Here is a 57,495-nt window from a genome sequence, read left to right as displayed (position 1 = left end):
CTAGATGAACATCTGCAGACTTATCTGCCTCGATCTTGATCTGCACTCCGTCAGACTGACCTGAAATCACATAGGTCCCAGATTTTGTGATGGTCACTGTTGATTCAGAGACTGTCACCCCATCTCCAGAGACGTTTGCAGATGAGCCAGATAGTTCAATCTTAGAAGCTGTGCTTTCATCATAAGAAGTATCATTGTCCTTCTCTGTAAAATAGGATGATTGGTTTGTCTTTGTTGCAGTTGTTGTTGCACTATTTGTCGTTGCATTGGTATTGGATGTAGTTGTTGACTGGGCACATGCTGCCATCAGCACCATTGCCGTTAAACTCGTTGCGAGTAGGACCCATTTTTTTGATTTCATACCTTTTTCCTCTCCTTCGTATGATATAGCTAGACAGTCTACAGAAGATTCCTGAAACAAAACTAAAACTTTTCTGAAAGTTTCCTTAAATTCAGTTTCAGTTAAGTTTCGCTTAATAAAACTTTTAGAAATGTCCTCTAGACTTGTTCCAAGCAAGTTTACCTTGTTTAATCTATAATTTATCTAAAGGAGAAATTGCTTATGAAACCCCTAGAAACAAGCTTTGAACGGATCGAAACCAAGTACCTGGTTTCTAAAACAGACCTACAGGATTTAATAGAAGATTTGAAAGACTACCTCGTCGAGGACGACTATCCGACTTCGACCATTTCCAATATCTACTTTGATACAGAAGATTTTCAGCTCATCCAAGACTCTCTGCAGGATCAGCATAAGAAGGAAAAAATCCGTATGCGGACCTATCTCGCACAGCCAAGCGCTGACAGCCCTGCCTTTCTAGAAATCAAGTCCAAAGACGAAGCTGGTGTCGGTCACAAGCACCGCGTCCTATCCCAGTCAGATACCATAACCCAACTCATCACCAAAGGTTGGGAAGGAGACCTAATCAAAGATAGCTTTCTGGTAGGAGAAGTTCAAAAGCTACGTCAACGCTACAGCGAGTCTCTCAAACCGCGTATCTATATTTCTTATGACCGTTTTTCACTAAAAGAAAAAAAGAAAATCCCAGGATTTCCCTACCAGAAAATTCGTGTCACTCTTGACCAAAACCTGATCTATCGTGATAAACAAGTCTGCCTATTTGCTGACAAAAAAGGCCTGCCCCTCTTAGAAGACGAACTGGTCATCATGGAAATCAAGGCGCCTGGTGACAAACCGCAATGGCTACAGGATATCCTTGATAAATATGGGCTGGTAGAGCAAAAATTCTCAAAATACTCCTGCGCCTACCATAAATCACAAGGACTAGCCTATGCCCCACAACCTATCGGAGAAAGTGTAGGTAACGCTTATGTCTAATCTTTTTAACTCTATTTTCAACGACGCAACCGCCACTGCAGACCCCCTCCAACTCCTACTCGCCCTTGTCGTCAGTCTTTTTCTAGGACTAGCACTCAGCTGGGCCTACAAGCAACGGACTCTTTACACACGGGAATTTGTCATCAGTTTGACCCTTTTACCTTGTTTGATGACGCTGGTCATCTTCCTCGTCAATGGCAGTCTCGGAACGTCGATTGCAGTAGCAGGGACCTTTAGTCTCATTCGTTTCCGTTCTGCCACGAGTGGCTCTCGAGAGCTAATCGCTATCTTTCTAGCCATGATCATCGGTCTGGCGGCAGGGACAGGATACCTTCTCTTAGCCGTTCTCTTCACGGGCTTTATCCTAGGTATTTGGCTCCTTTTGGAAAAACAACAAAGCAAGAGCAATCACCAACGTCGTAGACTCTTGACCATCACCCTTCCCAATAAAGAAGACCGCCTAGATACTATCCAGGTTGCGCTGGATCAATTTTGCACCGAGTCTGACCTCATCTCAGTAGATACCAGCAATGCTGGTGAATCCTTGCAAACCGTCTACGAAGTCGATCTCAATCCTCAAGTAGATGATTTCCAACTGACAAGCTACCTGACAAGCAAGATTTCTCAGTGCGATGTTTCCTTGACCAAGAAAGCCAAAAAGAAGAAAAATCTATAAGACTAAAGCTCATAAAAAGAACAGCCCAAGCTGTTCTTTTTAGTTTTCTTTTACTGGGATTTCCTTGATAACTCGCGCAGGATTACCAGCTAGGACAACATTGCCTCCGAAGGATTTGGTAATCACGGCCCCTGCTCCTACAACGACGTTATTTCCTAGTGTCACTCCAGGAAGGACAATGACGCCACCTCCAGCCCAGAAATTATCTCCGATGGTGATGGGCTTGCCATATTCGACCCCTGAATTGCGTTCATCCGGATCCAGTGGATGGAGTGGGGTTAAAAACTGACAGTTGGGGCCAAGCATGGCGTTGTTCCCGATGCGAATCGGACAAACATCCAGCATGGTCAAGTTCCAATTAGAATAAAAATTTTCCCCTAGATGGATATTGACTCCATAATCGACCACCAAGCGTGGATTGACGTAGAGATTTTGTCCAGTTGAGCCAAACCAAGTCTTGATAATATCTGCTCCCTTCAAGGGATCTTCTTCCTTGTTAAAGGCAGCCTGTTTTTGGCGAGAAGCTTGTGCCAAGACACGCAACTCTGGGTCCGACGGACGGTAAGGCTCCCCTGCTATCATTTTCTGGTATTCGCTAGCCATCTTATCACCTCACACTTACTTTGGACTCATCATATCAAAAAGCCTTTGAAAGGTCAAGAATAGCCTGCTTTCTAAACTCTCAAAACCAATCCCCTCCCAAGTTAAAACAACTTGCTTGACAAAAGCTTGACTTCATGGTTTAATATACCCCATAAGGGTATATTAGGAGGTACCTATGTTTCACTTATTTACAAAAATTGACAGTATTTCTACCAGCGAGTTAGAAGCTAAACTCAGAGAACCGATTCAGCTACTGGATGTTCGGACGCCTATGGAATTCCGTAGAGGTCATATCAAAAATGCCAAAAACGTTCCTTTAACGGAAATCGGTTCTTACACACCTGCGACAAAAGAAACACTTTATGTCATTTGTCATTCTGGTGTGCGAAGCAAACTAGCTGCGAAAAAGCTTAAGAAAAATGGCTACGATGTTATCAATGTACGAGGCGGTATGAGCGCTTGGACAGGCAAGGTCATCTAGAAGCATAAAATAATTGGCTGCGCAGCCTTGAACCTAATCGAAGGTCTGAGCGACAATATCCAAGGTGTCCGCTCGAAGACGATCTGACTAAGGGCAAATAATCCCTAGATGTGAGGACAAGTGGCGAATTTCAGGAGGCGACCCAAGGTCGATACCATTCATATCTCCCTAAACGAACTAGGGGAGAGCTTGGATGAAACGGACAAGAACCAAACCTACATCCTTAGCTGCCACAGTGTTTTGCGCAGCTATATCACAGAGCGTATCCTCTAGAGGCAGGATTTACCGTCCAAAATCCTGATGGCGCTTATTCACTATATAAAATGGCTAATCCAGAAGGAGTCGAATATGGAAACGAGTATCAGCATGGCTGACTTTTATGAAAAATACCTAAATGAAAATCTAAATCTTATCGATGTACGTGAAGCGCACGAATTCCAAGCAGGACATGCACCAGGGGCCAAAAATCTTCCGTTAAGTACTTTGGAGCAAGGTTACAAAGAACTCAAACCTGACCAGGAATACCATGTCATCTGTCAAGGTGGTGTACGCTCCGCATCTGCTTGTGAATTTCTAAGCGCCCAAGGCCTCACAGTTATCAATGTAGAAGGTGGTATGAATGCTTGGCCCGGTCAAGTAGAATAAGCAAAAAACCGATTAAGTTCCTTAATCGGTTTTTTTCATTTCTGCAACCCACTGATATAGGGCTCGTAGCCCGTCGCTTCTAAAAAAGAAACACATTGATGGTATCTAAAAAGAGGTTTTCTCATTGGTATTGGGGGAACTCATCCGTTTGTCTGACATGATTTCTTTATCGAAATAGACTTAAATACCTTTGTCTGCATTGTTTATCAATAGCAAATTAGTTTATTTCCGTTTAATCAGGTATCGGATGGCCTTTTCTAGGCGTTCCTTTTGAGCCTCGGGGTCGTCTAGTGGTTGGTTGATACAGCCTGTGAGATTTTCAGTAATGATCATCTCAATCACGCGCTCAACGCTAGATTTCACTGCTGTCAACTGCGTAACAATATCTGCGCAGTCACGATCTTCTTCAATCATCTTTTGAATCCCACGCAACTGGCCCTCTGAACGTTTCAGGCGTGTTATATACTTTGAGTTTGTCATTGATTTATCCTTGGTCACTTTTTCTTCATTATATCTCGAATAAGGGGCTTTGTCAAAATTCACTTCCTGTCTGTATTTGTGGGAGGCAACCTTTTCTCTGTATCGGAAAGAAAAGATAGGTGAGCATGAAAATGGAAAAGAAACTCTGTCCTCCTTGAAGCAAGATGGGAAGTCAAGTTTCCTATTAACCAACTGACTTTTATGCCTTATATCTTGGACAAAAAGGCTAGGATCACTATCCCATAGACTAGAACTAGAGCCAGCCCAAATCCGATACCAAACCACTTGTAAAACTTGTCCATTCCACTGTAATGTTCGACATAGGCCCTGGCCGGCTTGTCTGGATCATACCAGACCGTCAGCTCCGAATGAAGGGGGAAATGGGTCTGCATCAAGCATTTGAAGGAAACAAAGGAGTTACTGTAGCGAGTGATCGAAGGCGCTAGCATATCTTCTCTTGTATAGTCCTTTAAAAATTTAGTAGTCCCCCACGGAATTGTGACCGTTTTGAACATAAAATACTGCAAGGTTTTCTTATAAGCAATCCCATCCACCGTGTATTCGACGATAGGTGGATACCCCTCACGAAAACGGCTATAGCCGATAACCGTTCCAGGAACGGATGACTTGGCAAGGCGGACCAACTTCTGATCCCGAAGATAGAGATAGAGAAAGGTCCCACATACAAATACAAAAGATAGGAAGATGACGATTGTCCCAACTATCAAACCAATCACTTCTTTATTCATATGAACTCCTCCTGTTATTTTATACAGTAAAATCTCAAAACTAACTCATCCAGAAAGGACATTGATGTCCTCGAGTCTACTCTTCGGATTTTTCTTTTGACTGTTTTTCTCTCAAATCTTTCACCGATTTTGATATGATATCTCTCACCTGTTCGTCAGTAAGTCCTGGAATCTGGTAATAAGGATTATTGGACTCGCTTTTTGACGGCTTTGTTCCTGAACTTTCGGTTTTAGAACTTTGTTCAGTCGAAGACGAGGATTTCGACTCTGAGGAACTGGACGACTCAGACTCAGAAGGCTTGGACGTTTCAGGCGTTTTAGAATCAACCTTAAGCGGCTTGTTTACTTGGTCGTTCGGCTGTTGCACAGGTTTATAGAATAGCCCAAAAGACAACAGCAAGGCCATCAAAATCCCAATACCAGCCAAGGTTCTTTTATTGGCTTCAGCCGAGGGAACCTTTACTCCCTTCGTACTGAGTATTTTCCATTCTGGATGCTCTTTTTCTATAGCTTTTTTCTGTCTCCTAAGAGGACCAAGTAGAAAATGATTAAAAGGCACAATCGTTACCATAGCCACCGTTACAAGCGGGACATAATTGGAATGACTTGATACCAGTAGAACATCGAGTATAGCGAGAAGAATGAAGAGGAAACGCCCCACAAACTTACGAACTTGATGCTCTTTTTTGATCTGCAAATATCTCTCTTGTGACATTATCATCCTCTCTTTTCTATTTCTTCATTAAATATCACTTTCCCCTGTTCATATTTTCGCACAGCTAAGAACCAGCGGATAGGGTTGTTTTGGAATAAGAAAAGGTACAACAAGGCAGGAAAGAGACCTGCTAAAGGCGAGAAAAAGATTTGTATATCAAATGCCTCTTGCTTATTGAATGAGTCAATAGTGCCCGGAATTGCAGCAGCAAATATTACTATAGTAGTCATAAAAACTAGTAGCATGACAATCATAAAAGCCAACATTTTCGCAAACGTCGCTTTTTTCTCACTAAAATTTTCCCAGAACAAATTTGAATAAACTGCTTCTTTAAACTCTTTCTTTGTTGCTCCTTGGACTCGTTTCACTCCTTTATATAAGGCGACTTCCATCATCCATATAAATCCAAATAGGATAAAGGAAAGACAAAGAATAAAAATAGGAACCATCCCGCTATTATAACGAAGGCCTGAGAAAATTGGTATTGCAACAAATCCTCCGAGTAAACCTAACAAAGAGAATATAGCAATTAAAGGAGCAATCCCCCTATTCGATCTCCTAGCCCCTTCTGTATTTAACAAGGCACTCTTATCTGCTACAAGAGCCTCTTTTGTTCGCGTATTATAGTAAACGGCCTTATCACCGCTCTGTCCAATAAAAATTATTTTTCTCATATAAAATCACCACAGTTTCCACCAATCACTATAATCAGAAACTTCAATTTTATCATAGGTTGTTGATAAAACATCACCATCACCAACCACTGGTAATGGTAATAGCGTTTCTCTCGTGTTTCTAGTTCTTCTCTTCCCTAAATAATACTTTCCCCTGCTTGTATTTTCGTACGGCTAACAGCCAGCGTATAGGGTTGTTTTGGAACAAGAGCAGTACGACACTAATTGGGACGATCGTTGCTCCGATTGGCACCATGAACATCGACGGCTCAAACCATTCATGTTCATAGTAGGGAATGAAGGTCCCAGGTATGGCAAAGAACACAACAATTACAAAAACAAATAGAAGAACGAGGATAACAAATAGATACAAGATGATTTTATCGACTGTTGGTTCCTTATCTGGTGACTTCCTCCAAAAAGTACTACTTTCAACCGCATCTTTAAACTGTTCTTCACATGCTGGGACAAGCGACTTAGCCCCACTGTAGAACAGTTTTTCAAATCCATAAACACTTCCGATAAAAACGAAAAGGATAGCGGCTAGATGGATAGGTGCCATCCACTCACTCAATCTAAAGGGTGCTATCAAGGAACGAATCCAAATACCGATAATAGCAACTAGCAAGAAAGCAAAGAAGACAACCCAAGGCCACTTGGATTTCTTTGAACTGATAGCACCGTCGGTTTCTGACGAGGCGCTAGATTCTGTCGCTAAAGCCTCTCTCGTCTTTGTGTTATAGTAGACGGATTGCTGGCATCCTTGGCCTATATAAATGATTTTTCTCATCTTACATTTCTCCCTCTTTCCCTTGGCTATCGTCCTGTAATGTCTCCATCAGCTCTTTGAACAGTCGTTTGCGTGTTTTCATCTGAAATTCATAGACAATATAAACAAGGGAAAAAAGCCCTAACATATACATAATCAAGAACTGAAAATCGGAATAGCTAAAATAACGATAGATGGAAAACAGTATCATAAGGAAACAAAAAATCTCAACTAGGACGGTCCATCTAGATTTTCTCCTAAGTGTTTTGATATTGGCTTTTGTCAGCCGAACTTTTCTAAATCTATCTGTCTTCATGTTGCGTCGAGTAGATTTAGCAAGGAGAATGGTCCCGAAAATCAAAAACAGAGACATCAAGATAAAGAAGATTAGATTAAGAGGGGATGAGACATCTCCAAAGGTTTGGTTGAGCAACTTTGACAGCCGTTGCAAGGAATAGATTGCAATAGGGGCTGCAATGGCTGAATAATTAATGCCTTGTTTTGCACTGTAGAATACTTGATTCCCCAAATCATAATAGATAAAAGAGTCCTCCAGAGGGCCCATACTGATTAAATTTTTTACACTTGTATCCATCTTATTACCATTTCCTAAACTCAATACGGATGTTCAAACAGAGTCCTACTTTCTCTTAAAAGCATCGTGACAACGATTGCCAGCAGTCTAGCCGATTTTGGGCGTTTGCCTTCCTAGAGAAAGAAAAGTTTATTAGTATTATAGCATGAACCCCCAGAAAAGGGAAAATATCCCCGGCAGATACCATTGCTAAAGACAAGAAAGGCTTCGTCATTCCATAAAAAAGCGAACGAGTCCGCATTCTAAAAACAGAATGCGAGCTTATCCGCCTTTTTCTATGTCTCTAAAACAAATGACGTCTCTTCCTCATCGTGCCAAGCGAATACGGGTCACAATCCCATCTGGATCTACCAAATCCAACTCACTCGAATTTAACCACTTGATTGGTGCTTCTAGCTCTTGTGCTTGCTGAACGATGTCTAGGAGCTCTTCCTTGCTTTCGATCTCAAGGACGTAGTAGGCCAAGCCTGGCAAGCCTTGCTCACGCGGAGCTAGCCCTTTTCCAGCCCATTCGTTGACAGCCAGGTGGTGATGGTACTGACCAGCCGCTATCCAACTTGCACTAGGAATGCTAAATTTATCTTCTAGCCCTAACACCTTTTGATAAAACCGGCTCGCCGCGTGGCTATCCTTAACCGATAGATGGATATGCCCCATTCTCGTCCCTTCAGCTAGGATAAAGGGATCCACCTTTTCCCCTAACTCATAGATGTCTTGTGCCGCAAGGGTTTCGATCACACCGATAATGCGACCGTCTTCTCGAATATCCCATGAAGACACTGGCTTATCACGGTAGAGTTCAATGCCATTTCCTTCCAAATCCTCTAGATAAATAGCCTCGCTGTATCCATGATCTGCACCCCCGACCAGAGGAATCCGTAAGTCACTTAGGTGCTTCAAGACATCTGCCAAGGCCTTTCGTGTCGGCAACAAAATCGCTAGATGGTAGAGCCCATAATGCTCCCTTACTTCGCCAGCCTTTTCTGCCTGAATCAAGTGAACCAAGGCTTTTCGACCAAGTCCCAAAATCGCTTCTGTCTCTGTTTGGGATAAAATCTCCAAGCCAATAATCTGATGATAAAAAGCCGTTTGACTCGTCAAATCCTTGACATTTAAAACCGCCTCTGCTAGGTAAATGTGGCTTTGGTATGCATAAGTCATAGGGTGTCTCCTTTTATTTGTTGTAACTTTATCAATTACATCAATTATACACTATTGAGATAAAATGTCAACGAAGACAACTCAAAAGAGCTGGAAACCAGCTCTTCTTTTTATTTTACAACAAGCTCGTAACGAGTTTTGCTGGTAAAGGTTTGACCTGCTTTGAGAATGACTTGGTCTTTGAGGTCACTGTGAATGGCATCTGGTAAAGCTTGCGCTTCAAGGGCAATCCCATTGTGTTGCACCATTGGCTGGCCTCCGATGATGACACTCTCATCCACAAAGTTTGCTGTGTAGACCACAAAGCAAGGGGCCTCTGTCTTGAACAGCAGGAAACGACCTGAGTTTTGGTCATAAAGGAAACCAGCATTGTCATGACCTGCAGGAAGGGCAAATGGGTGATCTAAACCAGATACCAACTGGATTTGCTCATCTTCCTCTGCAAAGATGTCCTTCAGCAAAGCTCCATTGTAGATGTGTTTAACCACATCACGATTAGCATCTGGAGTCTTATCTGGAACACCGTCCGGAGCGATTGGGTAAATGCCCTCCGTATTTAGCTGGAAGACATGGCGGTCAATTGTCTGCGTAAAATCACCAGACAAGTTGAAGTAGCTGTGATTAGTTGGATTGACAAGCGTATCCTGATCAGTCGTTACCTTGTAGCTGATTTCGTAGGCACCAGTTTCTTCCAAGTGATAGCTGATCCAGATCTTGAGATTACCAGGGAATCCTCCTGTGCCATCTGTACGCTCTGTATAGAGGGTCAAGCCATGGTCGCTCACATCGACCAATTCAAACAAGCTCGCATCCCAACCTGTTGAACCACTGTGGTTACAGTTGCTAGCATTGTTGACTTCAAGATTATAGGTCTGACCATTGAGCTCAAATGTCGCACCTGCAATACGGCCCGCTACAGGACCTACACTTGCTCCATGCTTGGGACTATTGCCTACATAGCTATCAAAATCATCAAAACCCAAGATCACATTGGCAAAGTTTCCAGCCTTGTCAGGTGTGACATAGCGCAAGATGGTCGCACCATAAGTCATAACTTCAAGCTGGTAACCACCATCAGTCTCAAAGCGATAAGCCAAGACATCCTTGCCCTCATGATTTCCAAATACACGTTCTGTGTATGCTTTCATTCTGTTCTCCTTTTACTATTTCTCTCAAGCAAACAAACCATAGAAAGCGTACTGACAATCTATGGTTTATCTGATAATTTACAAATCCTCTTGTCAAGAATTCATAGACACTTCCTTATTTTTGATATTCATGAATGATCACACCTTGTACCACACGGTTTACTGTACCTGTAGGAGACGGTGTATCTGGTTTATTTTCTACCTTGAGTGAAGTCAATAGGGCAAAGAGTTGAGCATAAACGATGTAAGGGAAAACACGGTAAATATCGTTCAAGACACCGCCACAACCAAGGGCTACTTCTTTGACATTTTCAAGACCAAAAGCTTGATCACTCAAGAGCACAACACGACGAGCAATCTGATCACCAGCCACTTCACGAACCAAGTCCAAGTCGTACTTGCGAGTGTAGTCTGTCGTTGTACCAAATACCAAAACAACTGTATCTTCGTTGATCAATGATTTTGGACCGTGACGGAAGCCGACTGGGCTTTCATACATAGTCGCCACCTGACCAGCTGTTAATTCCAAAATCTTGAGCTGAGCTTCATGAGCAAGTCCAAAGAAAGGACCAGCACCAAGATAGATGACGCGGTTAAAGTCAAGGTCTACAAGCCCTTTAACATCTGCTACATTGTCTAGAACTTTGCGGGCAAGGCTAGACACAACTTCAAAACGTTCAGCTTTCACAGCAAATTCTGTAGGATCAAAAACCAAGAGAGCTGTTAGCATCATAGACGTAAAGCTAGAAGTCATGGCAAATCCAGCGTCATTGGAAGCAGCTGGTTGCAAGAGCAAAAGATTGCGCTCATCACCATGAGCTTGAAGAGCCAATTTCCCTTCTGCAGCACATGTAATGGTCACTTGATAGAGGTCGTCAACCAAGGCTTTAGCCAAATCAACCGTCGCCACACTTTCAGGTGAATTCCCACTACGAGCAAAGGATACAAGGACAGTCGCCACATCTTTTTTCAGATAAGTTTCTGGATTGGCAACAATATCAGTTGTCGCAATAGCATTGAAGTTCCATTTGCGTTCATCATAGACTTCCTTAAAGTATGGTACCAAGGTATCTCCCACATAAGCAGAAGTCCCAGCACCTGTCAAGATAACCTTAATATAGTCATGTTTATCAGCGATACCTTGCAGGAAGGCTGCAATTTCTTCCCGTTTTGCTTGATAGGCTTCAAAAGCTTCTTTCCATACATCGGGCTGTTGGTAGATCTCACGAGTCGTGATTTCTGCACCCAGTTCAAGTAATTCTTCTTTTGTGTAATTTAGCATAGAGTTCCTCTAATCTATTGTTGTTTCATTCTTATTGAAAATATGGGAATGGGAGTGACTCCCATTCCCATGTATATTCTATATAAGATGCTCTAAGTTACATCTTATACTCAATGAAAATCAAAGAGCAAACTAGGAAGCTAGCCGCAGGTTGCTCAAAGCACTGCTTTGAGGTTGCAGATAGAACTGACGAAGTCAGTAACATCTATACGGCAAGGCGACGCTGACGTAGTTTGAATGTGATTTTCGAAGAGTATTATTCATCTTCGTCATCATCGAAGCCCGCTAACAGATCATTGACTTTTACAATACTTTCTGCACCACGGCTCTTATAGTCCGCATCTGCACCCGTAAGGCTAGCATTGATAAATTCAATCACCATTGGCAGATTCATTCCTGCGTAGAGTTCCACGTTGCGACCTTCCATGATCAAGCGGCTCACCACGTTACATGGTGTACCACCGAGAAGATCTGCAAAGACTAGGAAATCATCCAATCCTTCGATAGTAGCTTCAAATTTAGCAGTAAATTCTTCTGGACCATCTTCTGGAAGAAGAGCCACTGTATGAATGTTGTCTTGTGGACCCATAATCATTTCCGTGCTACCTTTAAGTTCTTCACAGAAACGACCATGACTCACCAAAATTAACGATTTCACCATAAATTATGCGCCCATTCCAAGCAAGAATTTACCGATGAATGAAAGACCTACTGCAAGAACGATAATGATACCGATCGCTTTAGTAGAGTTCATACCTTTCTTACCAAGCAACCAGAAGATAAAGGCAGTAAAGATTGCTGGAAGCAAGCGTGGGAAGATTGAGTTCAAGATGTCTTGGAAATCAATCAATTTTTCACCGATTGGCAATTTGTAAGAAATCTCAAAGTTGATCATTGTTGCTACAAGAGCACCCATCATGAAGACACCAAGTACAGATGCAGCGTCAACCAAAGCTGTCAAAGTACTTTGCATGTTGTTGATAAGGTTAACCCCTTCTTTGTAGGCAAATTCCAATTGTTTCCAGCGGAAGATGTCATAAGCAACTGCAACTGCGATCCAAAGGAAGATACCGTAAGGTTGGCCAGCGATAGCCATAGTTGCTGCGATAGATCCCATGATAGCAGGTACAAGTGAACCAAAGATTGTGTCTCCAAGAGGAGCGAATGGTCCCATCAAACCTGTCTTGATACCGTTAACGGCATCTTTTGAACCTACACCATCTTTTTCTTCCATGGCAAGGTCAAAACCAGCGATAATTGTGTGGAAGAATGGAGAAGTATTGAAGAATTGAGTATGAACTTTCATCATTTCTTTCAATTCAGGAGTTCCATCCCCATACATTTTACGCAATTGAGGCAAGATCATGTAAAGGTAACCAGAAGCTTGCATACGCTCATAGTTCCAACCTAATTGGAAAGTAAACAAGCTACGTTTGTTGATTTGATTAAAATCTTCTTTTGTAAGTTTGTAATTAGAATTCGTCATCTTCGATTTCCCCACTTTCTGATGGTGTAGAAGGTGCTGCTACAGCTACTTTTTGGCTGTTCTTAAAGTGAACAACTGCAAGGAAGATACCTACGATAGAGATACCGATCATAGACAAACCTTTGAAGTTGTTAGCAAAGCCAATCTTTTCAGCAACATCAGCAGGAAGAGTACCAAGGATACCCGCAACAGCTCCACCAAGACCTGTTACATATGAGTAAAGAACAGTCAACATAGCTGTCAAACCGAATCCCATTGCAAGGTAGTGAAGGTTACGTTTAACTGGAAGGTAACGAAGCAAGATTGCAAATCCGAGACCTGGAAGCATACGTCCTGCAAGTGTCAAACCGTCTGCAACCCATTGGTATTCTTTAACTAGGTCTACTACTGATTGTACGAAAGCACCACCAAAAGCAAGAGCGAAGAATACTGGAAGGGCACGTGAAAGAGCCCAAGGCACTGCACCAAGTAGGTAGTTGCGTTCGATACCTTTGTAGTCAAAGCGTTCGATTGCAGCATCAATACGGTGTGCAAAGAAAGTAGTAGTCATACGTCCAAGAACGTCGAAGTATGTCAAAAGCGCTGCTACTGGTACAGCGATTGTTGTAATCGCAAGATCTGTATCAATACCTTGAGAGATAGAGAATGCTGTTGCAAGAACCGCACCAGAAGTTGCGTCGATACGAGAAGCACCACCGAAGGTACCAACCCCGAGAACGAACAACTGCAAGCTACCACCGATAAACAAACCAGTTGTCACATCTCCCATGATCAAACCGGTAATGAAACCAGCGAATACAGGGGAACCTGCAGATGAAACGATTGTCAACTCATCACAGATTTGATAAGCTGAGTACAAAGTGAGAAGTAAAATTTGCCACCATTGTATCATAACAATGACCTCCTAAAAATTTTTTCCTATTTTAATAAACTCAAAAAGTCTGATACGGGATCGTTTGGAACCATTTGAGCAGTGAGTTTCACACCTTTTTCTGCCAGTTTGTGGAAGTCTTCCACATCCTTATCTACCACGTTGATAGAACGTGTGATAGAGCGAGTTTCTGGTGTTTGAGACATATTGCCGACATTGAGTGTTTCAAGCGGAACGCCTGCTTCAACCAAACCAAGGAAACGGTCTGGTTTACGTGCAACGATAAAAAGACGTTGGCTATCGTATTTACCAGCAAGGATATTTGCTGCTGCTTTCTCAACTGGCAAGATACTGAGTTTCACACCTGGTGGTGTCGCAAGTTTCAAACCACTCTTTTCAATATCGTTGTTAACGACTTCATCGTCTACAACCATAATGCGTGAAACATTTAGTTTTCCAGCCCAAAGATTGGCTACTTGACCGTGGATCAAACGTCCATCGATACGGCATCCTACAATTGTCATAAGTTTTCCCCCTTTATGTGTTTTAGTGTAGGTTTACGAGTTAAATGAATCTCTTCTTTATATTCGCCCTCAGTTTCAAAGATGATGATGCGGTTAGCACCTTCCTTGAGATAGCTATGAGGGATATAAAGTGAGAGGGTCGGGCCGACGTTCCAGAAACGCCCTAGGTGACGCCCGTTGACAAAGGCAACTCCCTTACCAAACTCAGACAAGTCTAAGTAGGTATCCTTCGGCTCTTCGACCGTAAAGTCGAAAGCGTAAAAGGCTGGTTGTCCTTCTGTCCATCCTTTTGAAAAATCAATCTTCTCAGGATTATCCAGTGGCAGTGGATATTGTTTCCAATTCAGTAAGAAATGTAGATCCTTGCAGACACCTGTTCGAATTCCTTTACGTTGCGTATCTGCCAAGAACTTATGACCGTAGTTGACACGCCCCATATTTTCGATCAAGATGTCAATCTCTGAAAAGCCTTCTCGGTTGCCCTGACAGTAGATGTCTTCACCAATCTCTGTCTGGTATTGAGTAGCAATCCATTGACCATCTACATAGAGTTGAGCTCGGTCACGTCCATCGATGATACGGAGACGTTCCTCTTCTGCATCCCAACTTGCCTCAGTGCGGTAGAGAAGGTAGCCATAACTTTGACCAAGTTCTTCCATCGCTTTTGGATAGAGGCTTTCAGTAGGACTAGAGAGATTATCCAGGGTTTCAAACAAGGAAACTTTTTCGACCAATGGAATGGACCCTATCTCCATGCTTTCCTTATAGAGTGGTTCCAACTGTGGATACTCTGGGAAGTGGGTTGCCATCATCTTCTTGACTGCTAAGTATTTAGCAGTTGGATTTCCTTCTTCATCGAGAAGGGCATCATAGTCGTATGATGTGACTTGTGGCAAATCCAGAGTTCCTCGAGCCGAGCAACCATTCATGAAACCAAAGTTTGTTCCACCATGGAACATGTAAAGGTTGATAGAGCCTTGCTCCAATACCTCTCGAACAGCTTCTGCCAATTCTTTAGGGTCCCGTGTGATGATGGGTTCTTTCCAACGGTTGAACCAACCATCCCAGAATTCCATACACATGAGGGGCCATTTCTTGCCATGCTCATCAAAGAATTCCTGCATCTGTGAAAAGTTGTACGGAGCTTTAGAACCGAAGTTTCCTGTCACAAAGAGGTCGTCTTCGATCAAGGTTCCGGCTTTCAGAGTAGCCCTCCATGGGCCATCTGAAGTAAAGAGTGGGCAATCAATCCCTCGGTCTTCCATCAATTTTCGAATTGCTCGTAGATAAGACTTATCTTCTCCATAAGAGCCATATTCATTTTCGACTTGCATCATAAGAATGTTTCCGCCGTTATCCAACAAGCGAGGCACAAGCCTTGGCAATAATTGGTCATAATAGCGAGCAACAGCCTCGATGTATGCCGGGTCGGACGAGCGAATTCGCATGTCCTTGGTCAAGAGCCAAGCCGGCAAGCCACCAAATTCCCATTCTGCACAGATAAATGGAGACGGGCGTACAATGGCATAGAGACCCAAATCTTGTGCAATTTGAAGAAATCTCTCCAAATTTCTGGCACCTTCAAAATCAAACTCCCCTTCAACAGGTTCGTGTAAATTCCAAGCCACATAGGTCTCGACTGTATTAAAGCCAAGCGCCTTTAAGTTATAGAGAGAATGATACCAATCCTCTGCTGGAATCCTAAAATAATGAATGGCGCCGGACAAAATCTTGAACGGTTTTCCGTCTAAATAGAAATCGTCCTCAATTTTAAATCTGGTCATGTTATTACCTCTGACGAATTAAGTTTGCGCTTTCATTTATTATAATATTAACTATAATCAAATCTTTTGCATTTGTCAATAGGTTTTAGAAAATTATTTAAAATTTTTCTATTTTTTTACTTACCGTTTACCGAAATTATCTAAAAATAGCATGAAAACGATCTTTTTATGTATGATAATTCACAAGAACATCAAATGAATTTTTTTACATGTAAAATAACATTTTTAGTCTATTATTTTAATTTTTTGACCTTAATACTACTCTTTTCTTTATATTTGTCGTAAAATCAAAATTGGAGAAAGAGAATCGAGGTGAAATTTATGGCTATTCCTAAATACCAATATATTAAAGATGAATTAAAAAACAAAATCATCTCTGGTCAATTTGCAAGTGGAGATAAATTTTATACAGAAGCCGAATTGATCGCGATGTACGATGTGAGTTCAATCACAGTTGTTCGTGCCTTAAATGACCTTGCTAAAGACGGCTACATTGTCCGCCAACAAGGTAAAGGTACTTTCGTCTCACGTGCCCGCAAGCACAAACTCGTTGAGTTTTCAGATGTCGAAATCTTTGAAACAAAAGACGATAAAGTTACTGTCCTTTCTATCGAGCGCGGAAACAAACTTGAATATTTAGATAAACTTGGACTACGTGGAGATCAATTCTACTATAAGATTGAACGTATTCGTCAGACAAACGATGTGACATACATCTACCACACATCTTATATTCCTGAGCAATACATCAATGCCAACTATCCAAATCTTGATTATTATAGCTCTATCTATACACGTTTCAAATTGGATTACCGCATTCACATGAGTGATGAACATTTTGAGGAAATCAACGAAATCGCATTCCCAACACCAGAGCATGCTGCTTCTGTACTCGGAATCGATACACAATTCCCAACTGTCTTCCAAACGAAGACTACAAAACTTGAGGCCACTGGCCAAGTCCTTGCCTATAGTGAAACTTATAAGCGAGCAGACTACTACAAAATCAAATTCATCTCATGTAACCGAGGTCATTAAGAAAAAGCCTGAGCCTAGCTTAGGCTTTTTCTATATTCATTATAGCACGAGAAAAAAGTTGTGAAAACGCTATAAAGGACTCTTATTTAATTAGTAGCATTTTTACTAAAAACAAGGTAAATTTTCGTTTGGTTTTTCTTCTGTTTTATCCCCTTATTAGCAAATTTCTCCTAAATCTTATGATTTCCTCTATTTATTATAGTTCTTATATAAACTCACTTGACATTTTACTCCTTAGATAATAAAATAAAATTGGTTTTATGTAAACGCTATCATATATGATAATAACAAGGAGGTTTTGTCATGAAACTAGAAAAGAAACAGCGCTTCTCCATCCGTAAATACGCGGTTGGGGCAGCTTCTGTACTTATAGGATTTGCTTTTAGCGCACAAGTCGTATCTGCCGACGGGATTACTCCAGCTCCAACATCTGAAGAAACTGTCCAAACGATTCAGGAGAGTCCACAAGCAACCGAAGAAGCTGTAGACTCCAAGGTTCCAGAAAAACTGGAAGAAAAGGCTGACAAACCTGTAAAAGAGGAGGTCAAAGAAGACAAGGAGGCTCCTCGAACAGTTGCTCCAAAAACGGAAGAAACAACTGCACCAGCTGTAACAGAAAATGCTAGTCCTACCCCGACTACTGAGAAAGAAAGTCCTGCTCCAACTGAAGTTCCTGCAGAAAACTCTCCTTCAGAAAAGAAAAATGAAGCAGCCACACCTGCAGCAACTACTCCTAACACTGAACGAGCACCTCAGGTAAATGAAAAACTGGCTAAAAGAAAAATGATCTCAATTGATGCTGGACGCAAGTACTTCTCTCCAGACCAACTAAAAGAAATCATCGACAAAGCCAAACACTACGGCTACACGGATCTTCATTTACTAGTTGGAAACGATGGCATGCGTTTCATGTTGGACGACATGACCATCACAGCCAATGGCAAAACCTATGCAAGTGACGATGTCAAACGTGCACTCGAAAACGGAACTGATGCCTACTACAAGGATCCAAACGGCAACCATTTGACAGAAAGTCAGATGACGGACTTGATCAACTACGCTAAAAACAAAGGTATTGGTCTCATCCCAACTGTAAATAGCCCTGGTCACATGGATGCGATTTTGCATGCTATGAAAGAACTAGGCATTCAAAAACCGAACTTCAACTACTTGGGAAAAGAATCTGCTCGTACTGTTGACCTTGATAACAAAGAAGCGGTTGAATTCACAAAAGCTTTAATCGACAAATATGCAGCTTACTTCGCTGGCAAATCTGACATCTTCAACATCGGGCTAGACGAGTATGCTAACGATGCGACAAACGCTAAAGGTTGGACTGTCCTTCAAACACAAGGAAAATATAGTAAATTCATCACTTACGCTAATGACCTTGCTCGCATCGTCAAATCTCACGGCCTTAAGCCAATGGCTTTCAACGATGGCATTTACTACAATAGTGATACTGGTTCTGGTACTTTTGACAAAGACATTATCGTTTCTATGTGGACTGGTGGATGGGGCGGATACGACGTCGCTTCTTCTAAACTTTTAGTTGAAAAAGGTCACCAAATCCTTAATACCAACGATGCTTGGTACTATGTTCTCGGACGAAATGCCGACGGCCAAGGCTGGTACAACCTCGACCAAGGACTCAATGGTATCAAGAACACTCCAATCACTTCTGTACCAAAATCTGATGGGGCCACTATCCCGTTCATCGGGGGTATGGTAGCTGCTTGGGCGGATACCCCATCTGCACGCTATTCACCATCACGCCTCTTCAAACTCATGCGTAGCTTCGCAAATGCCAATGCTGAATACTTCGCAGCTGACTATGAGTCTGCTGAGCAAGCTCTGAAAGAAGTACCAACAGACCTTAACCGCTATACTGCAGAAAGTGTCGCAGCTGTAAAAGAAGCTGAAAAAGCCATTCGCTCACTTGATAGCAACCTCAGCCGTGCCCAACAAGACACCATTGATCAAGCAATCGCAAAACTCCAAGAAGCTGTAAGCAATTTGATCTTCACACCAGAAGCTCAAAAAGAAGAAGACGCGAAACGCGAAGTTGAAAAACTTGCCAAGAACAAGGTAATCTCCATCGATGCCGGACGTAAGTACTTCACACTTGACCAACTCAAACGCATCGTAGACAAGGCGAGCGAGCTCGGCTACTCTGATGTGCATCTTCTCCTAGGAAATGATGGACTTCGCTTCCTCCTTGATGACATGACCATCACAGCTAACGGAAAAACTTATGCAAGTGATGATGTCAAAAAAGCCATCATCGAAGGAACAAAAGCTTACTACGATGATCCAAACGGAACCACTCTTAGTCAAGCTGAAATCACTGAATTGATCGAATACGCAAAATCAAAAGGTCTCGGACTCATCCCAGCGATCAACAGCCCTGGTCACATGGATGCCATGCTCGTCGCTATGGAAAAACTTGGAATCAAGAATCCTCAAGCCAACTTTGACAAGGTCTCCAAAACAACCATGGACCTTGAAAACGAAGAGGCCATGAACTTTGTCAAAGCCCTCATCGGCAAGTACATGGACTTCTTTGCAGGCAAGACTAAGATCTTTAACTACGGTACAGACGAATATGCCAATGATGCCACCAACGCCCAAGGCTGGTACTACCTCAAATGGTATGGACTCTATGGCAAGTTTGCTGAGTACTCTAACACCCTTGCTGCCATGGCCAAAGAAAGAGGCCTTCAACCAATGGCCTTCAACGATGGTTTCTACTACGAAGACAAGGATGATGTTGAGTTTGACAAGGATGTCATCATCTCTTACTGGTCTAAGGGATGGTGGGGCTATAACCTTGCATCTCCTCAGTACCTGGCAAGCAAAGGCTATAAACTCCTCAACACCAACGGAGACTGGTACTACGTGCTAGGTAATCACAAACCAGACGAAGCCTACCCACTATCAAAAGCACTTGAAAACTCTGGCAAAGTACCATTTAACCAGCTTGCATCTACCAAGTATCCAGAAGTAGACCTTCCAACCGTCGGAAGCATGCTTGCTATCTGGGCAGACAAACCAAGTGCTGAGTACAAGGAAGAAGAAATCTTTGAACTCATGACTGCCTTTGCAGACCATAACAAAGACTACTTCCGCGCTAACTACAATGCACTCCGTGAGGAACTTGCTCAAATCCCTGCAAACTTGGAAGGATACAGCAAAGAAAGTCTCGATGCTCTAAATGCAGCTAAAGAGGCTCTCAACTACAACCTCAACCGCAGCAAACAAGCTGAGTTAGACGCTCTCGTAGCCAAACTCAAAGCAGCCCGCCTAGGCCTCAAACCAGCGGCAACTCACTCAGGAAGCCTCGATGAAAACGAACTAGCTGCCAATGTTGAAACCAAACCGGAACTCATCACAAGAGCAGAAAAGATTCCATTTGAAGTTATCAAGAAGGAAAATCCGAATCTCCCAGCTGGTCAGGAAAAGATCATCACACCAGGTGTAGAGGGCGAACGCACTCACTACATCTCTGTCCTTTCTGAAAATGGTAAACAAACAGAAACCGTTCTAGATAGCCAAGTAACCAAAGAACCTGTGACCCAAGTGGTTGAAATCGGTGCCCCTATCACGCACAAAGGGGATGAACACGGTCTTGCTCCAGCCGCAGAGGCAAAACCAAGACTGGACATCCAAGAGGAAGAGATTCCGTTCACTACCGTAACACGTGAAAATCCGCAATTACCACTAGGACAAACGCAAATCGTCGTTGCTGGAGCAAATGGTCGTCGTACGATTTTCTACTCTGTCAGCACTACTGCTGACGGCAAGGAAGAAAGAACACTTGTCAATAGTGCGGTATCGCAGGAAGCGGTCGCTCAGGTTGTCGAAGTCGGAACTGCCGTTGAGAAAGCTGAGCAAGCTGAAGCAACTACTAGCAAAGCAGATGAAAAACAACTCCCTGCAACAGGAAGTCAAGACTCTGCAGGCTTGGTCGTAGCAGGACTCATGACCACACTAGCAGCTTACGGGCTTACTAAGAAAAAAGAAGATTAACACCCTTCGATAAGCATATAAAAAAGCGAGATTGAATCTCGCTTTTTTTATTATTATGATTAGTCACCCAAACCGATACGTTCAAAGATATCATCCACTCGTTTAGTGTAGTATGCAGGGTTGAAGATCTCGTCGATTTCCTCTTGAGTCAGGCGTGAAGTCACCTCTGGATCTGCTTCGAGAAGCGGTTTAAAGTCTACTTGGTTGTCCCAAGAGTAAGCCGTTTTCGGTTGAACAAGGTCGTAAGCTTGCTCACGGGTCATGCCTTTTTCAATCAAGGTCAACATAGCACGTTGGCTAAAGATCAGACCAAAGGTTGAGTTCATGTTGCGTATCATGTTTTCTGGGAAGACCGTCAAGTTCTTGACGATATTTCCAAAACGGTTGAGCATGTAGTCGATCAAAATAGTCGTATCTGGTGTGATGATGCGCTCAGCTGACGAGTGAGAGATATCACGTTCGTGCCAGAGGGCTACGTTCTCATAGGCTGTTACCATGTGACCACGGATAACACGCGCAAGACCTGTCATGTTTTCAGAACCAATCGGGTTGCGTTTGTGAGGCATAGCAGATGAACCTTTTTGACCTTTGGCAAAGAACTCTTCCACCTCACGTTGTTCTGATTTTTGCAGACCACGGATTTCCGTTGCCATACGCTCGATAGAAGTCGCGATGCTGGCAAGAACTGCAAAGTACTCAGCGTGAAGGTCACGAGGAAGCACTTGTGTAGAGATTTCTTGGGCACGGATACCCAACTTGTCGCAGACGTATTGCTCTACAAATGGTGGGATGTTAGCAAAGTTCCCAACCGCACCAGAAATCTTACCAGCTTCCACACCAGCAGCCGCATGCTCGAAACGCTCGATATTGCGCTTCATTTCGCTGTACCAAGTCGCCAATTTAAGACCAAAAGTTGTCGGCTCAGCGTGCACACCGTGGGTACGACCCATCATGATTGTGAACTTGTGTTCTTTCGCTTTATCAGCGATGATGTTGGTGAAGTTTTCAAGGTCACGACGGATGATGTCGTTGGCTTGTTTGTAGAGGTAACCGTAGGCCGTATCCACCACGTCAGTAGAAGTCAAACCATAGTGGACCCACTTGCGCTCTTCACCAAGAGTCTCAGAAACCGCGCGCGTGAAAGCAACCACATCGTGGCGAGTCTCCTGCTCAATCTCCAAAATACGGTCGATGTCAAAGTCCGCCTTCTCGCGAATCAAAGCCACATCTTCCTTAGGGATTTCCCCCAACTCAGCCCATGCCTCATCAGCCAAGATTTCCACCTCAAGCCAAGCACGGTATTTATTTTCTTCACTCCAAATGTTCGCCATCTCAGGGCGAGAGTAACGGTTGATCATTGTTGTTTCTCCTTAATCTCTTGGTGTATATAAGTCTTTATAGAACTTATCGTTAAATGATTCAAATTTTTTAGTTTTGCTATTTAGCTTTCCTCTAAAATAAATAATTTTAAAGCCAGTCTCAATTACTTCCACAATATTTCTTGTTCCAGCACGTTCCTTAAGTTTGTTGAGGTTTGTGTATACTTTAGGATACTGTGAATTAATAAATTCAATTTGAAGTATCTCTTCATTAAAGTTTGCAACAGATACTTCTGCCATACCAAAAAATATCCTATTTTTATCTTTTACTAAATTAGAATTTGTTACATCAACAAAATAATCATTCAGTGATATTAACTTCCCATCAACTCTTATTTGAGGTTTATCGTGATCAATATCTTGATCATTAAACAATTCGACAAAAGTTGCAAGTGATGAAAGTTGTCTATCTTGTGACTGACTTGAATTTCTCTTTTCCCCAAAAATTGCATTAATCGTCTTATCAACAGTAGAGCCTTCGTTTTTCATACTGTTGTTCGTTTTAGCTTTACTTACTGATTTTTTTACAGATATTACCCCACTTTGCAATATGGTCTGTCTGCCTTTAGAAACTTCTTTCTTAACTTGCTCCTGTATTTCTTGTGGTGTGATACATGTACATCCCTCAACATGAGGTTCATCATTATGAGATGGGCGAAAAAAGAATCTCTTGCCACCCTGTTTCTCCCAGTTTGTACACGTTAACGGAATGTTACAATCTTTATCTAAGCATCTAAATGCCTTATCAGATTTCAAACTTTTTGTAAGTGAATACTCACTTGCTTTTTTCGCATCTAATTCACGATTAAATTCTAGACTATATGCACTCTCAACCATTCTTCGCCCCCTTCTTATATTTCCTTTACCAAAATAATAAGTCCTGAATTAAATTATTCAATAAAATGTTGGTGTAACTCCATCTGTAATTAATTCATTTTACGAAATGTATAGATTATTTCTAGTATATAAAAAATTAGAGAAAAGTTGACAATACACAACTTAGCAAAGTCTATAATAGAATATTTTTCAATTCTAACTCTACCACCGTATTTATCCTCAAAAATAATTTCTTGATTATCAACATCCACATGATAGCTATAATGTTGTATTGCATTTCTAATTTTATTATTAAGGCTACTCACTGGTTTGCTAAACCGTTCCGAAAGGTTCAAATAAGATTGTTCTGAATTGTTTTGATTAATTTTCTGAAACTTATTGGTGATTTTTTCAAGATCATTTGAATATGTTTTCCCATTGTAACATTCGTTGTAGCTATTTCTCTCAAAAATATTATTAAGTGCTATAACGAGATTAATATTGTCAAGAATCCACTCATAACTTGAGGCATAAAAATCATTTAATTCTTTATAGTTTGCCACAGAAATTCCATCTTCGTCCTGATTTAAACCTTCATAATTTCCAACATTCATCAAGGTAACCACAGGAATCAAGATATGATAAATTTTAGCGAAAGCTGTGATTTTATCAAAAGCGATTTTCTCAATCATATCAAAATTACTTGCAATATGATTGCTATATTTAAGTAACTCGTCTCTGTGTTGCTCTGAACTATAAATACGATTGCTTAATTCTGTATATTCCGATAGAGAGTTTTCTCCAAGAATAAATTTTATACCAGAGGTAGTCAAAAATAACTGATGTAAGGCCATGGTGGCATCCGAAATGTTCTTCACTTCCGTTATTGGTGTTAATCCTTTATAATCACTTAATAACACGTTTAATTCCGGATATAAATATTTATCTTGTCGATTCCAATATAGATTATATAAACGTCTAAAATTATCTAGCTTTCCGTCCCTGATAAAATCTGCAAATTTTCTCGTATTATAAAATTTTTGAATATCAGTTAAATCATCTTTTTTACCCATTCTAGCCATTTGAGCCATAAATGGAGATAGTCCATCAAATGGACTTTTTCTTAAATGCAATTTTCGAGTTGGAAATTCTGCAGAAATTTCTAAACACCATATAGGAAAATCCGTTAATTTATCATAGTTAGGAACATCTTTATCAAGAATTTGTGCATTTGTTAAAGATATACCGAACGGTTCAAATTCAACTCTACCAGTAATTTCCGTTTTACACTCTGGACACTTTAAAGCAAAATCAACAGGGAAATTCCCCATCTGAATTCTTAAGTTAACACAATTCTTACAAGTAGAACACAAAATGAATTCATTGTTAGTCATGTTTATAATTCTTTCCTAAAAATCAATCCCTTTCCCAAACTCAACCACACTATCCGACACATCACTAAACAAAGTCACATGTCCCATTTTGCGGTTGTGCTTTGCTTCTATTTTACCATACATGTGGAGATGGGCGCTTGGATTTTCTGTGACATATTTTTCAGCAGCCTCGACGTGCTGGCCGAGAATATTGAGCATAACAGCAGGCGCATGGAGTTTGATAGCTGGCAATGGTGCTCCGAGAACGCCGAGAATATGGGTATCAAACTGAGAAAAGTCGCAGGCTTCGATTGAGTAGTGCCCTGAGTTGTGTGGGCGTGGCGCAATTTCATTGACAATGATGTCATCAGCGGTCGCAAACATTTCCACGCAGAGCGTTCCAGACAGATTAAGCTGTTCTGCGATTCGCACTGCCATGGCTTTGGCTTTTTCAGCCAGACTAGCCGAAATGCGGGCTGGCACGATGGTCTTGGACAGGATATTGTTGCGATGGATATTTTCCTGAACCGGAAAAACTGTCACGTCCTTGCCATTACCAGACACGATGACAGAAATCTCAAGGTCAAAGTTAACGAATTCTTCTAAGACGCAGTCTGCTGAGTCGGCTAGTGCACGAGCTTCTTCCAAGTCTGCTTCCGAGCGAATGACTTTTTGTCCATGCCCATCGTAACCACCAGTCGCAGTCTTGAGGACATAATTTTTCGATAGGTCGATATCAGCCAAGTCTTGGCTTGAAGTCACAACCTTGTAGGGTGCCACAGTGACTTGAGCCTTATTTGAAAGAAAGTCCTTTTCAAAAATGCGATTTTGAGAGATGCGGAGTAGGTCTGTCCCTTGAGGGAGCTGACCATCCTTGATGACAGCATCCAAACCGTCAGCATCTACATTTTCAAACTCATAGGTGAGGACATCGCAACGCTCAGCCAACTGACGCAGGGCGTCCACATCGTTATAAGGAGCCACGATGATCTCCGCCACGCGAGAGGCCGGGCAATCCGCCACAGGATCCAGCGCGATAACCTTGTGCCCCATGTAGATAGCAGAAATGGCCATCATCTGACCCAGCTGACCACCACCGATAATTCCGATTGTTTTAGATGAGCTCATTTGTAGACTCCTCTGCGATTTTCCCTTGTTCTTCTGCAAAATCTGCCAATGCTGTCGCGATAGCCTGATCTTCTATTGAGAGGAGACGGAGGGCAAAGAGGGCCGCATTGGTCGCTCCTGCTTCACCGATAGCCATAGTCGCAACAGGCACGCCACCCGGCATCTGTACGATAGAGTAGAGCGAGTCCACGCCACTAAGGGCACGTGATTTAACTGGTACACCAATGACAGGAAGTGTTGTTTTAGCTGCGACCATTCCTGGCAAATGGGCTGCGCCACCTGCACCTGCGATAATGACCTTGATGCCACGGCTACGAGCTTCTTCGGCATGTCTGAACATGAGGTCTGGTGTGCGGTGGGCAGAAACAACTTTCTTTTCGTAGGCTACACCGAAGCGGTCGAGGACTTCGGCGGTTTTTTGCATGGTTGCCCAGTCGGATTTTGAGCCCATGATAATGGAAATTACTGGTTTAGTCATAATATTCCTTTTCTTTCCTTTCTTTTTTCAATCACCTTAAGTTGTGAGGGACGGCAGCAGCCACCAAAGGTGTCTCATGCCTAAATCGGAAGCCCAAGGTCTTCCGATTTCCCTGAACGATTGGATTATAATCCAATCGTTCTTTCACAACGGCGGTGATTGCTCTATATCAGCTCGCTAATGCTCGCAAATCATACGACCATTAACGTATTTTGTGAATTTTTATTTTTCTTTTTAATAATCGTCTAATGTAGTGCGGACGTAAGCGAACGCTTGTGGCGTTCCATTACTAAAACTGGAGCCTAGGTCTCCAGTTTTCCGCTCCTAGTAGCAAAGCTACTAGGAGTTCCACCACTGCGACCATTATCTTACTTTGGCTCGCTTTCGCTCGCCATGACAAATGAGTATCTGTTAATCTTTTATGGCCTTGCTTCCGATATCTGTTCGATAAAAGAGGCCTTCTGTTTTTTGTTGGGAGAGCTGGCTGTAGATGGTGTTTTGGCCGTCTTTGACGGTGTCTGCTGTGGTGACGAGCATATAGACACGTCCACCGTTTGATAGCAGTGCTCTGCTATTTTCCGCAAACTTAGCCCCTGCATAGTAGGTGATGATATCACCCTCTGTCTTAGCTGGCAATTCAACACCTTTTTCATAGTCAAGCGGGTAACCGTTTGATGCGACAACCACACCCAGCGTCACACCCTTGTCCGTCCAAGTGATGTCTGGCTCCTTGCCATTGAGAATATCCGTGATATTTTGTGCAAAGTCAGATGTCAGACGGGGCAAGATAATTTGCGTTTCAGGATCTCCGAAGCGAGCGTTAAACTCGATAACCTTAGGTCCATCAGCTGTCAAGATAAGCCCTGCGTAAAGAACTCCCAGATAAGGACGCCCTTCTTGAATCATGCCCTCAAGGACTGGCTTGACAATAGTCTCAACCGCTGTGGCAACCACACTTTCTGGCAAGTGAGGAACTGGCGCATAAGCTCCCATACCTCCCGTGTTAGGGCCCTTGTCGCCATCATAGGCACGTTTGTGGTCCTGAGCTGTTGGCATGATGTAGAACTTGTCGCCATTTACAAAGGCAAAGAGTGAAAATTCCTCACCTTCAAGGAATTCCTCAATAACCACACGCGCACCTGAGTCCCCGAATTTATTGTCCAAAAGCATCTCGTGAACGGCTTCGACTGCTTGCTCGACTGTCTCAGCAACGACAACACCTTTCCCGAGCGCCAAGCCATCCGCCTTGACAACGATTGGAGCGCCTTTTTCTTCGATGTAGGCCTTGGCTTCCTCAAAGTCTGAGAATGTGCCATAGGCTGCTGTCGGAACGCCGTATTTGACCATGATTTCCTTAGCAAAATCTTTGGACCACTCCAGCTCCGCCGCCAATCTTGTCGGACCAAAAGCCTTGAGACCAGCTGCATTGAACTCATCCACAATCCCAGCTGCAAGGGCGTCATCTGGCCCGATAAAGGTCCAAGCAATATCGTTGGCTTTTGCAAACTCAATCAATTTAGAATGTTCGGAAATAGAGATGTCCACCAATTCCAGACCATCCAGAGTCATACCGTCATTCCCAGGAGCTACAAAGACTTTTTCAACGTCTTTTGACTCCAGCAACTTCTTAGCAATGGCATGTTCACGACCACCCGATCCGACAACTAACAGCTTCATCTTATAACCTCTTTTGCGAATTATTTACTAATATTATATCATAAACGTTCGTTTTAATCTTGTTTTGCTCCGTGTTTTTACGCAAAAAAGGAAAGAAACTGTTTTCTAGCTCAGATCGAAAAAACCATCATTTAAGTGCTTGTCTTTTATATCTTCAGCACTACTATCCTAAAAAGAGACTGAAACCTTAGTCGAGTCAATCAAGCCTTACCCCCATATAATAGATAGAATATGATAAAAATTTCCTCTATCTGTACCTTATCTTGAAAACAACGGATATAATTCTTACTAGAGGTAGTAAAATGTGGAAGCCTATCTTTCAAACTCAAACCTAGAAACTAGTGATAGGTGGGATTGATATCAGTGCTCTTGATGTTTTGCTCCTAGAACGGAGTCCGAGAAACATTAGCAGAACGAGTTTATCAAGTATATAAAAGTCAATTTGATTGCGGTTATTTGCTGGATTTTCTTTGTAAAACATAGGAGACACATCGCAACTTTTCTTACATCTATTATACGACTTACACAAAAAAAGCCTAAGTAGCTATAGGGTATTTACCAACTACAAAAACTTTAGAGCCAAAAAAGACAGTCATTAGGACTGCCTCTTAGTTGATACCATACAAAACAAAATAAGTGTATCAATATATATATGTTGATATTTTGATAGCCATCTCAATTATTTCTAATTTATTAATAAAAAAATTCTATAATATTAGTGAAACCCTTTTCTGATCACCTAATATTTTTAAAACAATTAAACGCCTCTAAATAAAGGTACAATAGTTTTGTACTACGTAGATTCAATTCAATTATGAAATTCCTGCAACAATTCTCTAGCTTTCCTAATGTTTGACACACTACCCTCAAATAATTTATTATCCTGGTCAGTTTTCCCTATAACTTCATCTACATCTCTCCATTCGATTTTAGAATATCCACTAACACTTAAATCAGCAACTTCTATATCTTTGGTTAGTTTAGCGCAGAAAATCAAACCATTTATTAGATTTCCACCTGAATTCGTATAAGTAAAAATTGACAATGGTACGGGGTGATTACTATTATCCTTTAATATATCATAATCAGCAGTTCCCAGCACTTTTTCATAATAATTATTGAGACCAACTTCCAATTCTTGATTAGATTTCAAATGAACACAACCAAAATCATACTTATCTGAATTATTTTTACCATCTCCACGTTTATAAAAAAGAATCTTTTTTAAATCATTAGAAAAATGCATAAGTACCACATGAAATGCTAGTGGCGATGTAGGAATTTTTTTTATTGTCTGACTTTCCTTTATAATATTTAAAAATTCATCTAATACTTTATCTCTTCCCAATTCAGCAAAAACTCGAGGCACAAACTCCTCTATCTTATCAGTTTTAAACTCCTTAATTACTTCATCGTATTCAAAAACACTATTTTCCCAGTTATCCCTATAAAAAATTACTGGATAAGGTCTACTGTACCAAATTCCCTTTAAAGTTTTAGTTTCGCTAATTTTATATTCTGACTTATCTATGCTTAAACCTTTAGCTAGATGTTCTTCTTGTTCAACTTTGATAATTAAATATACCAACTCAGCACTCACCACAAGCTGATTCTTCTGAGTTTCTGATCTCAATCTAAATCCTAAGTCAATTCCAGCCCCCAGAAAGTCTATTATTTTATAATTTCCTTCAGAATCACTTTCATATAAATTTTGTTTTTGCTCTATGATGTAACTTTGAAAATGCTCATCTCTCTCTTCCCCTAAAGACTTAATGTTATCTATCCACATTGTTCCTTTTAAAGATAATAACATCTTACTATGGGGATACTCTTCAAAAAAGCTATCACGAACTGTGTTCATGATAGTGAAAACTTTCTTGGGTAATTCATGTATATTTTCTAAATCTTCTTGAACCAATCTTTTATAAAAAACAACTTCATCACCTATACTTTTCCAATGTACAAATTCCGACTTATTTAGCTCAGTTAATGAATCTTCATAAAATTTTTTCGTGATTTGATACCAATCATTAGAGATTGTTTTATATTGTGTAGATCCTACTATATCAAAAGATACAAAAACATATATACCTTCTACACTTATATGTTTTTTGCTTTCGCTACCTTTTTCTACATTCGTATCTTTTAGAAAACTAGTTGTCGTATTTACCATGAAAATACTCCTAAAAATTTTCCCCGTGTTTTTACAGCGCTTATTGAAACCCTAAAATAATCTGAAACAGCATCAAGATCACAAAGCCCCTCTTCATCAAGATTATTATACACACATTCAATAAACTCTGCTTTTGGCATCAATAAATTTGCAGCAAAATCATTAGCCTCGTATTCCGCTTCACCAGTTCCTTCCCTAAAAAGTTCTTTCTGCTCACCAAGATGTTCTAAAAACAAATGACCCAACTCATGTGCAATTGTAAATCTATCTCTATACCCCTTTGGATTATCAATATCAAGCTCTTTATTTTTGATTTGAATTAGGTACCCCTCTTCTTTATCAAATTTAATTGAACCATCTTTTGAGATATCGGAATCATATTCTATCTCTATATCACTAAAATAGGAAATAATTTTATTTAAATCAATAGGAATAGTGAGTCCAATATGGCTAATCAGTCTATCAGTTAATTGCGTTACATCTCTACCCATATGAATATACCTCAACAATATGTACCAATAAACACAAGTATTATAGATAAAACATAAATTATTATTGAATATCTTAAAAAACACATTTTCCTTTTTGAAACTTGGGCTACTTCTCGTATTTGTTTCTTATAATGTTCATACTTTATAGAATCAGTATAGTCATATCCCTTATCCGTCCAACTCATAAAGTATAAAGGATTCGAAGATTTGTTAATTGTAGGAAGCAATGCTCCAATAATTAATATTATTGACACTAGAACTCCAATCAATCCCAATATTAGAAAAAGGAAATTTTTTTCGTGCCCCTCATTAAGCTTTAGAAGAAAATATATCAATCCTGTCTCAAACGTTAGAAAGACAGCCAACTTTGCCTCTATAAACTTTAGCCAACCAGAGGTGTCATCATAACTCATCACTGTTTCTCCTTTTATTCTATAAATATTACAATTATATCAAAAAAAAATAAACTTTATCAATCAATATTGATATGACCAAATTTTGTAATTTAGCAAAAAAAGAGAGTGGGACAAAAGTCTAACCTTAAATATAAAAAGCGAACAAAATCAGTTATCTGACACTCAGAATTCTGTCTTGTTCGTTTTTTGTCTAATCTATCAATTTTAAAAATTTATAATAAAGAATTCCTAAAATCAAAATCTTTTTGTCCCAGCCTCTTTTGTTTTTTTAATGTCTAAAATGTCTCACACCTGTGAAGACCATGGTCAAGCCGTATTTGTCCGCCGCTTCGATGGATTCTTGGTCACGTACTGAGCCACCTGGCTGGATGATGGCCTTAATACCTGCTTTGGCGATTTCTTCCACGTTATCCGCGAATGGGAAGAAGGCATCTGAAGCAAGCACAGCGCCGTCAAGGCGGTCTTTAGCTTGGTCAATAGCGATACGGACTGAAGCCACACGGTTGGTTTGACCTGGGCCAACGCCAAGTGTCATGTGGTCATTGGTCACGATGATCCCGTTTGATTTCACATACTTGATAGCCTTCCAAGCAAATTCAAGAGCAGTCGCTTCTGTCTCGGTTGGCTGGCGCTTGGTCACCACTTGCCAGTCAGCTGGACTTTCCTTGACCACGTCTTGGTTTTGCACGAGCAGTCCACCAACCACGCCTGTGTATTCTGCTTCCACTTCGCTGGCATCTTGAGCGTCGAATGGCAAGGCAAGGATGCGCAAGTTTTTCTTTTTGTTGGTCAAAATGGCTAGCGCTTCATCCGTATAGCTCGGTGCAATGATGATTTCAAGGAAAACGCCGTGCATCTTCTCAGCTGTCGCAGCATCCATCTCACGGTTAAGGACGACAATTCCACCAAAGATAGACACTGGGTCAGACTCATAAGCATAATCCCAAGCAGTCTCAATGTCGTCAGCTTGACCAATTCCACATGGGTTCATGTGTTTCAAAGCCACAACGGTTGGACGGTCTTTGAAATCACGGATGATACGAATCGCCGCATCAGCGTCACGGATGTTATTGAAGGACAATTCCTTCCCGTTAAGCTGTTTCGCTGATGCAATTGAATAGTCCGTTGGCAAAGCTTTTTGATAGAAATCGGCATCCTGTTGAGGATTTTCCCCATAGCGCATAGCTTGCTTGAGGTCATAGGTCAAAGTGAGTTTTTCTGGTTTTGCTTCGCCCACTTGAGCTGTGAAGTATTCTGCAATCAAGGCATCGTAAGCCGCTGTGTGACGGAAAACTTTAGCCGCCAAACGTTGGCGAGTTTCGTAAGTCGTTTCACCATTTGCTGCCAATTCGTCAAGAACAACAGCATAGTCAGCAGGGTCTACAACAACGGTCACGCTAGCGTGGTTTTTAGCTGCTGAACGAAGCATAGATGGCCCACCGATATCGATGTTCTCAACCGCATCAGCGTACGTCACGTCTGGTTTAAGAATGGTTTCCTTGAATGGGTAAAGGTTGACCACAACAAGGTCGATCAATTCGATATTATTATCCTTAGCTGCTTCCAAGTGACTATCCAAGTCACGACGAGCTAAGAGCCCACCGTGAATATTTGGGTGGAGGGTCTTCACACGACCATCCATCATTTCTGGGAAACCAGTCACATCGTCAATGGCAATGGTATCTAACCCAGCATTGTCAAGGGCAACTTTGGTACCACCTGTTGAGATGATATCCCAACCGAGTTTTTTGAGTTCTTGGGCAAATTCAACAATGCCTGCTTTATCTGAGACGCTGATTAAGGCCTTTTTCGTCATTCTATTCCTCTTTCTTTAGATCCAAGCGCATAGCGACTTCGTTATTTTCTTCTATAAATTCTGTTTCCTGAAAACCCAGACTAGTCAACAGGTACTTCATTTTTTCATTTCCAACCACATAATCTGCGGTAATATGACTGCAAGCTCTATCCATCTGAGCCTCTTTGATTAGAACTTCCAAGGCTTTTCGACCATAACCTCTTCCTTGGTACTGCTGACCAATCATTATCCGCCAGATAAAGCATTCCGCTTCATCCTTGTCTATTTCCAGCAGGAGAAAGCCAACCACTTGCTTATCCCAATAGATTGCCATCGGAAACACATCTTCGTTTTTCCGGTAGAGCCATGCATCAGCTAAAGAGCGTACATTTGGAGCCACGAAACGTGCTCGTTCATCAGCTTCAGATATTTTCAAATCCAGCACTGCCTGAAAACTGCTCTCATCTACTAATTTCAGTTCAATCATTTTTTCTCCTAGTAAGATTGCGCAATCAAAACTTGATTTACTTCTTACCTTCTCTCCACTCCCAAGCTATCTAGTACCTCTGGATACAACTTATACTCTGCCTCATGAATGCGAGCTTCAAAGCTTTCGATGGTATCATCAGCTAGCCGTGGCACACGCACTTGTTTGATGATCTTTCCTGTATCCACACCGGAGTCCACCCAGTGAATGGTCACACCAGAAAGGTCTACACCAGCATTCCAAGCGTCCTCAATCCCATGAGCTCCTGGAAATTCTGGCAAGTAGGCTGGATGGATATTGATGATTCGACCTTCATAAGCCACCAATAAGGTCGGCCCAACGATTTTCATGTAGCCAGCGAGGCAAACCAAGTCAATCTGGTGTTCTTCCAAGAGTTCGACAAGAGCTGCTTCGTAGTCCGCCTTGTTCTCAAACTCCTTGAGTTCAAAAGCATAGGACAGAACGCCAAGCTTGTCTGCACGCTCGAGCACATAGGCGTCACGATGGTCTGAAAAAACAAACTCCACCGGAAATTCTTCGGCAATCACCTGAAAATTTGAGCCATTACCAGAGGCAAAAACCGCTATTTTTTTCATTTGATGATGACACTTTCGTTTTCTTTCTTGACGATGCGACCAATTTCATAGACTGGTTCATCCAGCAATTCCTTGACACGACCTACATTTTCAGGGCTAACTGCCAGCATGAGTCCCACACCCATATTGAAGATTTCAAACATTTCTTCGTGCTTGATTTCACCGTATTTTTCAAGGGCTTTGAAAATCGGAAGCACTGGAACCTTGCTTTCCTCAATCTCTGCAGCTAGATCATCTGCAAACATGCGAGGGACATTTTCGATAAATCCACCACCTGTGATGTGGGCAATGCCGTTGACCAACCCTTCCTTGATGAGTGGCAAGACAGCCTTGACATAGATACGAGTTGGCTCAAGAAGGACTTCCTTGAGTTTCTTGCCTTCCAACTCAGGCAAGACTTCTTCACCTGTGTAATCCGCAAAAACACGACGGACGAGAGAGTAACCATTTGAGTGGATCCCACTTGAAGCAAGTCCAAGAAGAACATCACCTTCTGCCACCTTTGAACCGTCAATGATTTGAGATTTTTCTGCCACGCCAACCGCAAAACCAGCCAAGTCGTAGTCATCTTCGCCGTACATACCAGGCATTTCAGCCGTTTCACCACCGATGAGGGCAGCACCAGCCTGTACACAACCTTCTGCCACACCAGCAACCACTTGTTCTAGTTTAGCTGGTTCATTCTTCCCTGTCGCCACATAGTCGAGGAAATAGAGGGGTTCCGCACCTGCAGCGATGATATCGTTGACACACATGGCTACACAGTCCTGCCCAATCGTGTCATGCTTGTCGTACTTGATAGCCAGCATGAGCTTGGTTCCGACACCGTCAGTCCCTGAGATCAAGACAGGCTCTTTTACCCCTGTCTTTGAAAGGTCAAACATGCCACCAAAGCCACCAAGAGCTCCCATGACACCTGCACGCTCCGTACGAGCTACGTGCTTTTTGATCCGCTCAACAACTTCATAACCTGCTTCAACATCTACACCCGACTGGGCATAAGCATTTTTATTTGTCATTTTATTTTTCCTTTTCTTTGAGAAGATTGCGACGTATTTTTAGATAAACAATTATTTTATCTAAAAATACTAGTCAGGGCTCTAGCTTTGGTCCCATAAGACAAAGCGTCTACTGACAAATGCTTTAGCTTTTAGTCAGTAGCGAGACGTGGAGCATAAGCATTTTTATTTGTCATCTTCTCTTCCTTTCCTTTCATGGAGAGTCTTTATCCGTCTATTTGTAAAAGCTGGTCTTGTCCCCCAAGCTTCTACGATATTCTTCCTCATAGTCGTAGAGAGGAGTTGGGTAGTCCCCGTCAAAGTAAGCGACGCAAAGCCCACCATTTGGCGCATCTGTTTCAATCCCGATGGATTCAATCAAGCCATCAATAGAAAGATAGGTCAGGCTATCTGCACCAATGATTTGACAAGTCTCTTCAACCGTATGATTGGCCGCAATCAACTCCTGACGCGTCTGGATATCAATCCCGTAGAAGCATGGATAAGCTAGCGCTGGACTGCCAATAGCAACGTGAACCTCAGACGCACCTGCTTCTTTCAAAAGCTGAACAATACGGCGAGAAGTGGTACCACGGACAATGGAGTCATCTACCATAACCACACGTTTGCCTTTCACGACACCAGAAACGGCCGATAGCTTCATCCGCACCCCTTGCTCTCGCAATTCTTGAGTCGGTTGGATAAAGGTGCGTTGCGTGTATTGGTTTTTGATCAGACCCATTTCATTTGGCAGACCAGATTCTTCTGCAAATCCCATGGCTGCACTTAGGGAAGAATTGGGCACACCGACCACGATATCCGCCTCATGCTTAAATTCACGCGCTAATTGGGCACCCATACGTTTCCGTGCAGTATGGACATTGATCCCATGGATGTTAGAGTCAGGGCGGGCAAAGTAGATATACTCCATAGAACAAATCGCCAACTGGGTATCATTCGTATAACTATCGTACTGGATACCATTGTCATCGATAATGACAATTTCCCCTGGCTTCACATCACGAATCCACTCTGCTCTGATGACTTCAAAAGCACAGGTTTCAGAAGAAACGACCACCGCTCCGTTTGCCATTTTTCCGATAGAAAGAGGACGGAAGCCATTAGGATCAAGCGCAGCAATCAACTTGTCCTCAAACAGCAGGATATAAGCAAATCCACCTTTGACAAGGCTGAGCGCCTCCTTGATTTTGCCCATCAAGTTCGGATTATGACTCCGGCGAATGAGGTGAGCCAAGATTTCCGAGTCCGAAGTTGAACTGAAAATAGCTCCTCTTTGTTCCAATTCTTTCTTGAGCGATTCGGCATTGGTCAAGTTTCCGTTGTGAGCCAATCCAAACTGCATATCATGAAAGCGAAAGAGGAAGGGCTGGATATTATCTACAGAAGCTTCGCCAGCAGTCGCATAGCGAACATGCCCAATCGCGCTCGCTCCAGTCAGTTTATCCAAATTAGCTGGATTTCTGAACACTTCTGATAAAAGTCCCACATCGCGATGGCGCTTCAAGTTCCCCTGGTCATTGGAGAGGATTCCTGCCCCCTCCTGACCACGGTGCTGAAGACTGTGGAGTCCAAAATAGGTCAATTGGGCAGCATCTGGATGGCCCCAGATACCAAAAACACCACATTCTTCATTAAGAGATTTTACTTCGTATGTCATTTTTTATACCTAATTTTTATTTATGTATCATTCCTTTAGTAGAGCTGAATGATACGGTAGAAGTTCATTTCAATCGCAAAACAAACCTTTTGCAATCACCAAGAACTAGATCTACATGACTTTTACATTACTGATACTATCTATTAGAAAATCTGCAAATCTTATTTTCCAGTAAAGTATTTAACCGCCGACGCAAACAGGTGCTGGTCTTTATTTCCTGGGATGTTTTGGAAAAGACCGTCTTCATAACGTTCTGAGTGTCCCATTTTACCGATAATTTGGCCGTTCTTGCTTGTAATTCCTTCGATGGCGTTTACAGAACCATTCGGATTGTACTTAGAGTCCATACTTGGTTTCCCGTCAAAGTCTACATATTGACTGAAAATTTGTCCATTGTCTCGGAGTTCAGCAAATTCCTCAGCCGTCACAACAAACTTCCCTTCACCGTGCGACACTGGGATGGCATGGATATCACCCACTTGCACCCCAGCCAACCATGGCGAGTTGGTATTGGCAATACGAGTTTCCACCATCTTGGCCACGTGCTGGTTGGCATCATTGTAGAAAAGGGTTGGACTCGTACTGCTGGCATCCTCGAAGTTTCCGTATGGAAGAAGACCTGATTTGACAAGAGCCTGGAATCCATTACAGATACCAATAATTAAACCACCACGAGCGATAAAGCTATCAATCGCTACACGCACTTTTTCATTGAGCAGGATGTTGACAATAAACTTAGCTGACCCATCTGGCTCATCCGCAGCTGAGAATCCACCCGCGAAGAAAAGGATATTAGCCTTGCCAATATTGTCAACCATGGTTTCGACTGACTTGACAATAGCTTCTTCATTCAAGGTCACAAATGGCACCAAGTTAACCTCTGCACCTTCTTTTTCAAAGGCCTTGGCTGAGTCATATTCTGAGTTGGTTCCTGGGAAGACTGGGATATAAACCACTGGTTTTTCAATAGTTTCCTTGGTTTTGATGAGTTCATTAGAAGCGACAGCTGGCACTTCAGCCAATTCTTTAGATTGGGCAAATTCAGTTGGGTAAACTTCTTCCAATGTTCCTTGGAAGGCACTGTCAAGCTTCTGTCCATCTAGCTTCACACCGTTGACAAGTAGTGTAAAGTCGGCACTTGTTTGACCAATTTTCTCTACTCCAACGATTTCTTCAGGAGATGTGAAGACAAATCCGCCTAGCTGAGCTGTCAAAGCTGTTTCAAGTTCAGGCAAGGTTACCTCTGCACCAATATGATTTCCAAAGGTAGCAAGAGCCAAGCTTTCAAGCACACCACCATATTTGACAGCTGATGCAGATGTTACTTTGTGGTCAGCTTGGATAGCTTCAAATTGAGCAAAGTTAGACTTAATCAAGTCAAAATCAATCTCTGCAGAGAGGGCTTGACCTGGGATGTAGTAGATATTTTCACCAGCACCCTTAAGCTCTGGAGAGAGCACCCTACGGCTATCTGCCGTCGTCACCCCAAAGGCAACCAAGGTTGGTGGTACGGTCAATTCTTCAAAAGTACCAGACATAGAGTCCTTACCACCGATAGATGGCAAGCCAAGTTGGATTTGTGCTTCGATAGAGCCTAGAAGAGCTGCTACTGGCTGACCGAAACGCTCTGCTTGCTTGTCCATCCGCTCGAAGTACTCTTGGTAAGAGAAACGAGCCTTAGACCAGTTGGCACCCGCAGCCACCAAACGAGCAGTCGCTTCGATGATTGCATAGGCTGCTCCGTGGTATGGAGACCATTCTGCTATATAAGGGTTAAAGCCTTGGGCCATAACAGACGCAGTGTGAGTCACACCGTGTTGAACTGGCAATTTCTGCACAGAAGCCTCAGTCGGTGTCAATTGGTAACGACCGCCAAGTGGGTGATTGACCGTCGAACGACCGACAGAGCAGTCAAAGATAGTCTGCAAGCCTTTTTGACTCGCATGGTTGAGGTCAGATAGAACTGAAAGGGTATCTGCTTCAAGGGTTTCAGCACTTGTTTTACGCTCTTCTGGGAGCTTGACATCCTTGTCCACAACCTTGGCATCGACAACGACACGCACACCATTGGTATCAAGGAAACGGCGTTCCAAGTCCACGATTGTCTCACCATTCCAGTGCATGACAAGATTTGGTTTTACTGTCACTGTCGCAACCACAACCGCGTCAATATTTTCTTTGTTACATTCTGCAACGAAGGCATCTACATCCTCAGGACGAACCACGACCGCCATCCGTTCTTGAGATTCAGAAATAGCAATTTCGGTACCATTCAAGCCTTGGTATTTAAGAGGAACCTTGTTGAGGTCGATTTCAAGACCGTCTGCCAATTCACCGATGGCTACACAGACACCACCAGCACCAAAGTCATTGGATTTCTTGATGAGACGAGTGACAGCGCCATTACGGAAAAGACGTTGAATCTTGCGTTCTTCGATAGCATTCCCTTTTTGAACCTCAGCTCCAGCTGTCTCTACAGACTCAATCGTTTGAACCTTAGAAGAACCTGTTGCACCACCGACACCATCACGGCCAGTCTTACCACCGAGCAGGATAATGACATCACCAGCTTCCGGTTTTTCACGGACAACATTGCCCTTGGGAGCTGCACCAACAACGGCACCCAACTCCATGCGTTTAGCTACAAAGCCTGGGTGGAAGTACTCACGAACGTAGGTCGTCGCAAGCCCAATCTGGTTCCCGTATGAAGAATAACCATGAGCTGCTGTTTTAGAAATAACTTGTTGTGGCAATTTCCCAGCACGAGTTTCCGAAATCGGTGCTGTAATATCTCCAGCACCTGAGATACGCATAGCTTGGTAGACATAAGAACGCCCTGACAATGGGTCACGAATAGCTCCACCGATACAAGTAGCCGCTCCACCAAATGGTTCGATTTCTGTTGGGTGATTGTGGGTTTCATTTTTAAACATGAGAAGCCATGGTTCTTTCACACCATTGACATTCACCTCGATTTCGACTGAGCAGGCATTGATCTCATCAGACACTTCCATGTCGTCCAAACGCCCATTGGCACGCTCATATCGACCGAAAATAGTTGCCATATCCATCAAGGTTTGTGGCTTTTCAGACCGACCTAGTTCCTCACGCATGGCAATATACTTGTCATAAGTCGCTTGCAATTGCTTTTGGAATTTAGAAGCTGAGAAATCAATCTGTTTCAACTCGGTCTCAAAAGTCGTGTGACGGCAGTGGTCAGACCAGTAAGTGTCCAAAACCTTGAGCTCCGTCTCAGTCGGCACGCGCCCGATTGACTTGAAGTAATCTTGGATAAAGAGCAAATCATCCACTTCCATTGCCATCCCTTGCTCGGCCTTGTAGCGGGCAAAGTCTTCTGCCGTATAGTTTTCAAAGAAAGTCAATTTTGGAATAGTCTTGTCTGACTCTGAAAATTCCTGCTTGGCAATCCCTGTCGTGATGTCCTTGAAACGAGAATCAACTGGGTTGAGCAAATAGTTCTTGACTGCTTCCAACTCAGTCGCATCAATATCTTTATTAACCAAGTACAATTGTGCTGTGTTGACCGTCACGTCACTCGAACTTCCCAGCAAAAGCAAGGCTTCCTGTGAAGAAGCTGCACGTTGGTCAAACTGTCCTGGCAAACTTTCAATGGCAAAGAAAGCATAGTTAGCAAGATCAGCCTGCACAGCCGATTCGTCAAATACATGGTCTGTCACCTGCTCAGAGAAGATATGTTTTTCTGCAGGCGCAAACAAGTTCTCTGCCAAATCAAAGACATCATAAACTTGCACGATGCGAATACTTTTCAAAGTTGATAGTCCCAAGTTATGCTGGAGTTCTCTCACCAAACTCTCTGACTTGACCTGAAAATCAGCCTTCTTTTCAACAAAAATACGTTTATTCATCAATTCTTATTCCTTTATTTCAGCTTTTGCAATGTTCCCCAATGACCTTGAAGGTGTTATTTTAAACCTTGCAACTTTTCCCAAACAATCTCGTAGACGTCAGTTAATTCACCTAGACCTCTACGGAAAACATCCTTATCCATGTGGTTACCGTCAGCGTCCCAAAGTCGGCAGTTATCTGGTGAAAATTCGTCTGCCAAGATAATCTTGCCATCCTTATCAAAACCAAATTCCAGTTTAAAATCGATTAACTTAAGACCAGTCTCAGCAAACCAAGCTTTCAAGAGTTCATTGATACGACGGGTTTCTTCTTTCAAGTAAGCAATCTGCTGGTCATCCGCAATTTTAAGGAATTTCACATGCTCGTCATTGATAAAGGGGTCATCCAAATCATCATTTTTATAGTAAAATTCTACAATTGGAGTCTCAAATGCGATACCTTCTTCCACCCCAAAACGTTTTGAAAAAGAACCAGCCGTATAGTTGCGAAGCACAACTTCCAAAGGAATAATCTCCACCTTTTTATTGAGTTGCTCTGTATCTGAAAGCTTATCCACAAAGTGAGTCGCTACACCAGCAGCATTTAACTTTTCAAAAATAAAAGATGAAATCTGATTATTCAAGACTCCTTTACCCGCAATCTGCTCCTTCTTAACACCATTGAAAGCAGTCGCCTGGTCCTTGTAAGTTGAAATAATGAGATTTTCATCCTCAGTTGTATAGATATCCTTGGCTTTTCCCGAATAGATTAGTTTTTTTGACATTTTAAAGTTCGCCTTTCGTATTACTTGAGCACATTCTACCACAAAATAAACAAAAATTCAATATTTTTACGAACTATTGCCAAAATAACGCTTATTGCGTAAAGAAAAAACTGCAAAACACCTTTGTCTTACAGTTTTTCAATCAGTTATCTCGAAAAAAGACGAACATTATTCTCTGTTCAAAAATTGATCCCAATAATAGCGCAAATAGCTTTTCTTCCCTGTGATTAGCGTCAAACGCCCTTCTGAGCCATATCGAAGACTTTCTGCCTGTTCAGGAGTCAGACTGGTCTCCGCCTCTATTTTAAAGAAATTGCCCTTTTCAGTCTTGGTAGCTGTCGCATCAATACTTGTAATCGTAGAATCCAGGAAAATTTGATTCTTCGCATCATTAGTCGTAGTATAACGGACAGAGTCCCCAATCTTAACTCTAGCAACATCTTTTGAACTGAGATAAGCCGTGAGTTTAGTTTTGCCTTCTTTTTCCAAGGATGGATAGAGTTGGGCTAGCAATGTCCCCTCTGCAACCATTGTAGAATCACTGGTTTCAGGATTAAGGTGAAGCACCCCATCCTCACTTGCTGTAATTTTCCCCTTGTCCAGCAGACCTCCTTGGACTTTCTTACCCGACTCTGCCTCCAAAATTTTCTGATCCAAAAGGGTTAATTCCTGACCGACTTTGACTAGGTGCTGAGACTTGAGGGATTCAAGTTGACTATCCAGTCCCGTTGCGTAGGCTTGTTGAGCTCCAGAACCCGCATACTGCACACGATAAGTAGCTAAACTAGATTCTAGCTGGGTAATTTGTGCATCCACCTGTGCAATAACTTGTGATTTGGTTTGCGGATCTTCTTCAGCTTGGTTTTTATAGGTCTGATAAAATGAGTAGGCTGCATTTTGACTATCTAGTTGAGCTCCTGTTTCAATCGCCGACTTAGCTGTTTTGTAATCTCGAATTTTATCCTCTGTTTGGCTGATAAGATTGCCAATCTCGGCCTGGCTCTGACTTGCTGCCGCATTCTGCGAGGAGATGCTGGCATTTTGCTGCGAAACATTGCTCCTAAGACTACTAGCTTGGCTGAGATAGTCTCGAAACATCTCCTGATATCCAAACTTATCCGCCTCTGGAAATTGATCACTCCCCTCTTTCAAACTGGATTGCAAATACCCCAACTGCTTTTTTTGATCCTTTAACATCTCCAATTGACTGGCGTATGCTTCGACCTGGACAACCTCCGCGCCTTGCTGGTACTGAACGAGTAGTTCCCCCTGCTTGACCAACTTGTTCTCTTCCAGATAATTTGCCACAATCCGTTGATTACTAGTCGACTGGATATTGGCAATTATTCGACTAGGTTCGACAGTGGCTCTGGTAGACAAACTAATTTCCTTCTCTGCAAAGACTGCAAATCCAAACAGAAACACGAGCAGAAGCGACATGGGTACAATCACGCGACTGGAAAAATTATGGTAACGACGATTATAAAACTCCGCACTTTCTAAAAATTCTGGTTTCATCCTCTCCTCTTTCTAGCTATTGACCAAATGAGCGTAAAAGCCATTCTGTGCAAGCAAGTCTGCATGGTTGCCTTCTTCGACAATCTTGCCTTGATCCAAGACAACAACCTTCTCTGTCCTCTCAGCGATGGTCAATCGGTGAGCAATGAAAATCAAGGTCTTGTCTAAAGCCATGAGATTATCCACAATCCGCTTCTCTGTCAAGATATCCAGACTGCTGGTCGCCTCGTCCAATATCAGAACAGGAGCATCCGTCAAGAGAGCACGCGCCAGAGCGATTCGCTGCCGTTGCCCCCCAGAAATACCTGCTCCATCCGAAGTCAATTCTGTCTGATAATTCAGTGGCATGCGCTCGATATCCTCCCGAATCTCAGCCAATTCAACTGCTCGTAAGATATCTTCCTGTGTCGTCCCTTCCTTGGCTCCAAGGAGAAGATTCTCCAAAATCGTTCCGTTAAAGACATAGGGCTGTTGAGGTAGATAGTTTATATACTGACGCAAGGCCTTTTTATCAATCTGATTGAGATTGACACCACCCAGACTAATCTCTCCCTGACTTGGGTCGTAAAAATTAACCATCATCTTGGCCAAGGTGGTCTTACCTGACCCTGAGATTCCCACAAAAGCCACCTTAGATCCCTGGTTAATGGTCAAATTGATATCCGACAAGACATCACGACCATAGCCGTACTTGTAGTGAACTTGCTTGAAGGTCATATCCCCTTTCATCATGCTCAAATCTTCGACCGTTTTCTTCTCCTCAAACTCCGAAGCTACCAGATAAACCTCATTGAGACGATTGTTGGCAACTTGCGCTGTCTGAAGTTTGGTTTGTAGGTTGATGATATTTTCCAAAGGATTGGTAAAGTAAACAAGCAGGGTATTATAGGTAATCAATTGCCCCAAACTCATTTTTCCATCCATAACAAGCACCGCTCCCATCCAGAGAACACCAACATTAAGCAGGAGCTGAGCAACTTTTTTCAGAGCCTTTTGCTGACTTTCTGCCCGACTATAGGTAAAAGACTTTTTCAGATAAGTTACAAATTCCTTATCAATCTTTTGATAGCGTGAACTTTCACTAGTCAAAGACTTAATGGTCTCAATACCGTTGATGTCCTCGATGATAGAAGAAGATAGAACCGCATTAGCTTCCATAGTATCCCGATTCATCTTTTCAAAAGGCTTCATAAAGGCAAAGATAATCACGGTATAGATAGGAAGTGCAAGCAGACTAATGAAAAAGAGCGTCATATTTTGTGAAAACAAGACAAGCGAAATAATCAAAATGGTCGACGCATCTAAAAAGATAGACAAGATGGTCGACGCCAGCGCATCAATGATACTATTGGCATCTGTAAAACGAGAAACGATTTCCCCTGTCCTGCGTGTCGCGAAAAAGGACATCGGCAGGTGAAAAACATGCTTGATGTAGGACAAAATCACATCGATGGACAGCCGTTGCCCCAGAACAAGTAAAAGGTATTCCTGGGCATATGACAAGATTTGCTGGAGAATATAGACGATAACTAATCCTATTGAGATGATGCCCAAGGTCGAGCGCATCTGGTCTGGTACATAACTATCAATGATAGACTGCAGATAATAGGAGCCCACAATGTTAATCAAGGTTACCAAGAGTGTCGCTAGGATGATATTGGCAATCAAGCCACGCTGTTTGAGTAAGATTGGCAAGAAGGATAGGAGTCCCTGTTTTTTCTCCTTATGGGGGTTATAGTCTGGAGACGGAGCCATAAAGAGACTAACTCCTGTCCATTCTTGCGCAAATCGCTCACGGGAAATCTTGGTCAGCTTAACACTGGGATCTGGATCAGCGATATGGATTGTCTTCTTATCCTGACCTGTCACCACATAATAGTGGAGCAATTTCCCTTCCTTGAGCACATGGGCTACAAACGGAAAGGTCAAATCCGGCAGATCAAAGAGCGTCATATCCGCCTTGATAGCCCGCGTCTCAAAGCCAAGCTCCTCTGCCACCTTTACAAGACCCAAAGCAGTCGTCCCATCCATGGTCGTCTTAGCTAACTCTCGTAGATGAGCCAAGGAGTAATAACTACCGTAGTAGCCAAAGACCATGGCCAAGGAAGCCACGCCACAATCCATCTGATCCACCTGGGGACGATAGTGCCTTTTCCCAAATTTCATATCCATCTCCTTTTTTCTAATAATCTCTTAAAAACTTTGTAAGATTATTTTAACCAAACAAGGAAGAAATAAGGGAATTATTTCTGAAAAAACAATATCCTCACCTGAACAGCACTTTTACCAAAGAAAATAGGCAGAACAAGAGTCCTGCCTAGAATATTCAATTACACAGATTTCTTACCTTTCCCACTTCTTTTGTGAATGACGTATAAAACGATAAACGCAAACACCGGGGGTACCATATAACTACTTTCACTCATTGTTAGCTGAAAGCCAAGAGTTGCTAGAATCGTAAAGTTGAAAATATTCATTAAAAATAGGAAAATAATATAGTAGAAAATATTTTACAATCCTATTCATTCTATTCTCCTTTTCTTTCTCCTTGGCCCCGATACAATAAAATAAATACCACTAAAAACAAGGAAATCGTAGGTAGATTTATTTTGTTTACATCAGCTACGATTCTAATAATTAGATAAGCCATCGAGCTAAATAATACAGTGGTCTCTAGCCAAGCTTTTCCTAGTAATTGAACAACTTTCATCTCAAACTCCGATCTGACGGTCAATCAATTTCCATTCGTACTTTCTTTTGTTTTGTACTTGTATCCTAGATAAAACAGACCAAGCAGAATTGGATAGGTTTCTGGATAAAACAGGGTATTAATCGGATTTTTCATAATCAAATACGTTACGATATAAATAATGATCGATACGACAAAATACCCCTCAGCAAATCCTAATAAGATTTTTTTCATAGCAGACTCCTATTTACCTGAAAAGAAAGGCGGGAAAACTCCGCCATTTACATGCATAAAATTCTTTTCATTCAGATCGATCTTTTATAGTTTTGATTATTTTTCGTCAAATCCTTACAAAAAATACCAAAATAGCCCGAAGCAAGCAAACCAACTACAGTCCATTTCCAATCAAAGGATACTAATGAACCTGTACGAATCAGATGAAGCGCGAGATGCAGACCGATTGCCAACAAGGGAAATACAGTGGCTAGTTTAGGTAACAATGTATTGAGATTAAGGTTGTGATTGTTCATAATCTAACGCCCTCTGTATCCATTATAGACTCCCAATCCAAGTGTACCTCCTGCTACAGTAGCCGCTGCTCCATAAGCTGCTACTGCTTTCCAGCCTACAAGCACTACCGTACCTATCGTTAATGTAATAACACCGCCTTGAACCTCTTCAAGTTCTTGAAAAGATAATTCTTGAAATTGTTTCATTTTTAAGCCTCCTTTCTAATCATATTAAGGTCGCAATGCTTTTCCAATAGCATATCCTGCCCCATAAAGAGCTCCTCCAATTGTAACCACAGCACCTGCTACTTTTCCTGCTAAAATAATTCCAGCTGCTGTAATAATCAATCCCCCATCCACATCCATCAACTCTTCTTCTGTAAGAGCTACAAAGTTCTGTTCCATTTTGTCAAAATTTGTCATCTTTTTTCTCCTTTATTTTTTTAGTTTATGGTCTCTAGGCTTTAAACCATTTTAAAAACCAGATTGGAAAAATAACTGAAATCATTTTTTCTCTCCTTTCTTTTCTTCTCACTTATCTATTCGAGAAGTGATTTAAAATGAACAGGTAAATTTCATTTATTTCAAATACCATTTGATAAACCATGGCAATAAGATTGGTAAATACATCACATAGTCTCCTTTCTTTTCTTCTCACTTATCCATTCGCAAAACAATTCGAAAATGAACAATTCATTCATTTTTATTTTAAAAACCACTTAATGAACCAGGGATAAAAACCGGTCACGTACATAGATAATCCTCCTTTTTTCTTTCTCATCTCTTTATTCGCAATTTCTACTAAAAATTTTAACGTTTTTCTTTTTTCTGCAAATAAAAAACAACATGACTTGCATGTTGCTTTTGGCTATATTTTACCTTTAATGGTTTCAATTACATCTGTTACACTTTGAAGATGATCAATTTCCTCATCGCTGATTTCGATTCCAAATTCATCTTCTAGCGTCAAGACGAACTCCATCAAGTCCACTGAGTCTGCATCAAGGTCGTCCTTCAAACTCAAGGCTTCTGTTACGACAAAGTTTTCTCCCTGTCTTTCTTGGATAATGGTCACGATACGGTCAAAAATTTCTTTGTTTGTCATCTGTTATTCTCCTGAAAATTCACGCGCAGTCTGAGCAACTACGTCTGTTTCTAGCATGGTACGAATCTGACGAATCGTACTGTATACAGCCTTGGCATCGCTTGAGCCATGGGTCTTAACAACAGGTGCTTTGACACCAAACAAGACTGCCCCTCCAACATCTGAATAGTTGAGCTGCTTTTTCAAACCTTTCAAACTATCTTTAAGGAGAAGAGCACCTAGTTTAGCTCGAAGACCGCCACCTGTAATAGCTGTCTTGAGCAATCCCATGATTCCCATAGCTGTCCCTTCGATAGATTTGAGCACTGCGTTTCCCGTGAAACCATCTGTCACGACAACATCCGCAACGCCATTCATCAGATCACGTGCTTCCACGTTTCCGATAAAATTCAAACTTTCATCAGCTACTAGCAATTCGTAAGTTTCCTTACGAAGCGGGTCTCCCTTGCTGCTTTCTGTTCCGTTGTTAAGCAAACCAATACGTGGTTTTGTAATCCCACGAACATTCTTGGCATAGAAGGAACCTAGGACAGCGTATTGATGGAGGTGTTGGGCAGTGTTTTCCGCATTGGCACCGAGATCAAGCATATCAAAGCCTTTTCCATCTATAGTTGGCAATGTTGACATAAGTCCAGGTCGGTCGATATTCTTGATACGACCCACGATGAAGAATCCTGCTGCCAACAAGGCACCTGTGTTTCCTGCGGAAAGAACAGCATCTGCCTCTCCCTCTTTGACTGCCTTAGCCGCCAATATCATGCTGGCATTTTTCTTCTTACGGATAGCTTTTGTCGGCTCATCGTCTGAGTCAATTTTTTCATCCGTATGGATGATGCTAACGCGCTCTATAGCTGTTAGATATTGCTTGATTTTGCTTTCGTCTCCGTAAAGTTGAATCTCAATATCTGAAAAGTCAGCTAGGGCTTGATTGACACCCTCAACGATGGCTTGAGGTGCGTAATCGCCCCCCATAGCATCTACTGCGATTTTTTTCATTTGTCTTCCTCTTTTAGTAATTGTCCCCAGTCGGCTAGGGAATCAATGAATTTTTTTGATTTTAGGTGAATCCCAACGTACTCTTCATAGATTTGATCCATAAACTTGCGCAAGTCTTGCTTGATTTCAGGCTTGAGTGAAATGGTTTCCAAGGTCTCAAAATCAATGGCTTGAAATTGATTGAGCAAATAAGGGATGTTGGGATTCAAATGGCAACGTTTCTCGTCCTCATGGTAATGGTCTGGACAGAGGCAAGCTCCATATTTGAAAGAAAAGTCAAAGGCCTGACCTACTCGATGGCAAAAGACACACTCATTAAAATTGAGCCCAATTCCAAATCGGGTCAAGATTTGAATTTCAAAAATATTGGTCAAAACTTGATAATCCAATCCCTCTTCCATCAACTCCAAAGTCTTTTGCAAAAAAGCAAACAAGGGAGAATCCTGCTGATTATCCTGCAAACTAGCATCGGCCAGAGCCGCAACATAAGTCGCATAGGCCATGACAAAGAGATCACTATTAATCTTGGGAAAGGTCATCACCTCATGGTAGTCCTCGATGTAGCTAAGGCCGTCATCATTGATTCGCAAGAGAAATCGTGCCAACACCAAGGGCTGAATAACAGGAGCTAGTTTGGATTGACCAGCGTGTTTGACGAAAAACATGCGCTTGCCAGCCTGCTCGGTGAAGATCTTGACCAGCTTATCATCCTCCCGAAAGTTACGATTGTAGAGTACGAGACCTTGACTCGTGATAGACTGGATCATGCTTCTCTCATGTACTCCTCAAGTCGTTTCATGGCCTCCCTGATTGTTTCCATGCTGGCTGCATAAGAAATGCGGATATAGCCTTCTCCGTAGCGACCAAAGGCAGCACCCGGGATAAAGGCAACGGCCTTCTTCTGGGCAAAATCCTTTAGAAAAGCAAAGGAGTCTTGATTGTAACCTGCTGGAATCTTGGCAAAGATATAGAAGGCACCGTCTGGTTTGATAATCTCAAAACCAAGAGCAGTCATCTTTTCGATTATATAATCTCGACGCTGGATGTATTCCTTCTTCATAGGCTCTGCGTCGTTTTTACCAGCGGTCAAGGCTTCTACTGCAGCATGTTGGGCCATGGTGTTTGCCGCAGTAACCAAATATTGGTGACTCTTGATTAACTGAGCTGTGAAAGCTGCAGGAGCAAAGATAAAGCCTAAACGCCAACCTGTCATGGCATGAGACTTAGATAAGCCATTGATAATAATAGCCTGATCTCTCAGCATAGTTCCCAATGATACATGATTTTCCCCTGTATAGGTCAATTCTGAATAGACCTCATCACAAACAACGAAAATTTCATACTTGCCTAAAACGTCTGCCAAGGCTTCCAACTGCTCTCGACTATAGGTAATTCCAGTTGGATTGGCTGGATAGTTGAGAATGACTGCCTTAAGCTTATCTCCCTGCTCCAAAATGGCCTTTTCCAACATTTCAGGAGTCAAGACAAAACCATTTTCAGTTGTATCAATCTCGACAATCTCTGCCCCAACTAGGTTGACAATAGGCTCATATCCTGGATAAGCAGGAGCTGGCAAAAGAACCTTGTCTCCTTCTTCCAAGATAGCTGTCAAAGTAGCAGATAAAGCCTCTGTCGCTCCGATAGTAACCAAGATTTCATTTTCAGGATTGTAGTCCAACTGGTATTTTTCTTTTACAAAATCACTAGCTGCCTGGCGCAAGGTCAGTAAACCGCTCATCCCTGTATAGTAGGATTGGTTCTGGTCAATGGCGCGCTTGGCTGCCTCCTTGATATGATCTGGCGTCGTAAAGTCAGGCTCTCCCAAGGTCAAGCGTAGAACTCCAGGAATCTCTGAAATGGCCTGATCAAACTGACGAATCAAGGACACTTGAATCTTATCTAATTGTTTATTAAAGCGTTTGGTTAAGTCCATAGATATCCTCCTTGCTTACAGAACATAGTACTATTATACTACAAAAGCTCCCTGACCGCAAAATTCCATTTATTTGTAACCTTCTTCTCATTTTCTATTTGACTTTTCTGACAGAAAAGATTACAATAAGGAGTATTTTTTCGGAGGTTTTTATGTCATTTCTATCAAAAAATGGAGCAGGTATCTTGGCCTGCCTTCTCATTTCTATCGTATCTTGGTACTTAGGAGGATTCTTCCCTGTTATTGGCGCGCCCGTTTTTGCCATTTTCATAGGCATGCTCCTACATCCCTTTCTCTCTTCCTATAAACAACTGGATGCTGGGTTGACCTTTAGTTCTAAAAAATTGCTCCAATATGCCGTTGTCTTGCTTGGTTTTGGTCTCAATATCTCGCAGGTCTTCGCAGTTGGCCAATCTTCGCTCCCTGTCATCCTGTCCACTATCTCAATAGCTCTGATTATTTCCTACTTCTTCCAGCGCTTCTTTGCACTGGATACAAAACTGGCTACCTTGGTTGGAGTAGGTTCTTCCATCTGTGGGGGTTCTGCCATTGCGGCGACAGCGCCTGTTATTGATGCTAAGGAAAAGGAAGTCGCCCAAGCCATTTCCGTTATCTTTTTCTTCAATGTCTTGGCTGCGCTCATCTTTCCAACCCTCGGCACCTGGCTTCATCTATCCAATGAAGGCTTCGCCCTCTTTGCAGGGACTGCGGTCAACGACACTTCCTCTGTAACGGCTGCCGCCAGCGCTTGGGACAGTCTTTACCAAAGCAATACCCTCGAGTCTGCAACCATTGTTAAACTCACACGTACTTTGGCCATTATCCCTATCACGCTCTTTCTCTCCTACTGGCAAAGTCGCCAACAAGAAAACAAGCAAAGCCTACAACTGAAAAAAGTCTTCCCACTTTTTATCCTTTACTTTATCCTAGCCTCTCTCTTAACGACTTTTCTCACCTCTCTCGGTGTGTCTAGTAGCTTCTTCACCCCTCTCAAACAACTCTCCAAATTCCTTATCGTCATGGCCATGAGCGCTATCGGTCTCAAAACAAATCTAGTAGCCATGGTCAGATCCAGCGGGAAATCCATTCTTCTTGGAGCCCTTTGCTGGATTGCCATCATCCTCACCAGCCTTGGCATGCAAGCATTGATTGGTATTTTCTAAGACAAAAGGTAGCCCACTGGCTACCTTTTATTGTTCAAGAATTAAGCGTGTATGTTCTCTCTTGATACAGCGATTCATCACGATGTCGTCGCATCCTCCAGCACGCAAGATTTCTTCCGCTTCTAGACTTTCTAGACCTAGTTGTGCCCAAAAAATCTTGGCATCAGCCTTGAGAAAATCACGCGCCACATCTGGTAAAAACTCGCTACGTCGGTAAACATTGACAATATCGACAGGAAAAGGAATCTCAGCTAGGCTTGCATAAGCCTTTTCTCCCAAAATTTCACCACCTGCAACCTTGGGATTAACTGGAATGATTTTATAGCCTCGAGCCTGCATTTCCTTAGTCACTCGATTGCTAGTTGTTTCTTCACGATCGGACAAGCCTACTACCGCTAACGTTTTACTGGTTGCAAGATACTGACGTACTACACCATCACTTGGATTGATAAATTCTTGGCTCATAGAAATCCTCCTTTTTTCTCAGTATAGCATATTTTGAAAAGGCTTGCAGATTTTGACTACAAAAAATTCCTAGCAAGAGAAAAAGCTTGCCAGGAAATTCGTTTATTCAAGTGAAAGTTTAGATTTTTTTCTCGATACTAAATAATGGAGAAAGAGGACGTTTTTCGTGGATACGAATAATAGCATCGCCCAGAAGATGAGCAATCGAAATTTGTTCAATCTTATCAATCAAACGCTCTTCTGGTAGGTAGATAGTATCCAAAACAACCAATTTTTTAATAGCTGATTTTTGGATATTGTCCGTAGCAGGACCAGAAAGAACTGGGTGCGTACAGCTTGCATAGACTTCAACAGCACCAGCTTCCGCAAGAGCATCTGCCGCATGACAAATCGTTCCAGCGGTATCAATCATATCATCAATCAAGATACAAGTCTTGCCTTCAACCTTACCGATGATGTTCATAACTTCACTAGTATTCATCTTATCAACGCTACGACGTTTATCAATAATAGCGATAGATGTTTTCAAAAATTCTGCCAACTTACGAGCACGAGTCACCCCTCCATGGTCTGGGCTGACAACCACATAGTCAGAACCAACCATACCACGACGCTCAAAATAATCTGCAATTAGAGGAGCACCCATCAAATGATCCACAGGAATATCGAAGAATCCTTGAATTTGCGCAGCATGCAAGTCGATTGTCAATAAACGATCCACTCCAGCTACTTCAAGCATATTTGCGACAAGTTTTGAAGTGATTGGCTCACGCGCTCTCGCCTTTCTATCCTGACGTGCATACCCATAGTAAGGCATGACAACATTGACAGATTCTGCACTCGCACGCTTCAAAGCATCCACCATAATCAAAATTTCAAGCAGATTGTCATTTACAGGCGAACTAGTTGATTGTAGGATAAAGACGTGTTTCCCACGGATTGATTCTTCGATGTTGACCTGAATCTCTCCATCTGAAAATTGGCGAACACTTGATTTTCCCAACTCTATCCCAATCTCCTGCGCCACACGCTCTGCCAATTCTCTATTAGAAGAAAGGGCAAACAGCTTTAAATCAGAAAAAGACATGATTTCCTCCGGTATTTATGTATCACTTGTTTTTACACAACATTTTCCATCTACCATTGTAGCGCTTTTTCCTTTATTTTTCAATCAAAAATAAAACAAGAGTAAACATTTATACCCTTGTTTTTTGCTATTTTATATTAGCTATATTAAAACTAAAAATTCTACATTTTAACAATCGATTTTATGCTAGGATGAGATTTTTTCGAGACAAAGTTAGTATACTTCTCTCATACTTCCTGTATCCACATCATAGACAGCACCTGAAATAACCACATCATCAGGAATCAGTGGAGATTCTCGAAGCAATTGCATATCCTCTCTCACGCTCTCTTCCACATCCTGAAATGGTAAAAAGTCTTGACCAGACACATCAACTCCGAGCTCGTGTTTCAAATGTTCATGAAAACTTTCATTTTGAAAGGTTTGAGCTCCACAGTCTGTATGGTGAAGCACCACGATTTCTCTTGTCCCCATTTGTTGCTGGGAAATCACCAGTGAACGAATCATGTCCTCAGTTACTCGACCACCCGCATTCCGCAAGATATGAGCATCCCCAAGGGCCAAACCTAGAGCTTGCGCAACGTGTAGACGTGAGTCCATACAGGTCACGATAGCTACTCTGGTTTTGGGTTTAAGTGGCAGATTTAACTGCCCATGTAGGGCAACATAAGCCTGATTGGCTTGCATAAACTGTTCAAAATACGACACGATTCCCTCCTCAAAAATTTGATAATCAAATATTTCTCCTATCTTATCATTTTTAAGAGGATTTGTCACGGATTATGCAAAGACCTTTTTCAAAACTTCCTGAATAGTCGTCACACCAATGACTTCAATTTCCTTGGGTGGAGTGATTCCTGTCAAGGAATTCTTGGGTACATAAATCTTGGTAAAGCCCAATTTTTCCGCTTCATTGATGCGTTGTTCGATGCGATTCACGCGCCGAATTTCTCCGGTCAAGCCCAGTTCACCCACAAAACATTCCTGAGGATTGGTAGGCTTGTCCTTGTAACTAGAGGCAATAGCCACTGCAACAGCCAAGTCAATGGCAGGCTCATCCAATTTTACACCACCAGCAGATTTGAGATAGGCATCCTGGTTTTGCAAGAGAAGCCCTGCTCGTTTTTCCAAAACAGCCATAATCAGACTTGCACGATTGAAATCAAGTCCAGTCGTCGTACGTTTAGCATTTCCAAACATGGTTGGTGTTACCAAAGCCTGAACCTCCGCCAAAATCGGACGGGTCCCTTCCATGGTCACAACGATTGACGAGCCAGTAGCCCCATCCAAACGCTCCTCTAGGAAAACTTGACTCGGATTGAGCACCTCAACCAATCCACCCGACTGCATCTCAAAGATGCCAATCTCATTAGTGGAACCAAAACGGTTTTTGACTGCTCTCAAGATACGAAAGGTATGGTGACGTTCCCCTTCAAAGTAAAGCACTGTATCTACCATATGCTCCAACATACGCGGACCCGCCAAGGTCCCTTCCTTGGTCACATGCCCTACGATAAAGATGGCAATGTTATTGGTCTTAGCCAGCTGCATAAGCTCAGCGGTCACCTCACGCACCTGAGACACAGACCCCTGCACCCCTGAAATCTCAGGAGACATAATCGTCTGGATAGAGTCGATGATGAGAAAATCTGGTTGGATGCGCTCCACCTCAGATCGAACACTCTGCATATTGGTCTCTGCATAGAGATAAAACTCGCTATCAATATCCCCCAAGCGCTCTGCTCGTAGCTTGATTTGCTGGGCAGACTCCTCCCCACTGACATAGAGAACAGTTCCCACTTGAGACAACTGGGTTGAAACTTGTAGGAGAAGGGTTGATTTCCCGATTCCTGGATCCCCACCGATAAGGACGAGACTTCCTGGTACCACTCCGCCTCCAAGCACACGGTTAAATTCCTCCATCTCGGTCTTGGTTCGATTGACATTGATAGACGTTACTTCAGCCAGTTTCATGGGCTTAGTTTTCTCACCCGTCAAGGACACACGCGCATTCTTAACCTCGACAACCTCGATTTCTTCTACAAAAGAAGACCAAGCTCCACAGTTGGGACAACGTCCTAGATACTTAGGTGAATTATATTCACAATTTCGACACACAAATGTCGCTTTTTTCTTTGCGATGATAAACCTCTTTCTAAATTTCTACCTCACACTCAATTACTTGGCAAAAATCAATCTTCTCGTCTGGTACAAATTGGCGCATGAGCATTCGATGAGCGACAACTAGCACTGTCTGGTAGTCTCGGTACTTTATCATAGTTTGCAAAAAACGCGCCTTCATTTCTTCAGCTGTCTCATACTGAATAGGACTATTAGGAAGCAACTCCCCCTTGTTTTCTAAAAACAGAGTACGTGCTTTTTCAAAGTTCTCTATACCACTTTCGTAAACCTGCCATTCATGCAATAAAGGCTCTACTCTTAAAGGAAGGCCAGTAGCACGAACAACATAAGATGCAGTTTCTAAAGCCCTAGTTACTGCAGAAGACACCAGTATATCAGCTGAGCCAAGCAAAGGATTTTGGCAAAGTTCCTGAGCTTGTCGCCTTCCTTTCTCAGACAAAGGAGCCAAATCTAATCCAAAGCCAGTGTAGGAACACTCCTCTAACTCACGGTAGTCTGGCTCTCCATGACGTACAAAGATAATCTTCATCTTAGTGCCCTGTCGATCCAAATCCACCAGTTCGCACGCCATCTGCCTCATCTCCGTCTGCGATTAAGAAAGGCGCAAAGACAGCCTGAACCACACGTTCCCCAACTTCGAGAACCACTTCTTGGTCAGTAATATTTTTCATCTGAGCAAAGATATGTCCCTCATTCCCAGGATTGCCATAATAATCCCCATCAATAACGCCAACTGAGTTGATCAAGACCAATCCCTTCTTGCGAGGGTTTGATGAGCGGTCATAGAGATAGAGCACTTCTGTCGGCTGCATATAGACCTTGACCCCAGTTGGAACGAGGATGATCTCCCCTGGAGCAATCACCGTACGTTCTGCAACCTTTAAGTCGTAACCAGCCGCATGCGCTGTCTCACGCTTAGGTAGCAAATTTTTATCTGTAAAACTCGAAACCAATTCAAAACCACGAATTTTCATATTTTTCTCTTTTCTATAATCATTTATTCTAGGCTATTTTATCTTATTTATTCGAAAAAAGCACGAAAAAAGAGCACACAACAGTTATAGGCGATACGATAATTTACACTGTTTCACAATACGTTGAAATTTAGAGCTTTAAAGCGAGAGCAAAGTTGACTTTTTACATCGTTTTACAGACATTTACGACATTTTTGCCCCTTTTTTGCCCCTTATAAAACAAAAAAAGCCCGCAAACCTGAGCTTGCGGGTCGTTAAGAAGAAAATTCTCCTTTCTTTATTTTAAAAAAATTATTTAGTGGTAACAATTAGTCCATCAGGTAATACATCAAATGCTGGTTTGTCTGAACGACTGCCATCTTCGTTGACGTAGTACCAGCCACCTTCAACTTTAACAAGTTCTTTTGAGGACATTTCGCCGTTCTCTTCTTTGAGATGGTATAGTTTGTCCTTGTATTGAACCCAGCCAGTAACCATTGCTCCTGAAGTATCAAGATAGTACCACTTACCATTCACAAGAACCCAACCAATGGCCATGGCGCCATTTTCTTTTAGATAATACCACTTACCATCATCCTTCAACCAGCGAGAAGCTATTGAATAACCTCTCTCGTCGAAGTAGTACCAGATACCATCAATCTTTTCCCACTCCTCTTTTGGATAAGCACCATTGGGGTATTCATACCACCATCCAGTATCATTTCTCTTCCATTTTGGCTTAGCTTCTTCATCATCATCTAGTAAAACAATATTCTTGTCGTACGGATTTGAAGAGTATTGCCACCATCGGATACCGTCCATAGATGGGAAGTATTCAAAATTAGCTGTACCATCATTCAAGCCATAGCCTGCAATCCAAAGAGAATTAGGGAACTCAGCAAGAATCTGCTGATAGTCAATGTTATTGAGCGTGAACGGCTTATAGCTATAATAAATAGGTTTATATCCAGCATCAGCAAGAATCTGCATGAAACGCAAGCAGGCATCAGTATTCGCTTGCACGTCGTCGCTTGCGTGGTCTTCGTAGTCAAGCACAAGATACTGAACTTTTTTGGGAACGTTATCAAGGAAGTAGCGTGCCTCTCGTTCGGCTTCTTCGATGTCACCTCCAAACCACGCAAAGTGGTAGAATCCGATAGGGTTTGACTGCTCAACCTGAGCATGTCGGCAAGGGTTCAGATAGCTTGTACTTTCAGAAATTTTGATAATGGTATTCTGTGTACCCATATCCTCCAAAATGTCTGTAATATCGTATCCATTATGACTGGATACGTCGATGAATAAGTCGTTTTTCTTCATTGTTTTCTCCTAATCCTCACTTGGTTCTGAGTATTCCAATGCTCTTTTACTATCAGAAATTCCTGCAGTTGTTGGATCTGGAATGATATTTAAAATATTTACAATCGTCAACCCAACAAGATAAGGGTTCGCAAAGAATTTGCCAAGCAAGTCTAAAATGACTCCCCAACTAACCAAATCTTCTAGTTTAAGATTGAAATAGGCGAGAATTGGCAAAGCTAGTGCGAATGCCACTCGCAATAAGAATGTTTTATTTTTAAAGCTAAAACGTACTTTCCAGTTAATCATGTTTATCCTCCTTTTTTGTATCATCATCTTTTTCAAGTAATCGCTGAAATACTTTTACAATTGGCTGAAAAAGAGTGACATTTCCTTTTAATTTGCGGTAATTTTCAATTAGAGATTGAAAAGTAAATGCGATGTACCCGAG

The 57,495-nt window shown here is 42.1% G+C and carries 59 protein-coding genes and 3 pseudogenes (1 of these 62 only partly in view); 8 read left to right on the top strand and 54 right to left on the bottom strand.

Annotated features, from left to right (window positions below):
• Positions 1 to 361, bottom strand: the 5' portion of a protein-coding gene (locus ACIY19_RS04310) for a carbohydrate-binding domain-containing protein (RefSeq protein ID WP_409002783.1). The gene continues 875 nt to the left of window position 1, outside the view; 361 of the gene's 1,236 nt are visible here — the first part of the coding sequence; the start codon lies at positions 359 to 361; the stop codon falls past the left edge of the window.
• Between the two features lie 201 nt (positions 362 to 562).
• Between ACIY19_RS04310 and ACIY19_RS04305 the strand changes: the two genes are divergently transcribed.
• Positions 563 to 1,339 (top strand): polyphosphate polymerase domain-containing protein, encoded by a 777-nt coding sequence (locus ACIY19_RS04305; protein ID WP_409002782.1) that lies wholly within the window; start codon positions 563 to 565, stop codon positions 1,337 to 1,339.
• Entirely contained in the window at positions 1,332 to 2,015 is a 684-nt protein-coding gene (locus ACIY19_RS04300; RefSeq protein ID WP_000067204.1) for a DUF4956 domain-containing protein, read from the top strand. Before ACIY19_RS04305 ends, ACIY19_RS04300 begins: the two co-directional genes overlap by 8 nt.
• 39 nt (positions 2,016 to 2,054) lie before the next feature.
• On the opposite strand, the gene ACIY19_RS04295 is transcribed toward ACIY19_RS04300, so the two are convergent.
• Positions 2,055 to 2,618, bottom strand: coding sequence for a sugar O-acetyltransferase (locus ACIY19_RS04295; protein WP_000135706.1), 564 nt, complete (start codon positions 2,616 to 2,618; stop codon positions 2,055 to 2,057).
• 175 nt (positions 2,619 to 2,793) lie between these two features.
• On the opposite strand from ACIY19_RS04295, the gene ACIY19_RS04290 reads away from it, so the two are divergent.
• The 3 genes and pseudogenes from ACIY19_RS04290 to ACIY19_RS04280 all read left to right on the top strand — a co-directional run bounded on the left by ACIY19_RS04290 (position 2,794) and on the right by ACIY19_RS04280 (position 3,744).
• Positions 2,794 to 3,099 carry a rhodanese-like domain-containing protein gene (locus tag ACIY19_RS04290; protein ID WP_000468861.1) on the top strand — a complete coding sequence of 102 codons (306 nt, stop codon included), beginning with the start codon at positions 2,794 to 2,796 and terminating at the stop codon, positions 3,097 to 3,099.
• Positions 3,100 to 3,108: 9 nt separating this feature from the next.
• A pseudogene (locus ACIY19_RS04285) lies at positions 3,109 to 3,473 on the top strand (rhodanese-like domain-containing protein); the annotation flags it as partial.
• The gene (locus ACIY19_RS04280) at positions 3,448 to 3,744 is read left to right on the top strand and encodes a rhodanese-like domain-containing protein (RefSeq protein ID WP_409002781.1); all 297 of its coding nucleotides are present in this window, start codon (positions 3,448 to 3,450) and stop codon (positions 3,742 to 3,744) included. The pseudogene ACIY19_RS04285 and the gene ACIY19_RS04280, both read left to right, overlap by 26 nt.
• 222 nt (positions 3,745 to 3,966) lie before the next feature.
• Here ACIY19_RS04280 and ACIY19_RS04275 read toward each other — a convergent pair whose 3' ends face one another.
• The 14 genes from ACIY19_RS04275 to ACIY19_RS04210 all read right to left on the bottom strand — a co-directional run bounded on the left by ACIY19_RS04275 (position 3,967) and on the right by ACIY19_RS04210 (position 15,982).
• A complete protein-coding gene (locus ACIY19_RS04275; protein WP_000185160.1) occupies positions 3,967 to 4,224 on the bottom strand; it encodes a metal-sensitive transcriptional regulator in 258 nt (85 codons plus the stop codon).
• Between the two features lie 206 nt (positions 4,225 to 4,430).
• Positions 4,431 to 4,973, bottom strand: coding sequence for a DUF3592 domain-containing protein (locus ACIY19_RS04270; RefSeq protein ID WP_409002780.1), 543 nt, complete (start codon positions 4,971 to 4,973; stop codon positions 4,431 to 4,433).
• Between the two features lie 76 nt (positions 4,974 to 5,049).
• Positions 5,050 to 5,688: a hypothetical protein gene (locus ACIY19_RS04265; protein WP_193431721.1), complete on the bottom strand. Its 639-nt coding sequence runs from the start codon at positions 5,686 to 5,688 to the stop codon at positions 5,050 to 5,052.
• Between the two features lie 2 nt (positions 5,689 to 5,690).
• Positions 5,691 to 6,362 (bottom strand): hypothetical protein, encoded by a 672-nt coding sequence (locus ACIY19_RS04260; protein WP_001226099.1) that lies wholly within the window; start codon positions 6,360 to 6,362, stop codon positions 5,691 to 5,693.
• Positions 6,363 to 6,483: 121 nt separating this feature from the next.
• Complete coding sequence (locus tag ACIY19_RS04255; protein ID WP_409002778.1) at positions 6,484 to 7,152, bottom strand: hypothetical protein; 669 nt, start codon at positions 7,150 to 7,152, stop codon at positions 6,484 to 6,486.
• Position 7,153: 1 nt separating this feature from the next.
• A complete protein-coding gene (locus ACIY19_RS04250; protein ID WP_409002777.1) occupies positions 7,154 to 7,726 on the bottom strand; it encodes a hypothetical protein in 573 nt (190 codons plus the stop codon).
• 306 nt (positions 7,727 to 8,032) lie between these two features.
• Positions 8,033 to 8,887 (bottom strand): VOC family protein, encoded by an 855-nt coding sequence (locus tag ACIY19_RS04245; RefSeq protein ID WP_409002776.1) that lies wholly within the window; start codon positions 8,885 to 8,887, stop codon positions 8,033 to 8,035.
• A gap of 110 nt (positions 8,888 to 8,997) precedes the next feature.
• Positions 8,998 to 10,035, bottom strand: coding sequence for an aldose epimerase family protein (locus tag ACIY19_RS04240; RefSeq protein WP_409002775.1), 1,038 nt, complete (start codon positions 10,033 to 10,035; stop codon positions 8,998 to 9,000).
• Positions 10,036 to 10,150: 115 nt separating this feature from the next.
• Positions 10,151 to 11,317, bottom strand: coding sequence for an SIS domain-containing protein (locus ACIY19_RS04235; RefSeq protein WP_409002774.1), 1,167 nt, complete (start codon positions 11,315 to 11,317; stop codon positions 10,151 to 10,153).
• Positions 11,318 to 11,573: 256 nt separating this feature from the next.
• Positions 11,574 to 11,978 (bottom strand): PTS sugar transporter subunit IIA, encoded by a 405-nt coding sequence (locus ACIY19_RS04230; RefSeq protein ID WP_409002773.1) that lies wholly within the window; start codon positions 11,976 to 11,978, stop codon positions 11,574 to 11,576.
• Positions 11,979 to 11,981: 3 nt separating this feature from the next.
• Positions 11,982 to 12,803 (bottom strand): PTS system mannose/fructose/sorbose family transporter subunit IID, encoded by an 822-nt coding sequence (locus tag ACIY19_RS04225; RefSeq protein ID WP_409002772.1) that lies wholly within the window; start codon positions 12,801 to 12,803, stop codon positions 11,982 to 11,984.
• Positions 12,790 to 13,695 carry a PTS mannose/fructose/sorbose/N-acetylgalactosamine transporter subunit IIC gene (locus tag ACIY19_RS04220; RefSeq protein ID WP_033629162.1) on the bottom strand — a complete coding sequence of 302 codons (906 nt, stop codon included), beginning with the start codon at positions 13,693 to 13,695 and terminating at the stop codon, positions 12,790 to 12,792. Before ACIY19_RS04220 ends, ACIY19_RS04225 begins: the two co-directional genes overlap by 14 nt.
• 26 nt (positions 13,696 to 13,721) lie before the next feature.
• Positions 13,722 to 14,198 (bottom strand): PTS system mannose/fructose/N-acetylgalactosamine-transporter subunit IIB, encoded by a 477-nt coding sequence (locus tag ACIY19_RS04215; RefSeq protein ID WP_000156968.1) that lies wholly within the window; start codon positions 14,196 to 14,198, stop codon positions 13,722 to 13,724.
• Positions 14,195 to 15,982: a glycoside hydrolase family 35 protein gene (locus ACIY19_RS04210; protein WP_409002771.1), complete on the bottom strand. Its 1,788-nt coding sequence runs from the start codon at positions 15,980 to 15,982 to the stop codon at positions 14,195 to 14,197. Before ACIY19_RS04210 ends, ACIY19_RS04215 begins: the two co-directional genes overlap by 4 nt.
• A gap of 321 nt (positions 15,983 to 16,303) precedes the next feature.
• Here ACIY19_RS04210 and ACIY19_RS04205 point away from each other — a divergent pair, with 321 nt between their 5' ends.
• Together ACIY19_RS04205 and strH are read left to right on the top strand one after the other, a co-directional pair.
• Positions 16,304 to 17,020 carry a GntR family transcriptional regulator gene (locus ACIY19_RS04205; protein WP_001007181.1) on the top strand — a complete coding sequence of 239 codons (717 nt, stop codon included), beginning with the start codon at positions 16,304 to 16,306 and terminating at the stop codon, positions 17,018 to 17,020.
• Between the two features lie 303 nt (positions 17,021 to 17,323).
• Positions 17,324 to 21,049 (top strand): LPXTG-anchored beta-N-acetylhexosaminidase StrH, encoded by a 3,726-nt coding sequence (gene strH / locus ACIY19_RS04200; protein ID WP_409002770.1) that lies wholly within the window; start codon positions 17,324 to 17,326, stop codon positions 21,047 to 21,049.
• 59 nt (positions 21,050 to 21,108) lie between these two features.
• Here strH and purB read toward each other — a convergent pair whose 3' ends face one another.
• The 29 genes and pseudogenes from purB to ACIY19_RS04055 form a co-directional block, all read right to left on the bottom strand.
• Positions 21,109 to 22,407 carry an adenylosuccinate lyase gene (purB, locus tag ACIY19_RS04195; protein ID WP_000610729.1) on the bottom strand — a complete coding sequence of 433 codons (1,299 nt, stop codon included), beginning with the start codon at positions 22,405 to 22,407 and terminating at the stop codon, positions 21,109 to 21,111.
• Positions 22,408 to 22,419: 12 nt separating this feature from the next.
• Positions 22,420 to 23,265, bottom strand: a complete 846-nt coding sequence (locus ACIY19_RS04190) for a hypothetical protein (RefSeq protein WP_216732910.1) — start codon at positions 23,263 to 23,265, stop codon at positions 22,420 to 22,422.
• 89 nt (positions 23,266 to 23,354) lie between these two features.
• Positions 23,355 to 24,638 carry a hypothetical protein gene (locus ACIY19_RS04185; protein ID WP_409002769.1) on the bottom strand — a complete coding sequence of 428 codons (1,284 nt, stop codon included), beginning with the start codon at positions 24,636 to 24,638 and terminating at the stop codon, positions 23,355 to 23,357.
• A gap of 15 nt (positions 24,639 to 24,653) precedes the next feature.
• Positions 24,654 to 25,745, bottom strand: coding sequence for a 5-(carboxyamino)imidazole ribonucleotide synthase (gene purK, locus ACIY19_RS04180; protein ID WP_409002768.1), 1,092 nt, complete (start codon positions 25,743 to 25,745; stop codon positions 24,654 to 24,656).
• A complete protein-coding gene (purE, locus tag ACIY19_RS04175) occupies positions 25,732 to 26,223 on the bottom strand; it encodes a 5-(carboxyamino)imidazole ribonucleotide mutase (RefSeq protein ID WP_409002767.1) in 492 nt (163 codons plus the stop codon). The genes purK and purE overlap by 14 nt, the downstream gene beginning before the upstream one ends.
• Positions 26,224 to 26,254: 31 nt before the next feature.
• Positions 26,255 to 26,371, bottom strand: a complete 117-nt coding sequence (locus tag ACIY19_RS04170; protein ID WP_409002766.1) for a phosphoribosylaminoimidazole carboxylase — start codon at positions 26,369 to 26,371, stop codon at positions 26,255 to 26,257.
• A 263-nt stretch (positions 26,372 to 26,634) separates the two neighbouring features.
• On the bottom strand, positions 26,635 to 27,900 hold the full coding sequence (gene purD / locus ACIY19_RS04165; RefSeq protein WP_409002765.1) for a phosphoribosylamine--glycine ligase: 1,266 nt from the start codon (positions 27,898 to 27,900) through the stop codon (positions 26,635 to 26,637).
• An 808-nt stretch (positions 27,901 to 28,708) separates the two neighbouring features.
• Positions 28,709 to 30,073: a hypothetical protein gene (locus tag ACIY19_RS04160; protein ID WP_409002764.1), complete on the bottom strand. Its 1,365-nt coding sequence runs from the start codon at positions 30,071 to 30,073 to the stop codon at positions 28,709 to 28,711.
• Positions 30,067 to 30,564: an ImmA/IrrE family metallo-endopeptidase gene (locus ACIY19_RS04155; protein WP_409002763.1), complete on the bottom strand. Its 498-nt coding sequence runs from the start codon at positions 30,562 to 30,564 to the stop codon at positions 30,067 to 30,069. Before ACIY19_RS04155 ends, ACIY19_RS04160 begins: the two co-directional genes overlap by 7 nt.
• A gap of 11 nt (positions 30,565 to 30,575) precedes the next feature.
• A complete protein-coding gene (locus ACIY19_RS04150) occupies positions 30,576 to 30,977 on the bottom strand; it encodes a Pycsar system effector family protein (protein WP_409002762.1) in 402 nt (133 codons plus the stop codon).
• Positions 30,978 to 31,248: 271 nt separating this feature from the next.
• On the bottom strand, positions 31,249 to 32,796 hold the full coding sequence (gene purH / locus ACIY19_RS04145; protein ID WP_409002761.1) for a bifunctional phosphoribosylaminoimidazolecarboxamide formyltransferase/IMP cyclohydrolase: 1,548 nt from the start codon (positions 32,794 to 32,796) through the stop codon (positions 31,249 to 31,251).
• Position 32,797: 1 nt separating this feature from the next.
• Positions 32,798 to 33,262: a GNAT family N-acetyltransferase gene (locus tag ACIY19_RS04140; protein WP_049478093.1), complete on the bottom strand. Its 465-nt coding sequence runs from the start codon at positions 33,260 to 33,262 to the stop codon at positions 32,798 to 32,800.
• A gap of 44 nt (positions 33,263 to 33,306) precedes the next feature.
• Complete coding sequence (gene purN, locus ACIY19_RS04135; protein WP_409002760.1) at positions 33,307 to 33,858, bottom strand: phosphoribosylglycinamide formyltransferase; 552 nt, start codon at positions 33,856 to 33,858, stop codon at positions 33,307 to 33,309.
• Positions 33,855 to 34,877 (bottom strand): phosphoribosylformylglycinamidine cyclo-ligase, encoded by a 1,023-nt coding sequence (gene purM, locus ACIY19_RS04130; RefSeq protein WP_409002759.1) that lies wholly within the window; start codon positions 34,875 to 34,877, stop codon positions 33,855 to 33,857. Before purM ends, purN begins: the two co-directional genes overlap by 4 nt.
• Positions 34,878 to 35,091: 214 nt before the next feature.
• Positions 35,092 to 36,534, bottom strand: a complete 1,443-nt coding sequence (purF, locus tag ACIY19_RS04125) for an amidophosphoribosyltransferase (RefSeq protein ID WP_409002758.1) — start codon at positions 36,532 to 36,534, stop codon at positions 35,092 to 35,094.
• A gap of 161 nt (positions 36,535 to 36,695) precedes the next feature.
• Positions 36,696 to 40,421, bottom strand: a complete 3,726-nt coding sequence (locus ACIY19_RS04120) for a phosphoribosylformylglycinamidine synthase (protein WP_409002757.1) — start codon at positions 40,419 to 40,421, stop codon at positions 36,696 to 36,698.
• A gap of 56 nt (positions 40,422 to 40,477) precedes the next feature.
• On the bottom strand, positions 40,478 to 41,185 hold the full coding sequence (gene purC / locus ACIY19_RS04115; protein ID WP_409002756.1) for a phosphoribosylaminoimidazolesuccinocarboxamide synthase: 708 nt from the start codon (positions 41,183 to 41,185) through the stop codon (positions 40,478 to 40,480).
• A gap of 168 nt (positions 41,186 to 41,353) precedes the next feature.
• Entirely contained in the window at positions 41,354 to 42,703 is a 1,350-nt protein-coding gene (gene comB / locus ACIY19_RS04110) for a competence pheromone export protein ComB (RefSeq protein WP_409002755.1), read from the bottom strand.
• Positions 42,704 to 42,715: 12 nt separating this feature from the next.
• A complete protein-coding gene (gene comA / locus ACIY19_RS04105) occupies positions 42,716 to 44,869 on the bottom strand; it encodes a peptide cleavage/export ABC transporter ComA (protein ID WP_409002754.1) in 2,154 nt (717 codons plus the stop codon).
• Positions 44,870 to 45,033: 164 nt separating this feature from the next.
• Positions 45,034 to 45,229, bottom strand: a pseudogene (locus tag ACIY19_RS04100) (hypothetical protein).
• A 1-nt stretch (position 45,230) separates the two neighbouring features.
• Positions 45,231 to 45,413, bottom strand: coding sequence for a bacteriocin immunity protein (locus tag ACIY19_RS04095; RefSeq protein ID WP_409002753.1), 183 nt, complete (start codon positions 45,411 to 45,413; stop codon positions 45,231 to 45,233).
• A 24-nt stretch (positions 45,414 to 45,437) separates the two neighbouring features.
• Positions 45,438 to 45,626, bottom strand: a complete 189-nt coding sequence (locus ACIY19_RS04090) for a hypothetical protein (RefSeq protein ID WP_268705935.1) — start codon at positions 45,624 to 45,626, stop codon at positions 45,438 to 45,440.
• Positions 45,627 to 45,697: 71 nt separating this feature from the next.
• Positions 45,698 to 45,922, bottom strand: a complete 225-nt coding sequence (locus tag ACIY19_RS04085) for a bacteriocin immunity protein (RefSeq protein WP_409002752.1) — start codon at positions 45,920 to 45,922, stop codon at positions 45,698 to 45,700.
• Between the two features lie 3 nt (positions 45,923 to 45,925).
• A complete protein-coding gene (locus ACIY19_RS04080) occupies positions 45,926 to 46,108 on the bottom strand; it encodes a Blp family class II bacteriocin (RefSeq protein WP_009729537.1) in 183 nt (60 codons plus the stop codon).
• Positions 46,109 to 46,132: 24 nt separating this feature from the next.
• A complete protein-coding gene (locus ACIY19_RS04075) occupies positions 46,133 to 46,324 on the bottom strand; it encodes a class IIb bacteriocin, lactobin A/cerein 7B family (RefSeq protein ID WP_000180821.1) in 192 nt (63 codons plus the stop codon).
• Between the two features lie 445 nt (positions 46,325 to 46,769).
• Positions 46,770 to 47,006: an acyl carrier protein gene (locus tag ACIY19_RS04070; protein WP_000182270.1), complete on the bottom strand. Its 237-nt coding sequence runs from the start codon at positions 47,004 to 47,006 to the stop codon at positions 46,770 to 46,772.
• A gap of 3 nt (positions 47,007 to 47,009) precedes the next feature.
• The gene (plsX, locus tag ACIY19_RS04065; protein WP_409002751.1) at positions 47,010 to 48,002 is read right to left on the bottom strand and encodes a phosphate acyltransferase PlsX; all 993 of its coding nucleotides are present in this window, start codon (positions 48,000 to 48,002) and stop codon (positions 47,010 to 47,012) included.
• On the bottom strand, positions 47,999 to 48,769 hold the full coding sequence (gene recO, locus ACIY19_RS04060) for a DNA repair protein RecO (RefSeq protein ID WP_409002750.1): 771 nt from the start codon (positions 48,767 to 48,769) through the stop codon (positions 47,999 to 48,001). Before recO ends, plsX begins: the two co-directional genes overlap by 4 nt.
• Positions 48,766 to 49,935 (bottom strand): pyridoxal phosphate-dependent aminotransferase, encoded by a 1,170-nt coding sequence (locus ACIY19_RS04055; protein WP_409002749.1) that lies wholly within the window; start codon positions 49,933 to 49,935, stop codon positions 48,766 to 48,768. The genes recO and ACIY19_RS04055 overlap by 4 nt, the downstream gene beginning before the upstream one ends.
• Positions 49,936 to 50,087: 152 nt before the next feature.
• Between ACIY19_RS04055 and ACIY19_RS04050 the strand changes: the two genes are divergently transcribed.
• Positions 50,088 to 51,098: a YeiH family protein gene (locus tag ACIY19_RS04050; RefSeq protein ID WP_314978648.1), complete on the top strand. Its 1,011-nt coding sequence runs from the start codon at positions 50,088 to 50,090 to the stop codon at positions 51,096 to 51,098.
• Between the two features lie 27 nt (positions 51,099 to 51,125).
• On the opposite strand, the gene ACIY19_RS04045 is transcribed toward ACIY19_RS04050, so the two are convergent.
• The 9 genes and pseudogenes from ACIY19_RS04045 to ACIY19_RS04005 all read right to left on the bottom strand — a co-directional run.
• Positions 51,126 to 51,563 carry a CoA-binding protein gene (locus tag ACIY19_RS04045; RefSeq protein ID WP_000076506.1) on the bottom strand — a complete coding sequence of 146 codons (438 nt, stop codon included), beginning with the start codon at positions 51,561 to 51,563 and terminating at the stop codon, positions 51,126 to 51,128.
• A gap of 118 nt (positions 51,564 to 51,681) precedes the next feature.
• Positions 51,682 to 52,650 (bottom strand): ribose-phosphate diphosphokinase, encoded by a 969-nt coding sequence (locus tag ACIY19_RS04040; RefSeq protein WP_409002748.1) that lies wholly within the window; start codon positions 52,648 to 52,650, stop codon positions 51,682 to 51,684.
• Between the two features lie 213 nt (positions 52,651 to 52,863).
• Positions 52,864 to 53,358: a carbonic anhydrase gene (locus tag ACIY19_RS04035; RefSeq protein ID WP_009013771.1), complete on the bottom strand. Its 495-nt coding sequence runs from the start codon at positions 53,356 to 53,358 to the stop codon at positions 52,864 to 52,866.
• Positions 53,359 to 53,430: 72 nt separating this feature from the next.
• Positions 53,431 to 54,768: a DNA repair protein RadA gene (gene radA / locus ACIY19_RS04030; protein WP_009013772.1), complete on the bottom strand. Its 1,338-nt coding sequence runs from the start codon at positions 54,766 to 54,768 to the stop codon at positions 53,431 to 53,433.
• 37 nt (positions 54,769 to 54,805) lie between these two features.
• Entirely contained in the window at positions 54,806 to 55,363 is a 558-nt protein-coding gene (locus tag ACIY19_RS04025) for a histidine phosphatase family protein (protein WP_409002747.1), read from the bottom strand.
• Positions 55,323 to 55,766 carry a dUTP diphosphatase gene (locus ACIY19_RS04020; RefSeq protein WP_409002746.1) on the bottom strand — a complete coding sequence of 148 codons (444 nt, stop codon included), beginning with the start codon at positions 55,764 to 55,766 and terminating at the stop codon, positions 55,323 to 55,325. Before ACIY19_RS04020 ends, ACIY19_RS04025 begins: the two co-directional genes overlap by 41 nt.
• A gap of 291 nt (positions 55,767 to 56,057) precedes the next feature.
• Positions 56,058 to 57,065 (bottom strand): GH25 family lysozyme, encoded by a 1,008-nt coding sequence (locus ACIY19_RS04015; protein WP_409002745.1) that lies wholly within the window; start codon positions 57,063 to 57,065, stop codon positions 56,058 to 56,060.
• Between the two features lie 9 nt (positions 57,066 to 57,074).
• On the bottom strand, positions 57,075 to 57,353 hold the full coding sequence (locus ACIY19_RS04010; protein ID WP_409002744.1) for a phage holin: 279 nt from the start codon (positions 57,351 to 57,353) through the stop codon (positions 57,075 to 57,077).
• Positions 57,346 to 57,495: pseudogene (locus tag ACIY19_RS04005) on the bottom strand (holin); the annotation flags it as partial. The pseudogene ACIY19_RS04005 and the gene ACIY19_RS04010, both read right to left, overlap by 8 nt.

It is taken from the genome of Streptococcus sp. ST14, from assembly GCF_046098195.1.
GTDB lineage: Bacteria > Bacillota > Bacilli > Lactobacillales > Streptococcaceae > Streptococcus.
This window is presented reverse-complemented; position numbering and strand designations above follow the sequence as displayed.

Coding starts and splice junctions, on each gene's coding strand:
- ACIY19_RS04305 (WP_409002782.1), top strand. CDS start 563: ATGAAACCCCTAGAAACAAGCTTTGAACGGATCGAAACCAAGTACCTG.
- ACIY19_RS04300 (WP_000067204.1), top strand. CDS start 1,332: ATGTCTAATCTTTTTAACTCTATTTTCAACGACGCAACCGCCACTGCA.
- ACIY19_RS04295 (WP_000135706.1), bottom strand. CDS start 2,618: ATGGCTAGCGAATACCAGAAAATGATAGCAGGGGAGCCTTACCGTCCG.
- ACIY19_RS04290 (WP_000468861.1), top strand. CDS start 2,794: ATGTTTCACTTATTTACAAAAATTGACAGTATTTCTACCAGCGAGTTA.
- ACIY19_RS04280 (WP_409002781.1), top strand. CDS start 3,448: ATGGAAACGAGTATCAGCATGGCTGACTTTTATGAAAAATACCTAAAT.
- ACIY19_RS04275 (WP_000185160.1), bottom strand. CDS start 4,224: ATGACAAACTCAAAGTATATAACACGCCTGAAACGTTCAGAGGGCCAG.
- ACIY19_RS04270 (WP_409002780.1), bottom strand. CDS start 4,973: ATGAATAAAGAAGTGATTGGTTTGATAGTTGGGACAATCGTCATCTTC.
- ACIY19_RS04265 (WP_193431721.1), bottom strand. CDS start 5,688: ATGTCACAAGAGAGATATTTGCAGATCAAAAAAGAGCATCAAGTTCGT.
- ACIY19_RS04260 (WP_001226099.1), bottom strand. CDS start 6,362: ATGAGAAAAATAATTTTTATTGGACAGAGCGGTGATAAGGCCGTTTAC.
- ACIY19_RS04255 (WP_409002778.1), bottom strand. CDS start 7,152: ATGAGAAAAATCATTTATATAGGCCAAGGATGCCAGCAATCCGTCTAC.
- ACIY19_RS04250 (WP_409002777.1), bottom strand. CDS start 7,726: ATGGATACAAGTGTAAAAAATTTAATCAGTATGGGCCCTCTGGAGGAC.
- ACIY19_RS04245 (WP_409002776.1), bottom strand. CDS start 8,887: ATGACTTATGCATACCAAAGCCACATTTACCTAGCAGAGGCGGTTTTA.
- ACIY19_RS04240 (WP_409002775.1), bottom strand. CDS start 10,035: ATGAAAGCATACACAGAACGTGTATTTGGAAATCATGAGGGCAAGGAT.
- ACIY19_RS04235 (WP_409002774.1), bottom strand. CDS start 11,317: ATGCTAAATTACACAAAAGAAGAATTACTTGAACTGGGTGCAGAAATC.
- ACIY19_RS04230 (WP_409002773.1), bottom strand. CDS start 11,978: ATGGTGAAATCGTTAATTTTGGTGAGTCATGGTCGTTTCTGTGAAGAA.
- ACIY19_RS04225 (WP_409002772.1), bottom strand. CDS start 12,803: ATGACGAATTCTAATTACAAACTTACAAAAGAAGATTTTAATCAAATC.
- ACIY19_RS04220 (WP_033629162.1), bottom strand. CDS start 13,695: ATGATACAATGGTGGCAAATTTTACTTCTCACTTTGTACTCAGCTTAT.
- ACIY19_RS04215 (WP_000156968.1), bottom strand. CDS start 14,198: ATGACAATTGTAGGATGCCGTATCGATGGACGTTTGATCCACGGTCAA.
- ACIY19_RS04210 (WP_409002771.1), bottom strand. CDS start 15,982: ATGACCAGATTTAAAATTGAGGACGATTTCTATTTAGACGGAAAACCG.
- ACIY19_RS04205 (WP_001007181.1), top strand. CDS start 16,304: ATGGCTATTCCTAAATACCAATATATTAAAGATGAATTAAAAAACAAA.
- strH (WP_409002770.1), top strand. CDS start 17,324: ATGAAACTAGAAAAGAAACAGCGCTTCTCCATCCGTAAATACGCGGTT.
- purB (WP_000610729.1), bottom strand. CDS start 22,407: ATGATCAACCGTTACTCTCGCCCTGAGATGGCGAACATTTGGAGTGAA.
- ACIY19_RS04190 (WP_216732910.1), bottom strand. CDS start 23,265: ATGGTTGAGAGTGCATATAGTCTAGAATTTAATCGTGAATTAGATGCG.
- ACIY19_RS04185 (WP_409002769.1), bottom strand. CDS start 24,638: ATGACTAACAATGAATTCATTTTGTGTTCTACTTGTAAGAATTGTGTT.
- purK (WP_409002768.1), bottom strand. CDS start 25,745: ATGAGCTCATCTAAAACAATCGGAATTATCGGTGGTGGTCAGCTGGGT.
- purE (WP_409002767.1), bottom strand. CDS start 26,223: ATGACTAAACCAGTAATTTCCATTATCATGGGCTCAAAATCCGACTGG.
- purD (WP_409002765.1), bottom strand. CDS start 27,900: ATGAAGCTGTTAGTTGTCGGATCGGGTGGTCGTGAACATGCCATTGCT.
- ACIY19_RS04160 (WP_409002764.1), bottom strand. CDS start 30,073: ATGGTAAATACGACAACTAGTTTTCTAAAAGATACGAATGTAGAAAAA.
- ACIY19_RS04155 (WP_409002763.1), bottom strand. CDS start 30,564: ATGGGTAGAGATGTAACGCAATTAACTGATAGACTGATTAGCCATATT.
- ACIY19_RS04150 (WP_409002762.1), bottom strand. CDS start 30,977: ATGAGTTATGATGACACCTCTGGTTGGCTAAAGTTTATAGAGGCAAAG.
- purH (WP_409002761.1), bottom strand. CDS start 32,796: ATGACGAAAAAGGCCTTAATCAGCGTCTCAGATAAAGCAGGCATTGTT.
- ACIY19_RS04140 (WP_049478093.1), bottom strand. CDS start 33,262: ATGATTGAACTGAAATTAGTAGATGAGAGCAGTTTTCAGGCAGTGCTG.
- purN (WP_409002760.1), bottom strand. CDS start 33,858: ATGAAAAAAATAGCGGTTTTTGCCTCTGGTAATGGCTCAAATTTTCAG.
- purM (WP_409002759.1), bottom strand. CDS start 34,877: ATGACAAATAAAAATGCTTATGCCCAGTCGGGTGTAGATGTTGAAGCA.
- purF (WP_409002758.1), bottom strand. CDS start 36,534: ATGACATACGAAGTAAAATCTCTTAATGAAGAATGTGGTGTTTTTGGT.
- ACIY19_RS04120 (WP_409002757.1), bottom strand. CDS start 40,421: ATGAATAAACGTATTTTTGTTGAAAAGAAGGCTGATTTTCAGGTCAAG.
- purC (WP_409002756.1), bottom strand. CDS start 41,185: ATGTCAAAAAAACTAATCTATTCGGGAAAAGCCAAGGATATCTATACA.
- comB (WP_409002755.1), bottom strand. CDS start 42,703: ATGAAACCAGAATTTTTAGAAAGTGCGGAGTTTTATAATCGTCGTTAC.
- comA (WP_409002754.1), bottom strand. CDS start 44,869: ATGAAATTTGGGAAAAGGCACTATCGTCCCCAGGTGGATCAGATGGAT.
- ACIY19_RS04095 (WP_409002753.1), bottom strand. CDS start 45,413: ATGAAAGTTGTTCAATTACTAGGAAAAGCTTGGCTAGAGACCACTGTA.
- ACIY19_RS04090 (WP_268705935.1), bottom strand. CDS start 45,626: ATGAAAAAAATCTTATTAGGATTTGCTGAGGGGTATTTTGTCGTATCG.
- ACIY19_RS04085 (WP_409002752.1), bottom strand. CDS start 45,922: ATGAACAATCACAACCTTAATCTCAATACATTGTTACCTAAACTAGCC.
- ACIY19_RS04080 (WP_009729537.1), bottom strand. CDS start 46,108: ATGAAACAATTTCAAGAATTATCTTTTCAAGAACTTGAAGAGGTTCAA.
- ACIY19_RS04075 (WP_000180821.1), bottom strand. CDS start 46,324: ATGACAAATTTTGACAAAATGGAACAGAACTTTGTAGCTCTTACAGAA.
- ACIY19_RS04070 (WP_000182270.1), bottom strand. CDS start 47,006: ATGACAAACAAAGAAATTTTTGACCGTATCGTGACCATTATCCAAGAA.
- plsX (WP_409002751.1), bottom strand. CDS start 48,002: ATGAAAAAAATCGCAGTAGATGCTATGGGGGGCGATTACGCACCTCAA.
- recO (WP_409002750.1), bottom strand. CDS start 48,769: ATGATCCAGTCTATCACGAGTCAAGGTCTCGTACTCTACAATCGTAAC.
- ACIY19_RS04055 (WP_409002749.1), bottom strand. CDS start 49,935: ATGGACTTAACCAAACGCTTTAATAAACAATTAGATAAGATTCAAGTG.
- ACIY19_RS04050 (WP_314978648.1), top strand. CDS start 50,088: ATGTCATTTCTATCAAAAAATGGAGCAGGTATCTTGGCCTGCCTTCTC.
- ACIY19_RS04045 (WP_000076506.1), bottom strand. CDS start 51,563: ATGAGCCAAGAATTTATCAATCCAAGTGATGGTGTAGTACGTCAGTAT.
- ACIY19_RS04040 (WP_409002748.1), bottom strand. CDS start 52,650: ATGTCTTTTTCTGATTTAAAGCTGTTTGCCCTTTCTTCTAATAGAGAA.
- ACIY19_RS04025 (WP_409002747.1), bottom strand. CDS start 55,363: ATGGCGTGCGAACTGGTGGATTTGGATCGACAGGGCACTAAGATGAAG.
- ACIY19_RS04020 (WP_409002746.1), bottom strand. CDS start 55,766: ATGAAAATTCGTGGTTTTGAATTGGTTTCGAGTTTTACAGATAAAAAT.
- ACIY19_RS04015 (WP_409002745.1), bottom strand. CDS start 57,065: ATGAAGAAAAACGACTTATTCATCGACGTATCCAGTCATAATGGATAC.
- ACIY19_RS04010 (WP_409002744.1), bottom strand. CDS start 57,353: ATGATTAACTGGAAAGTACGTTTTAGCTTTAAAAATAAAACATTCTTA.